Annotated in this window: 53 protein-coding genes, 3 rRNA genes and 1 other RNA gene; 6 read left to right on the top strand and 51 right to left on the bottom strand. The window is 28.6% G+C overall.

Going from position 1 to position 57,601, the window contains the following annotated elements:
• Positions 1-307: IS30 family transposase (locus tag T314_RS0102210; RefSeq protein WP_029511986.1), on the top strand; the 307-nt coding region annotated here is incomplete at its 5' end.
• A 64-nt stretch (positions 308-371) separates the two neighbouring features.
• On the opposite strand, the gene T314_RS0102205 is transcribed toward T314_RS0102210, so the two are convergent.
• From T314_RS0102205 to T314_RS0102160, 11 genes are all read right to left on the bottom strand, one after another.
• Complete coding sequence (locus tag T314_RS0102205) at positions 372-2,414, bottom strand: PTS transporter subunit EIIC (RefSeq protein WP_425255873.1); 2,043 nt, start codon at positions 2,412-2,414, stop codon at positions 372-374.
• Positions 2,415-2,507: 93 nt separating this feature from the next.
• Complete coding sequence (locus T314_RS0102200; RefSeq protein WP_023025545.1) at positions 2,508-2,741, bottom strand: hypothetical protein; 234 nt, start codon at positions 2,739-2,741, stop codon at positions 2,508-2,510.
• A gap of 78 nt (positions 2,742-2,819) precedes the next feature.
• Positions 2,820-3,308: a hypothetical protein gene (locus T314_RS0102195; protein ID WP_029511984.1), complete on the bottom strand. Its 489-nt coding sequence runs from the start codon at positions 3,306-3,308 to the stop codon at positions 2,820-2,822.
• 15 nt (positions 3,309-3,323) lie between these two features.
• Complete coding sequence (smpB, locus tag T314_RS0102190; RefSeq protein WP_029511983.1) at positions 3,324-3,773, bottom strand: SsrA-binding protein SmpB; 450 nt, start codon at positions 3,771-3,773, stop codon at positions 3,324-3,326.
• A gap of 19 nt (positions 3,774-3,792) precedes the next feature.
• Positions 3,793-5,907 carry a ribonuclease R gene (rnr, locus tag T314_RS0102185; RefSeq protein ID WP_029511982.1) on the bottom strand — a complete coding sequence of 705 codons (2,115 nt, stop codon included), beginning with the start codon at positions 5,905-5,907 and terminating at the stop codon, positions 3,793-3,795.
• A 52-nt stretch (positions 5,908-5,959) separates the two neighbouring features.
• Positions 5,960-6,922, bottom strand: a complete 963-nt coding sequence (locus T314_RS0102180) for a Gfo/Idh/MocA family protein (protein WP_029511981.1) — start codon at positions 6,920-6,922, stop codon at positions 5,960-5,962.
• A 72-nt stretch (positions 6,923-6,994) separates the two neighbouring features.
• Entirely contained in the window at positions 6,995-8,506 is a 1,512-nt protein-coding gene (gene rny / locus T314_RS0102175; RefSeq protein ID WP_029511980.1) for a ribonuclease Y, read from the bottom strand.
• Positions 8,507-8,595: 89 nt separating this feature from the next.
• Complete coding sequence (recA, locus tag T314_RS0102170) at positions 8,596-9,636, bottom strand: recombinase RecA (RefSeq protein ID WP_084322458.1); 1,041 nt, start codon at positions 9,634-9,636, stop codon at positions 8,596-8,598.
• Positions 9,637-9,678: 42 nt separating this feature from the next.
• Complete coding sequence (locus tag T314_RS0102165) at positions 9,679-10,146, bottom strand: CinA family protein (protein ID WP_029511978.1); 468 nt, start codon at positions 10,144-10,146, stop codon at positions 9,679-9,681.
• Between the two features lie 34 nt (positions 10,147-10,180).
• Positions 10,181-10,516, bottom strand: an RNA gene (rnpB, locus tag T314_RS03940) — RNase P RNA component class B.
• Between the two features lie 44 nt (positions 10,517-10,560).
• Positions 10,561-10,917: a hypothetical protein gene (locus T314_RS0102160; RefSeq protein ID WP_029511977.1), complete on the bottom strand. Its 357-nt coding sequence runs from the start codon at positions 10,915-10,917 to the stop codon at positions 10,561-10,563.
• An 82-nt stretch (positions 10,918-10,999) separates the two neighbouring features.
• Here T314_RS0102160 and T314_RS0102155 point away from each other — a divergent pair, with 82 nt between their 5' ends.
• Complete coding sequence (locus T314_RS0102155; protein ID WP_029511976.1) at positions 11,000-11,500, top strand: Holliday junction resolvase RecU; 501 nt, start codon at positions 11,000-11,002, stop codon at positions 11,498-11,500.
• Here T314_RS0102155 and T314_RS0102150 read toward each other — a convergent pair.
• From T314_RS0102150 to T314_RS0102105, 10 genes are all read right to left on the bottom strand, one after another.
• Positions 11,481-12,020 carry a DnaD family protein gene (locus T314_RS0102150; protein WP_011183099.1) on the bottom strand — a complete coding sequence of 180 codons (540 nt, stop codon included), beginning with the start codon at positions 12,018-12,020 and terminating at the stop codon, positions 11,481-11,483. The two genes, T314_RS0102155 and T314_RS0102150, sit on opposite strands and share 20 nt — an antisense overlap.
• A gap of 74 nt (positions 12,021-12,094) precedes the next feature.
• Complete coding sequence (locus T314_RS0102145) at positions 12,095-12,367, bottom strand: HU family DNA-binding protein (RefSeq protein ID WP_011183098.1); 273 nt, start codon at positions 12,365-12,367, stop codon at positions 12,095-12,097.
• A 20-nt stretch (positions 12,368-12,387) separates the two neighbouring features.
• A complete protein-coding gene (locus T314_RS0102140) occupies positions 12,388-13,392 on the bottom strand; it encodes an NAD(P)H-dependent glycerol-3-phosphate dehydrogenase (protein ID WP_029511975.1) in 1,005 nt (334 codons plus the stop codon).
• A 5-nt stretch (positions 13,393-13,397) separates the two neighbouring features.
• A complete protein-coding gene (gene der / locus T314_RS0102135) occupies positions 13,398-14,705 on the bottom strand; it encodes a ribosome biogenesis GTPase Der (protein WP_023025531.1) in 1,308 nt (435 codons plus the stop codon).
• Positions 14,706-14,707: 2 nt separating this feature from the next.
• Positions 14,708-15,367: a (d)CMP kinase gene (cmk, locus tag T314_RS0102130; RefSeq protein WP_029511974.1), complete on the bottom strand. Its 660-nt coding sequence runs from the start codon at positions 15,365-15,367 to the stop codon at positions 14,708-14,710.
• Positions 15,368-15,379: 12 nt separating this feature from the next.
• A complete protein-coding gene (locus T314_RS0102125) occupies positions 15,380-16,081 on the bottom strand; it encodes a hypothetical protein (protein WP_029511973.1) in 702 nt (233 codons plus the stop codon).
• Positions 16,082-16,161: 80 nt separating this feature from the next.
• A complete protein-coding gene (gene rsmB / locus T314_RS0102120) occupies positions 16,162-17,439 on the bottom strand; it encodes a 16S rRNA (cytosine(967)-C(5))-methyltransferase RsmB (RefSeq protein ID WP_029511972.1) in 1,278 nt (425 codons plus the stop codon).
• On the bottom strand, positions 17,420-18,313 hold the full coding sequence (gene gmk, locus T314_RS0102115; protein ID WP_029511971.1) for a guanylate kinase: 894 nt from the start codon (positions 18,311-18,313) through the stop codon (positions 17,420-17,422). Before gmk ends, rsmB begins: the two co-directional genes overlap by 20 nt.
• Positions 18,303-18,872 carry a 16S rRNA (guanine(966)-N(2))-methyltransferase RsmD gene (gene rsmD / locus T314_RS0102110; RefSeq protein WP_029511970.1) on the bottom strand — a complete coding sequence of 190 codons (570 nt, stop codon included), beginning with the start codon at positions 18,870-18,872 and terminating at the stop codon, positions 18,303-18,305. The genes gmk and rsmD overlap by 11 nt, the downstream gene beginning before the upstream one ends.
• 57 nt (positions 18,873-18,929) lie before the next feature.
• Positions 18,930-19,709, bottom strand: a complete 780-nt coding sequence (locus tag T314_RS0102105) for an NAD(+)/NADH kinase (RefSeq protein WP_029511969.1) — start codon at positions 19,707-19,709, stop codon at positions 18,930-18,932.
• Positions 19,710-19,801: 92 nt separating this feature from the next.
• Here T314_RS0102105 and trpS point away from each other — a divergent pair, with 92 nt between their 5' ends.
• Positions 19,802-20,812 (top strand): tryptophan--tRNA ligase, encoded by a 1,011-nt coding sequence (gene trpS / locus T314_RS0102100; protein ID WP_029511968.1) that lies wholly within the window; start codon positions 19,802-19,804, stop codon positions 20,810-20,812.
• Positions 20,813-20,869: 57 nt separating this feature from the next.
• Here trpS and T314_RS0102095 read toward each other — a convergent pair whose 3' ends face one another.
• The 5 genes from T314_RS0102095 to T314_RS0102075 form a co-directional block, all read right to left on the bottom strand.
• Positions 20,870-21,202, bottom strand: a complete 333-nt coding sequence (locus T314_RS0102095; RefSeq protein ID WP_011183088.1) for a hypothetical protein — start codon at positions 21,200-21,202, stop codon at positions 20,870-20,872.
• Between the two features lie 7 nt (positions 21,203-21,209).
• Positions 21,210-21,572, bottom strand: coding sequence for a 50S ribosomal protein L20 (rplT, locus tag T314_RS0102090; RefSeq protein WP_023025522.1), 363 nt, complete (start codon positions 21,570-21,572; stop codon positions 21,210-21,212).
• A gap of 23 nt (positions 21,573-21,595) precedes the next feature.
• The gene (gene rpmI / locus T314_RS0102085; RefSeq protein WP_011183086.1) at positions 21,596-21,790 is read right to left on the bottom strand and encodes a 50S ribosomal protein L35; all 195 of its coding nucleotides are present in this window, start codon (positions 21,788-21,790) and stop codon (positions 21,596-21,598) included.
• A gap of 31 nt (positions 21,791-21,821) precedes the next feature.
• Positions 21,822-22,364 carry a translation initiation factor IF-3 gene (gene infC / locus T314_RS0102080; RefSeq protein ID WP_023025521.1) on the bottom strand — a complete coding sequence of 181 codons (543 nt, stop codon included), beginning with the start codon at positions 22,362-22,364 and terminating at the stop codon, positions 21,822-21,824.
• A gap of 172 nt (positions 22,365-22,536) precedes the next feature.
• Complete coding sequence (locus T314_RS0102075; protein WP_011183084.1) at positions 22,537-23,010, bottom strand: PTS sugar transporter subunit IIA; 474 nt, start codon at positions 23,008-23,010, stop codon at positions 22,537-22,539.
• A gap of 176 nt (positions 23,011-23,186) precedes the next feature.
• Here T314_RS0102075 and T314_RS0102070 point away from each other — a divergent pair, with 176 nt between their 5' ends.
• Positions 23,187-24,260, top strand: coding sequence for a formate/nitrite transporter family protein (locus tag T314_RS0102070; RefSeq protein WP_029511967.1), 1,074 nt, complete (start codon positions 23,187-23,189; stop codon positions 24,258-24,260).
• A 10-nt stretch (positions 24,261-24,270) separates the two neighbouring features.
• On the opposite strand, the gene T314_RS0102065 is transcribed toward T314_RS0102070, so the two are convergent.
• The 9 genes from T314_RS0102065 to thrS all read right to left on the bottom strand — a co-directional run bounded on the left by T314_RS0102065 (position 24,271) and on the right by thrS (position 33,943).
• Entirely contained in the window at positions 24,271-24,456 is a 186-nt protein-coding gene (locus T314_RS0102065) for a hypothetical protein (RefSeq protein WP_011183082.1), read from the bottom strand.
• A gap of 3 nt (positions 24,457-24,459) precedes the next feature.
• On the bottom strand, positions 24,460-25,401 hold the full coding sequence (locus T314_RS0102060; protein WP_029511966.1) for an ABC transporter permease: 942 nt from the start codon (positions 25,399-25,401) through the stop codon (positions 24,460-24,462).
• Positions 25,401-26,417, bottom strand: a complete 1,017-nt coding sequence (locus T314_RS0102055; RefSeq protein ID WP_029511965.1) for an ABC transporter permease — start codon at positions 26,415-26,417, stop codon at positions 25,401-25,403. The genes T314_RS0102060 and T314_RS0102055 overlap by 1 nt, the downstream gene beginning before the upstream one ends.
• Positions 26,404-27,699 carry an ATP-binding cassette domain-containing protein gene (locus T314_RS0102050; protein WP_029511964.1) on the bottom strand — a complete coding sequence of 432 codons (1,296 nt, stop codon included), beginning with the start codon at positions 27,697-27,699 and terminating at the stop codon, positions 26,404-26,406. The genes T314_RS0102055 and T314_RS0102050 overlap by 14 nt, the downstream gene beginning before the upstream one ends.
• Positions 27,700-27,827: 128 nt before the next feature.
• Positions 27,828-29,870, bottom strand: coding sequence for a PTS fructose transporter subunit IIABC (locus T314_RS0102045; protein ID WP_029511963.1), 2,043 nt, complete (start codon positions 29,868-29,870; stop codon positions 27,828-27,830).
• Between the two features lie 9 nt (positions 29,871-29,879).
• The gene (gene pfkB, locus T314_RS0102040) at positions 29,880-30,815 is read right to left on the bottom strand and encodes a 1-phosphofructokinase (RefSeq protein WP_029511962.1); all 936 of its coding nucleotides are present in this window, start codon (positions 30,813-30,815) and stop codon (positions 29,880-29,882) included.
• A gap of 15 nt (positions 30,816-30,830) precedes the next feature.
• On the bottom strand, positions 30,831-31,523 hold the full coding sequence (locus T314_RS0102035; protein ID WP_029511961.1) for a DeoR/GlpR family DNA-binding transcription regulator: 693 nt from the start codon (positions 31,521-31,523) through the stop codon (positions 30,831-30,833).
• 139 nt (positions 31,524-31,662) lie between these two features.
• Positions 31,663-31,971 carry a thioredoxin gene (gene trxA, locus T314_RS0102030; RefSeq protein ID WP_011183075.1) on the bottom strand — a complete coding sequence of 103 codons (309 nt, stop codon included), beginning with the start codon at positions 31,969-31,971 and terminating at the stop codon, positions 31,663-31,665.
• 37 nt (positions 31,972-32,008) lie between these two features.
• On the bottom strand, positions 32,009-33,943 hold the full coding sequence (gene thrS, locus T314_RS0102025) for a threonine--tRNA ligase (RefSeq protein ID WP_029511960.1): 1,935 nt from the start codon (positions 33,941-33,943) through the stop codon (positions 32,009-32,011).
• A 318-nt stretch (positions 33,944-34,261) separates the two neighbouring features.
• On the opposite strand from thrS, the gene T314_RS0102020 reads away from it, so the two are divergent.
• On the top strand, positions 34,262-34,714 hold the full coding sequence (locus T314_RS0102020; RefSeq protein ID WP_029511959.1) for a nuclear transport factor 2 family protein: 453 nt from the start codon (positions 34,262-34,264) through the stop codon (positions 34,712-34,714).
• Positions 34,715-34,740: 26 nt separating this feature from the next.
• On the opposite strand, the gene oppF is transcribed toward T314_RS0102020, so the two are convergent.
• On the bottom strand, positions 34,741-36,696 hold the full coding sequence (gene oppF, locus T314_RS0102015; RefSeq protein WP_029511958.1) for an oligopeptide ABC transporter ATP-binding protein OppF: 1,956 nt from the start codon (positions 36,694-36,696) through the stop codon (positions 34,741-34,743).
• Complete coding sequence (gene oppD, locus T314_RS04150) at positions 36,696-38,405, bottom strand: oligopeptide ABC transporter ATP-binding protein OppD (RefSeq protein WP_029511957.1); 1,710 nt, start codon at positions 38,403-38,405, stop codon at positions 36,696-36,698. Before oppD ends, oppF begins: the two co-directional genes overlap by 1 nt.
• 77 nt (positions 38,406-38,482) lie before the next feature.
• Here oppD and T314_RS0102005 point away from each other — a divergent pair, with 77 nt between their 5' ends.
• A complete protein-coding gene (locus T314_RS0102005) occupies positions 38,483-38,896 on the top strand; it encodes a hypothetical protein (RefSeq protein WP_029511956.1) in 414 nt (137 codons plus the stop codon).
• Between the two features lie 142 nt (positions 38,897-39,038).
• On the opposite strand, the gene T314_RS0102000 is transcribed toward T314_RS0102005, so the two are convergent.
• The 14 genes from T314_RS0102000 to T314_RS0101930 all read right to left on the bottom strand — a co-directional run bounded on the left by T314_RS0102000 (position 39,039) and on the right by T314_RS0101930 (position 57,488).
• On the bottom strand, positions 39,039-41,381 hold the full coding sequence (locus T314_RS0102000; RefSeq protein WP_029511955.1) for an ABC transporter substrate-binding protein: 2,343 nt from the start codon (positions 41,379-41,381) through the stop codon (positions 39,039-39,041).
• Positions 41,382-41,401: 20 nt separating this feature from the next.
• Positions 41,402-42,358: an oligopeptide ABC transporter permease OppC gene (oppC, locus tag T314_RS0101995; RefSeq protein WP_029511954.1), complete on the bottom strand. Its 957-nt coding sequence runs from the start codon at positions 42,356-42,358 to the stop codon at positions 41,402-41,404.
• Between the two features lie 14 nt (positions 42,359-42,372).
• Entirely contained in the window at positions 42,373-43,578 is a 1,206-nt protein-coding gene (gene oppB / locus T314_RS0101990) for an oligopeptide ABC transporter permease OppB (RefSeq protein WP_051612884.1), read from the bottom strand.
• A gap of 492 nt (positions 43,579-44,070) precedes the next feature.
• Positions 44,071-45,507, bottom strand: a complete 1,437-nt coding sequence (gene pyk / locus T314_RS0101980) for a pyruvate kinase (RefSeq protein WP_029511952.1) — start codon at positions 45,505-45,507, stop codon at positions 44,071-44,073.
• Between the two features lie 50 nt (positions 45,508-45,557).
• Positions 45,558-46,529 (bottom strand): 6-phosphofructokinase, encoded by a 972-nt coding sequence (gene pfkA, locus T314_RS0101975; RefSeq protein WP_011183071.1) that lies wholly within the window; start codon positions 46,527-46,529, stop codon positions 45,558-45,560.
• Positions 46,530-46,653: 124 nt separating this feature from the next.
• Positions 46,654-47,490, bottom strand: coding sequence for an SDR family oxidoreductase (locus T314_RS0101970; protein WP_029511951.1), 837 nt, complete (start codon positions 47,488-47,490; stop codon positions 46,654-46,656).
• A gap of 16 nt (positions 47,491-47,506) precedes the next feature.
• The gene (locus T314_RS0101965) at positions 47,507-48,346 is read right to left on the bottom strand and encodes an SDR family oxidoreductase (RefSeq protein WP_036237513.1); all 840 of its coding nucleotides are present in this window, start codon (positions 48,344-48,346) and stop codon (positions 47,507-47,509) included.
• Positions 48,347-48,418: 72 nt separating this feature from the next.
• Entirely contained in the window at positions 48,419-48,898 is a 480-nt protein-coding gene (locus tag T314_RS03890; protein ID WP_084322462.1) for a MerR family transcriptional regulator, read from the bottom strand.
• An 8-nt stretch (positions 48,899-48,906) separates the two neighbouring features.
• Entirely contained in the window at positions 48,907-49,869 is a 963-nt protein-coding gene (locus tag T314_RS0101955) for a GMP reductase (RefSeq protein ID WP_029511948.1), read from the bottom strand.
• Between the two features lie 199 nt (positions 49,870-50,068).
• Positions 50,069-50,908, bottom strand: a complete 840-nt coding sequence (locus T314_RS0101950) for an HAD family hydrolase (RefSeq protein WP_029511947.1) — start codon at positions 50,906-50,908, stop codon at positions 50,069-50,071.
• 72 nt (positions 50,909-50,980) lie between these two features.
• Entirely contained in the window at positions 50,981-52,573 is a 1,593-nt protein-coding gene (locus tag T314_RS0101945) for an ATP-binding cassette domain-containing protein (RefSeq protein ID WP_029511946.1), read from the bottom strand.
• Between the two features lie 96 nt (positions 52,574-52,669).
• Positions 52,670-52,777, bottom strand: a 5S ribosomal RNA gene (rrf, locus tag T314_RS0101940).
• A 64-nt stretch (positions 52,778-52,841) separates the two neighbouring features.
• Positions 52,842-55,756: ribosomal RNA gene (locus T314_RS0101935) — 23S ribosomal RNA — on the bottom strand.
• Positions 55,757-55,963: 207 nt separating this feature from the next.
• Positions 55,964-57,488, bottom strand: a 16S ribosomal RNA gene (locus T314_RS0101930).
• The 16S, 23S and 5S rRNA genes sit together here, the layout of an rRNA operon.
• Positions 57,489-57,601: the final 113 nt, after the last annotated feature.

Below are 57,601 nucleotides of genomic sequence, written 5' to 3'. Positions count from 1 at the left end.
ATTAATTAATAAAGAAAACTTAAATATCAAATCAATTACAAAAGACAACGGAATGGAATTCAATCTTATACATGAAGTTACACAGGAACTAAATATACCACTTTATACATGTAATACCTACGCTTCTTGTGAAAAAGGTACTAATGAAAATTTTAATGGATTAATCAGAAGATATTTACCTAAGAAAACAAATTTTACAAATTTGAAGGATGATAATATAATAGAAATATTAAATGAAATAAATAAAATGCCTCGTAAAATTCTGAACTACAAATCAGCTCAGGAATTTTATGAGACATTCGGTTAGAAGTGTTGCACTTCCAATTTTAATTTATACTTATCTTACGATAAGCATTTATTTTTAAATAATACTATTTTTTAGATTTTCTTTGTTCATCTAAGATTTTAATCATACGAGGTTTAATAGCTTCTTGTTCTCCACCATAAACAACTTGTACATTTGTTCCTCTAATTAGAGCTCCAGTAGCTCCACCTAAAGAAATAATTCCATCTTTATCAACTAAAGATCCATCTTTAACAGTTAAACGTAAACGGCTAGCACATGCATCAACGTCAACGATATTAGCTTCTCCACCCAAGAATTCGATGATTTTTGTAGCTTTTTGAATTCTTCCTTCTTCAACATCATCTTTAGCAGATGCTTTTGTAGATTTTCCGTTTTCAATTTTGCTTCCATCAACATTTAATCCTTTTGATGCTTTATATTCAGCTTTTGTTGCTAATTGCACGTTTGAACTTCCATCACGACCTGGTACCATAACATTTCCGTATTTTACTGCAAAGTAGAATCCGAAGAAGTAAGCTGGTGCCATTGCGACTGAAACTCCCAAAATTGCAAATGCTGATTTAGCTGACATTGCTTTTGATCCAAAGTAAGGAATAACTCCAAATACGATGTAATCAATAAATCCTCCAGAAACAGTCATTGATACGTGAGTTTTGAATAATCCAGCAAATAAGAATGAAATAGCTGCTAAAGGCATATGTACACCATAGAATAATCATGGTGCTAAGAATAAGAATGTATATTCGATTGGTTCTGTAATACCTGTTAAGAAACAAGTAAAGGCTGCTGAGAAGTAAATTCCCATAACTTCTTTTCTGTTTTCTTTAGGTACGTTTAATCACATAGCTAATCCAGCCATTGGTAATCCTAATAACATAAATCCGAATTTACCTGATTGGAATCTACCGATGTTTAATCCTAAAGCTTCTAAGTCTGTGAAGTTTAATACTTTTGTATTAGCAATAACTTTGTAAGCCATAGTTTGGTCACCCATTGATTGTCATAGATCAGTGTAATCACGTGATATTAATGTTCTAATAGATTCAAATGTAACGTTTGTTAAACCTAATGCTGCTGCATCATGATTTTTAATTCAAATTTCTACAAATGCATCTTGTTGAGCTTTAGTTGCTGAATTAAATGCTTCAGCAATTGAACCACCGGCATTTGTTCATCATAATGGAGCATAGAAAACGTGGTGTAGACCAAATGGTACTAATGAACGTTCTGCAACTTCATAAATAAATGAGTCCAATCCACCAGGCAATTTACCGGATGCTTGTCCAAATGCGGCTAATCCCATACCAATGTATGGTCAAATAAACATAAATATAAATGATAAAGGTATAACAGCAACAAATGTTACAATTGGAACTAATTTTGTTCCACTAAAGAAACTAATTGCTGATGGTAATTGAGTTTGGTGATATTTATTGTAACATTTAGCTGCAATAGCACCAACGAAAATTCCAGCAAATACACCTGTATTTAATGAGTTAATTCCAATATTTGATGTAATTAATCCATTAGGAATTTTGTTAATTCAAAGTAATGAATAATAAACTGATCCTGCTCCATCAATTAACTCAAAATTTGAGTTAACCATTGTTAGATTAGAAGCATCAGTTCCAATACCTCATCCTGCAATTGATTCTAGATGTATAGCAGCATTTGCTCAATCTATTTTTCCGTCCACAACTCATGTGAATTGTTTTCAGCTGTCTTGTCCTGATTCTGTTAATACGTTAACTCATAAATTACTTTCGTTAATTGATAAAGTTTGTGTATGTAATAAAGCTGCTTGCATACCATTCATAACTAAAAAACCTACAACAGCTGTAATAGCTGCAATTCCTGAGTCTTTAGTATATGCAAGGGCAACTGAGATACAGAATAACACTGGTAAGTTTCCAAAACATACATCACCCATTTTATTTAGTAATGTACCAAAGAAATAACCAAAACTATCTGCACTTGAATTTGAAGCAATAGCTGACCCTACACCTAAGAATACTCCCGCGATTGGAAGTAAAGCAATAGGTAAAAGGAAAGCTTTACTTAATTTTGAAAGTGTAGGCATAATGTTTCCACAACCCTTTTTGAACATTTCTCAAGAGTTTTTAGCACTACTTTTTCATTCAATAGAAGAAAAACTTTTCATCTTTTATCCCTTTCATAATTTGTTTTTAAAGGGTACAAATTAGACTAACATCATTAGTCCTGAAAACGCCATAACAAATCCAAATAAAGACAGAAAAATAGGGAAATTCTTTTTAGTGAATTCTCAAATAGTTTGACTCTCTTTATTTCTTCTATAAAATTCATCATGAATCTTTGATCTGTTCTTAACCCAAAAAGCTAACACACCAAAAATCACCATTATTAATAGACCGATAATCATTATAATTAATCCTAATAATTTGTTTGTTTCCATTTTGTACCTCATTATATATTTTCACACAAAAAAAAAAAAAAAGGTTTTATTTGGGAAAATATTCCAAATAAAACCATGTTAGGTGTTAAAACCTCTATTTTTGCTTCCTGTTTTTTTAATTCATTCTTCTTTTTTTAAATCAGAAGTTTTTTCTTCTAATTGTACGAAAAATAAATCCTTTAAATTTTTTTTATTTTCTTTCATATAATTGTTAACTATTTCAAATTCACCTTCAATTATCTGAGAAATAATCTCTTTTGAATCTTTTATAAAATCAGCACTGCTGAATATGTAAATAGGTAAAAAGAAATCACTTTTTTCTACTTTAGCAAAAGTCAATGCAAAAATACCTTCATTAATTTCAAAGCTTTCATTAAATTTAACAGCTTTCTTATTAACAAACAATTCGTTTCAAACAATTGCTGATGAAGTTGTAGATTCTTTTCTTTTTAAATTAAAACCTGAAATAAAACCTCAACATGCAACAATTAAAGCTAATATAAATACAATTACTAAAATAGCTATTCCTCAAGAAGGAAAAGATTGTATATTTGTGTTATTCTCCATTTTAAACCTCACTAATTAGTATTTATACTTACGCATTTCTTTTCGCTCTGTATCTCTTTTTTTAATTGTTTCTCTTTTGTCATGATTTTTTTTACCACGTCCTAAACCAATTTCTAATTTAGCATAATTACCTTTTAAATAAAGTCTTAAAGGTACAATAGTAAGTTTTTCTAGCATTACTCTTTTTAAAATTTTATTAATTTCTTTTTTATGTAGTAACAATTTTCTTGTTCTTAAAGGATCTATACCTTTTACAAAATTTGCATAATCATATTTTTTAATATTTGCATTTATTAAAAATGCTTCTTTTTTTCTTATTAATATAAATGCTTCAGCAATATTTGCTTCGTGATTTCTAATAGATTTAATTTCAGGTCCGTAAAGTTCAATTCCTGCTTCTCAAGTTTCAAGTATTTCATAATTAAATTTTGCTTTTTTGTTTAATGCAATAACATGTTCACCCATAACAAGAACCTCCTTACTTTTATTTAACTAAAATAAAGTCAATTTTTCTTTTTCTAATATCAGCGCTTATAACTTTAATTTTAACTTTTTGTCCCATTCTATAAAATGTATTATCATGTTTAATTAGTATTTTATTAGTTTCATCATAAACTATGTTAGGTTCAAGATTTGAAATATGAACCAAACCTTCTACCATATTTTCAAGTTGAACAAAAATACCAAATTTTAATGCTACAGAGATTGTTCCTTCATAGATGTTTCCTATTTTATCACTCATATATTCAACTGTACAAGCTTTAACTACTTCTCGTTCACAATCTACGCTAGTTGTTTCTGTTTCATTAATTATTACTGATGCTTTTTTGATAAATGCTTCATTTATTTCTAATGCTTTTTGATCATAATCTTTATTAATAATGTATTGTTTTAAATATCTATGAACAATTAAATCACTGTATCTTCTAATTGGTGAAGTGAAGTGAGTATAACATTTACTTGATAAACCAAAATGCCCAATATTTTCTAATTCATATTTAGCTTTTGCCATATATCTTAAAAGAGATAAGTTTAATAATTCTTCTTCAATAGGATCTTTGGTTTGTTCACTAATTCTTTTTAACGTTTTATTAATGTTTATAGGATCTAGCATTTCTAATGGTGTTAATTTAGGATCAATCCCAAATGATTTCAATGATTGATATCATGTAATTAAATCTTCTTCATCAGGTTTATCATGATTTCTATAAATAAATGGTAATTCCATTTCATAAACTATTTCAGCAACAGCTTCATTTGCACTAACCATAAATTGTTCAATTAATTTTTCTGATTCACCAGTTTGTCTTGCTTTAATTTCAATAACATTACTGTTTTCATCCATTATTACTTTTGGTTCCCTAACATCAAAAGTAATTGTTCCACGTTTAATTTTAACTTGTTCAATTAATTTAAATAGTTCAATTGCTTGATCAATCATTGTTCTTGATTCTTCACAATGATTTCATGTTTTATTTGCAATATATTCATTAACTTCATTATAGTTTAATCTTACTTTTGAAATCATAATTGTTTCATAAACTTCTTTACTAATCATAATTCCATTTTTATCAAACTTCATTTCACATGCTAATGCAAATTTTTTTGTATTTGGATTTAATGAACATAAATCATCACTTAAAATTTTTGGAAGCATAGGTAAAACTCTATTAGCTAAGTAAGTTGAATTACCTCTTATTAATGCTTCTTTATCTAATGGTGTTTTCGGTTCAACATAATGACTAACATCAGCAATAGCAACATATAATTTAAATTCGCCATTTTCTAATTTTTCAACACATATTGCATCATCTAAATCTTTTGAGTCAATTCCATCAATTGTAACAACCATTTTATCTAATAATGAATTTTTCATTCTTCTGTTTATTTCATCAACTTCACGCTCAACAGGGACATTTACTCTTTCGGCCTCTTTTAAAGTTGCCTTTTCAAACTCTGTTCTAATTTCGAATTCTTCAGCAATGGATAAAATTCTATCACTAGCTTTTCTAGCATCACCTATGACTTTTTTGAGTCTTACAAATAATAATCTTTCTTTAACTGAGATTATTTTAGCTTTGACAATTTGATATTCTTGAATAGGAAATTCTTTTTTATTTAATATTCTAACTCTAAATCCTGTAAATGCTTGATCACTAGGTATAAAATCTAAAAATTTACCATCAAAACTTCTTACTATTTCTCCTATTAAAAATTCTTTAACCCTTAAACATAATTCAATAATTTCAGCCCTTGTTTTTTCTTGGTCTTTAACAACTTTAAAAATTACTTCATCACTATCAAAACAACCATTCAAACTAACAGGGGGAACAAAATAAGCTTCTTCTTCAGGTTGCAATACGTCGTTTACGAATCCAAAACCTTTTGGATTCATTCTCAAGTTTCCTTTTTTAAAAGAACCACCCAATAAATAAACATTTTTTTCAGTAGTGAAAGCAAGAATGTTTTCTTCATTCAATTCTTTTAAGTAATCTTCTAATTTTGGTAAATCAAAATAGTTTAGCTTCGCTGCTAAACTATTAATTGATATCATTTCATTATTTTCTTTAACTATTTGTAATATTATTTCTTTATTCATATTAATAATTATAAAGTATTAAATGCTTTTTACTCATTTCTTTTATAATAACCTAGTTATTATTTTCAATAATTTCAAGTACTCTTATGGTTTCTATTGTTATATCAAGTCAATAATTCATTTTTTCAAAATCTTTATTTAATATCAGATTAATAAAATCTTTTACTTCATATCACATTGCATTTGATTTAGAAGTTTTAATATTAAGTGGAGCAACTCTTAAAATAAAATTGTTTATTGTAAACTCATCTATTGATGTGATGTTTTTAATTTCTACATTTTTATCTTCTGCAAAAATTTGTGAGTTTATTGATTGAAAATTATTCTTTGAACATGTGATAGAAGTTATTATTCCATTTTCATGCGATAAAATTGAATGATTCATAATTCCAACATTGTTTTTTAATCTAACATTTTTTGCAACAACATCTGAAACTTTTCCAAACAATTTAATTGCAAGTTCTACAGGGTAAACATTTAAATCAAAAGATGATCCTTTACCAAGTTCAAAATCAAAAACAGAATTAAACTTTTCTTGTTTTACATCAAGCATTCTACTTGAATATTGATTTAAATTAAATATAGCTGAATTAACATTATTAGATTCTATAAAACTTTCTAAAATTTTAAGTTCATCAACGTGAACAGATTTTATTGCTTCCATTAAAATTACTTTATTCTTATTAGCAATTTCTTTTAATTCAATTATTTGTTGTGTTTTAAAAGTTGCTGGTTTTTCTAATATGACATTTTTATGATTATCCAATAAAAGTTTAGTTTGTTCATAATGTAATCCATTTGGAGATGCTATGTAAACAAAATCACAATCAGATTTTGCCAGCTCGTTTAAATCTGTAACTATTCTAGTATTTGTATTGTTTGTTTCATTTAAAAAACTTAAAGCTGTTTCTTCTTTTCTGCTATAACAAATAGAGTATTCAAGCTCAGCAAATTCCTTTGCAGCATCTAAAAATTCTTTTACTATTCATCCAGTTCCAATTGTTGCAAATTTCATATTAAGACCCTCTATTCCTATTTACATTAATTTTAAATCTTTTAGGCAAACAAAAAAAGGTTTATTAACCTTTTAATTAAATACTAAGATTTCTCTTTTTTCTCTTATTGCTGTTATTGTTATTTCACCTGGGATAATAACACTATTTTTTAAGTCATTTTTTAGAGTTTCTAATATACCAGCAAGGTCTTTGTCATCAGTAGTTACTGGATCAACAATAACTCTGATTTGTCTTCCTGCTTGAAATGCATAAGTTTTTGAAATTCCAGGGATACTATTCCCAATTTTTTCAATTTCTTTCATTCTTACAATAAAATCTTCTATTGAATTATTTCTAGCACCTGGTTTTGAAGCGCTAATAGCATCCGCTATTGCAACTATGACAGCTATTTCGCTCTCTTTAGCAACATCCTCATGGTGAGCTTCAATTGAATTAATAACAACTTCATCTTCGCCATATTTTCTAGCTACTTCAACGCCTAAGAATACGTGGCTACCTGTTTTTTCAAAATCAATTGCTTTACCAATATCATGTAGTAATCCTGCTCTAAGCGCTTGCTTGGCATTTAAACCTAATTCAGAAGCAATACTTGAAGCTATTTTAGCTACTTCGACTGAGTGAAGTAAAACATTTTGACCATAACTTGTTCTATATTTCAATTTCCCAACTAATTTGACAAGTTCTTTGTCCATATCATGAATACCAAGCTCATCCATTACTTGATACCCTATTTCTAAAATAGTTTCATCAATTAATTTTTCTTGTACTTTTAATTCCTTTTCAATTTTAATTGGTTGAATTCTTTTATCTATTAATAATTTTTCTAAAGTTTTTGTTGCTATTTCTCTCCTAATCGGATTAAAAGAAGAAATAGTTACAACTTCAGGTGTATCATCAACAATTATTTCAACACCAGCTAATTGTTCAAAAGTTTTAAGATTTCTACCATCTTTTCCAATGATTCAACCTTTTATATCATCATTTGGCAATTTAACTAAATTTGTTGTTTTTTCATTAACAATATCTGTTTTAAATCTTTCCATTGCAGATAATATAATATTATTTGATAATTCTTTAGCTCTTGCGTGAGCTAAGTTTTCAGCTTGTTTAATCTGACTTACGATTTCATATTGAATTTTTGATTCAACATTTTTCATTAACTCTGCTTTTGCTTCAAAACTTGTCATGTTACTAATAATTTCTAATCTTTTTATAAGCTCTTCTCTTTTATCAGAATAATTTTTTATTCTTTTATCCAAGTCAATATTTTTAACTTCAATTGATTCTTGTTGTTTAATAATGATAGCTCTTTCTTTGATTAATAAATTACTTTCATTTTCAATGTTTTGTTTAGCGATCTCTAATTTATTCTTTTCAAATTGAAGATTTTCTTCAAATGACTTTTTTTGTTCATTAATTTCTCTATATGTATCTGAGAGAATTTTTTTTCTTTCATTTTTTGCTTCTTTTATCTTTTTTTCATTTAAGACTTTTTGAGACTTAGAAGTCAATATATAAAGTAATGAGCATAGTGATATTATCAAGGCTACTGATACAATTATCATACCTATAATAATTCCCATTTTTACTCCTTATATAAGTGTGTTTATTAGACACATATATATTATACTTCAAAATGAAGATTAAAAAAATAGATTAAAACAATAGACTTCTATGATCTTTCGATAAATTCTTTTAATTCAAATTCTATTTTTGATAGTTTATCAGGGTTTTTATTTAACCATTCTTTTACTGCGTTTTTACCTTGTCCAATTTTATCTTTTTCATATGAGTATCAAACACCAGATTTATCTAAAATATTATAAAGAGTTGCTAATTCTATTATTTCGTTGATTCTTTCAATACCTTTGTCATAACCAATTGTTATTAGTGTTTGTTTAAAAGGAGCTGCAACTTTATTTTTGACAACTTTTACTTTTACTTTGTTAGCAACAACAATTCCATTTTCAATTAAAGATTCACCTTTTCTTACTTCAATTCTTAAAGTAGAGAAAAATTTTAAAGCTCTACCACCAGTTGTTGTTTCTGGATTCCCAAACATTATTCCAATTTTTTCTCTTAATTGATTAATAAAAATTACAGTTGTTTTAGACTTTGAAATTACTCCATTTAATTTTCTAAGAGCTTTTGACATCATTCTTGCTTGAAGCCCTATAGATTGGTCAGACATTTCACCTTCTAATTCTGTTTTAGGAACTAAAGCAGCTACTGAATCAACAACTATCAAACTTATAGAATTAGATTTAACTAGAGTTTCTAAAATATCTAAAGCCTCTTCTCCATAAGATGGTTGACTAACTAACAAACTATTTATATCAACACCTATTTTTTTAGCATAATTTAAGTCAAGAGAATGTTCTGCATCAATGAAAGCGGCAATTTCACCTTGTTTTTGTGCTTCAGCAATTGCATGTAATGCAAGTGTAGTTTTTCCTGAAGATTCCGGACCAAATATTTCAACAACTCTTCCCTTTGGATAACCACCTATACCAATTGCTTGATCAATTAAAAAAGAACCCGATGAAATAACATCATGGTCAATATCATCGCCTTCATTATAAACAACTAAAGCTTCTTTACCATAGTTTTTTTCTATTGTTTTTAAAGCCAATATAAGGGCTTCATTTTTTCAAATTTCATTTTTATTACTCATTGTTTTTGAAACCCCCTCTACTATTTTACTATTAGTCATAATTAACTTACCTCCAATAAATTATTAAGGTAAATAATTATTTTATTTAGCGAAATCTAAAAAAAGATTTAATGCTACAGTTAAACCATTTTCTTTAAATTCTATTCTATTCATATTTTTTTCATTAATTTCTACAACTTTATATTTTGATTTTGAGCAAACACAAATATATGCTAAACCTACTTCTTTGTTTTCCATAGCCATTGGTCCTGCATTCCCTGTAAAGCTAATTGAAAAATCAGATTTAGTTAACTTCAATGTATTTTGTGCCATTTCAATTGCACATTTCTCTGATACGACACCATATTTTTTAATAGTTCGTTCGCTTACGCCTACTATTGATTGTTTAAATGAATTTTGATAACTAACAAAAGATCCTAAATAAACATTACTTGCTCCTGAAATATTTGTTATTTCATTTGCAAACATTCCACCAGTAAAAGATTCACAAGTAGAAATTGTTTGATTTGTTTTGTTTAAATAATTTACAAGTTTTATCATTGCTTCCATAATTCACCACAAACTATTAAAAAATATGAGATTTTACTATAACCCACGTTTTGTACCTTTCGGTGTCAATCATCTATCTAGGATATAATCCTCCTGGTTTACATTCATTTCTGTTCGCCAAGTTCCTTTACCAAAATTTAAGTTTCTTACTTATGGGGTTTACCGCGTTCCATTTCAAGGTTTCCCTATACTCGTCTCTGTGGCACTTCATAACATCTCCATAGCAAAAGCCTTAGGTTAGTTATGCCGTCAATACTTGCGTACTGCCTAGACTTATTTTTTCGTCTAGCATAATCACTACAACCATCTCAGATTGTGCAAGCGTGGAGTTTCCTCTACATTAATAAAAATGCAGCGATTGACCATAAAATCTCATATATTATTTTATCTTATATTTATTAACTTACAAAATTTTTATTTATTTTCCAATTTTTCTAAAATTAACTTCATTGTTTTTTCTAATGTATCAATTTGTTTTGCTTGTTTTACAAAATCAGAATTTGACAAATGAACTTTTGTTAGTTTATCAAGCTCAGCACTTTTTGAAATAGCCATTCCTTGATAAGTAGATGCTTTTTGTTCTAGATCAGTTATTGTTTTATTTTTTTCTTCTAAAACTTTATTTAATTGTTCCAGCTCTTCTTCATAGTATTTCATCTGAACGATTATTTTATCTAGCAAACTATCTACACTTTCAATTTTATATCCTGGAAACTCTTTGGGAATTTTTTCATACAAAATTTCTTCAGCTAATATATTAGGTTTTTTCATAAAATACCTCCGTTCAATATTATTTATTTTATCATGTAATTAAAAATAAAAAAATCCCTTAATACTAATATGAGGTGAATGTATGAATCCTATTAAAAATCAAGGAATGTTTCTTGAGACTTTGCTTAATATAACGCATCAAAAATATATTGATAACAATGATTGTGTTGTATCAAAGATACCAACTAATATAATTCCCATTACTACAAAAAATAATCAAATTACAAGTGCTAAATTTAAAGATAGTTTAAATTGTGATTACATTGGAGCATATAAAGGAACTTACTTTGAGTTTGAAGCAAAAGAAACTTATAAAGATTATTTTGATTTTCATTTAATCAGAAAAAATCAAAATGAAAAGCTAAAATTAGTTTTAAATAATAAAGGAATAGCTTTTATTATAGTCTACTTTGGAAGTTATGAAGAATTTTTTCTAGTTAACTATTTAACTTTAATTAATTGAGTTAATAAAAATAAAAAAACCATTCCTTACGAATGATTTTTAGATAATGCTTATCAAATTTATTTAGACAATGAATTTAAATTAAATTATCTGCCTAAACTTAATTTTCTAATCAGTTAAACTTTAATGATTTTTCTATTTTATTTGAATATTTACCAATTAATTTAAGGAATGTATCATAATCACTTATTTGATGTTTATATAGTATGTCTAATACTTGTTGTCTTGATATAGAATTTTGTAAAAGATCTTTTATTTCTTCAATTTGAGGTATAGTAAATTTTCAGCCAATTTCTTTTTCAATTGTTTGAATGAAATATGTTTCCCCTTTTTTCAAAGATTCATTTTCTATTAGTAAAACTATTTTTAAAAATAATTGACTGAAATCTATTTCTTTTGGTTTAATTTTAACCAGTCTTTTGTCAACTAAATCTTGTAACTCAACTTCAATTGTATCAATTGATATGTTCATAAATTTAGATAATTTTAAAGGTGTAATCATTTTCTTATTTTCATCACTAAATTGCATTGTTAGTAAAACTATCATAACTTGATTTTCATTCATTGAAATTTTCTTATAGTTTTCTAATAATAATTTGTGTTTTGAAATTAATCCTTTTGCTAATAATTCAATAAGCATGGCTACGCTCCTTTTTTTGTCATATGTTATTAATTTTAATTTAAAAATAAAAAAAAGTAAGCATATGCTTACTTTTAGTTTAATTTTTCTTTTAATTGTTTAGCTGCTTTGAATTTAGCTGATTTAGAAGCTGCGATTGAAATTTTATCACCTGTTGATGGGTTGATTCCTTCTCTTGCTGCTCTTTCACTAATTGCAAATTTACCAAAACCTGCGATTGAAACTTCGTTTCCTGATGATAATTCTTCAATAATTAAATCGAATAATGAATTAACTACTGCTTCACATTCAACTTTTGAGATGTTTTCATTAGCAATAATTTCGTTAATTAAGTCTTTTTTTGTCATATAATTTCTCCTTTAATTTTTTAAACTAATTTCACGTCTCTAAAGACATTATTTAAAAGTGAAATAGGCTTAACATTATTATATAAAATATTATATATTATTTCAAAAAAATTCATGCTAATTTGGTATTTAACCCCTATTTCATGGGCTATTCTAGCTGTTTCCACACCTTCAACAGTTAAATTGAATGATTCTAAAGCTTTTTTAGCATCATTTAGCTCTACAATTCTTTCACCTAATCTGAAATTTCTTGATTTTTTACTTGATGCTGTAAGTATTAAATCACCTAAACCAGCAAAGTTTAAGAAGGTTTCAAGTTTAGCACCAAAGTGTTTTCCAAATTCATACATTTCATTTAAACCTAATGTTAATAATGTTGCATGAGCGTTATCTCCAGCATTGTATGCCTTAAGAATTCCACCACCAATAGCAATTGCATTTTTTAATGCAGCTGAGACCTCGCATCCTGCGATGTCTGTTGTTGGATACATGTAGAAATATTCATTAGAAAATACATTACATAATTCTTTAGCCTTTTCGATTGTTTCTGAAGCTATCATAATTGCTGTAGGTTGACGATCAACTACTTCAATAGCAATTGAAGGACCATATAAAGCTGAATAAGTTGATAATACATTTGAACCTTCAAAATATTTTTTTATTTTATCAGAAAGTAATCCTAGATTTTCTTCATCTAAACCTTTTGCAGTATTGATTATATCCATTGGTTTTTTAGCATATTTAATAATGTCATTAACCACATGCTTAATAGCTGCTGTAGGAACTCCTAAAATTAATATATCTGTATTTTCTAAAGCTGCTGCCATAGAATTAGTTGCTCTAATTGTTTTGTTTATTTTTTTATTGTCAAAGAAAACTGAGTTTTGGTGATAAATATTAATATCATCAACTTGTTGTTCAACAATTCCATACATAATAACATTGTTATCATTATCTGCTAATACATTCGCTAACGCTGTTCCGTAAGCTCCTGTTCCAATAATTGTTATATTTTTTTTACTCATAGTGCTTATTTCCTTTCCCTGAAAATAATTGACATTGGTACACCTTCAAAACCAAATTGAAGTCTTATTTGATTCTCTAAAAACCTTTTATATGAAAAGTGAACATAATCTGGATTGTTCACAAAAAGAACAAATGTTGGAAGATAAGCTTCAACCTGTGCTCCGTAATAAATTTTAAGTCTTCCACCATTGAAATTTGGAGCTGGATTTATTAATTGCGCTTTATTTAAAACTTCATTGAAAACAGAAGTTTTAATTTTTTTATCAAGTGCAGTTCTAATATCTTCAACTGCTGTAAATATTTTAGTAATCCTTGTTTTATCATGTGCAGAAACAAACAGAATTTTAGCATAAGCTAAATATTTAAAGTAAGCTCTTATTTCATCTTCTTTTTTTAATATTTCTTTTTCTTTGTTTTCTACTAAATCTCATTTATTAGCAATTATTATGATTGGTTTTCTTTCTTCAAAAGCTAAACCACCAATATTTGTATCTAAATCACTTATTGGCACTGATGCGTCTAACATAAGTAAAACTACATCACTACCATTAATTGTTGTTAAAGATCTTAAATAACTATATTTTTCAACATTTTGAAAAATCTTTGATTTCTTCCGTATTCCTGCTGTATCTATTAATGTATATTCAATGTTGTTAACTTTAACAACTGAATCTACAGCATCAAGTGTTGTCCCAGGGATATCACTTACAATCATTCTTTCCTCACCAATTAGTGAATTAACAAGAGACGATTTACCAACATTAGGCCTACCAATAATTGATACTCTAGTTCTATTGTCTTTATTGATTTCTTCATGAGAAGGCATTTGATGAATTATGTCATCTAATAAATCCCCAGTTCCAATACCATGAGTTGCACTAATTAAAATAGGTTCTCCAAATCCTAAGCTCATATATTCATATTGATCAAAGTCAGAAGTTTTTTTATCATATTTATTTACTGCTAATACAATTGGTTTTTTTGTCTTATAAAGAATTTTAGCTATCATTTTGTCTTCATCAGATAAGCCTTCTTGGTGATTTAATAAAAATACAATAACATCAGCTTCTTCCATTGCTATTTCTGCCTGCACTTTAATTTCTTTTGCAAACGGTTGATCTTCAAGAGTTATACCACCAGTATCAATGACTATGAATTCTCTTGTTAATCATTCTGCTGTTCCATAAATTCTATCTCTTGTTACACCAGGTGTATCTTCAACAATAGATTTTTTTTCTCTAATTATTCTATTAAATAAAGATGATTTACCAACATTAGGCCTACCTACTATAGCGACTATACCTTTTTTCATAATTAATTACCTTCCAATTCTTTTATTTTATCAATAACCATATTAACAACATCTTGGATTGGAATATTTGAATTATCAATTAATCAAGCATCATCTGCTTTTCTTAATCCATTTTTAAAGTCCTGTTCATCTCTGTTAATTATAGAATTTTTTATTTCATCAAGATTATTATTTTTAATTCCTAATCTTTCATTTTGCTTAAATCTTCTTTCAGCTCTTGCTTCTACACTTGAATCTAAAAATATTTTTAAGTCAGCATTAGGTAAAACAACAGTTGTTATATCTCTTCCAATTTCAATATAACCTCCACCTTTTACCATTGCTCTTTGAGCCTCTACCATGAATTTTCTAACTTCAGGGATTGGAGTTACATAGTTAATAAACTTAACAATGTCATTTTCTTGAATTCTTTTTTCAACTTCTTTTCCATTTAAATGGGGTTTGTTATTTTTAACTGAAAAATCAAATTTTTTTAATGACTTAATAATCTCTTCTTTATTATTAAAATCAATTTTTGATTCTATGCATAATAAAGTAAACGCTCTATACATTAAGCCTGTATCTATAAATTCATAACCTATTTTTTTAGCAACTGTATTAAATGTAGCTGTTTTTCCACTACCAGCTGTTCCATCAACGGCTATAACAATTTTTCTTTTCATATTAACCCCCTTCTAAATTATAAAAATAATAACTATTCCAATTAATCCAATCACTACAAAACTAGCAAAGAAAATTGTAAATATTTTTGTATTAATTTTAAATCTTTTTTTACTTTGACTTAAGTTATGCATTTTTTCTCTTTGTTTTGCTTTTATTTCAAGTGTTAACTGATCAAATGGTAATCTCTTAATTTCTTTATTAATTGCAATTTTTTCATTGTAACTTAAAAAACTTTTTGCTAGTGTTTCATTTTTTTCACCAGCGTAATTTGTTTTGTAAGCTTCACTATTATTCATTCTATCTAAATATTTTCTATTCTTTTCATTTAAAGAATGTAATAAATCTTCTAATTCCTTTTTATAGAATTCTTTTTCCTCAAATAATATTTCACTTTTTTCATTGCTATTACTACTTGATTCATAATTTTGAATTTTTTTCAATTCTTCAAGAGTATCATTTAGTTGACTAATTATTTCATAATTAAAGTGCTTAATTTCTGGATCGTGTTCCAAGTGAAATTTGACATTATCATTTTCTTGATTCAAAACTTTTTCAACTCTTGTAAAAAATTCTGGATCCATTTTTTTTAAAGTTTCTAATGAAGAAGTAACAAAAGAATTTATTGTTAGAAAATCCCTATTTTCAGCAAACTTATTATTTATTTCTTTGACTTGATCTTTATGAAGTTCGCTTCTTGATAATTGTTTGTCCATGTTACTTCCTCCTTTTATATATATTTTATAACAAATACTTATTTTAATCTTAAACAACAAAAAATAAAAGGCTAAACCTTCTATTCTTTAATCATTTTACAGATGTAAAAACCATCAGTATTCATTTCATAACCAAACAATTGGTTTTCGCTGATAATTTTTATATCTTTATATTTTTCAATAAACTTTTTAATTTGATTTTGATTTTCAGCAGGATTTATAGTACAAGTAGAATAAACCATAACACCTTGTTGTTTTAAATTATAATAGGCTGTATCTAATAACTTTTCTTGAATATTTACAATGTTATTTATACTTTTTATTTCAATATTATTAATTTTAATTTCAGGTTTTCTTTTTAACACACCAAAGCCTGAACAAGGTGCATCTAATAAAATGAAATCAAAATTTTCTTTTTCGTTAATTAAAGTTGCATCTCCACACTTTAATGAAATATTTTTACAATCTAATCTTTTAACATTTTCTTCAATTAATTTTATCTTGTTTTCACTTATTTCAAATCCTGTTACTTGTCCGGTGTTTTCCATTATCATACTTAAATGAGTAAGTTTACCACCCGGTGCGCTACACATGTCTAAAACTTTTGAACCTTTAGCTGGATTTAAAACATTTGCTACTAAAATTGATGCTGGGTCTTGAATAGTTATTTGACCACTTGTATAAACATCACTTTTTACAATTGCTTTTTTTGAAATCAAGCAATTTTTTATTTCTGTTTTTTCTAATTTATATTCATCTTTATATTTTTCAAAAAAATCATTTTCTGAAATTTTTAAAGTGTTTACTCTAAAACTTATAACAGGTTTTTGATTTGAATCAATAGCTACTTTTTCAGCAATATCTTTTCCATATCCATTTTCTATTAAATTAAATAAATTTTTTGGAAAAGAATTTTCAATACATATTTTTTGATTTTCACTTTTAAAAGAAAAATCAAAAAGTTCTTCTTCATTTTTAATAACTTTTTTCAAACAAGCATTCAATAAACCAGAAAATTTATGATTAACAGATTTTGCAATCACAACTGATTCATTAACAACTGCGTATTGAGGGATAGTTTTTAAAAAACGTAATTGATAAATACTCATTCATAAAAGTATTTGAATATCAATATTAGTTTTTTTAACATCAATCAATTTTCTTGAAACATGATCAAGTAAAATTTGATTTGTTATAGTTCCATGAACTATGGCAAAAATTAAGTTCTTAAACTTGTCAGAAATTGGCATTTTTGAAACATCATTCAAAAGAATGTTTGAAAAAGATTTATTTTTGAATACCTTTTTCAAAATTTCAAATGCAATTTTTCTTGAATTATTAGTCTCCACTAAAATCACTTCTTTGTTTTATACTGAAAAAGTTAATTTTGAACATTAATTTTTGAATTTTAAAATCTACATACTCTATATCATTAATTTTTGAAAAATCTCCATGTGCTAGAGTTTTTCTATAAACTTCAGAAGATAAAATTTTAATCAATTCTCCTCTAGCATCAAAATCGTTTGCTTCTTTTTTAGCTTCTTTGTTATGTGCTAACAATTTAACATTTGCTTCTCAATTATTTATAAAATAAGTATATTTTTGATCAACAATGTTTTCAACAATTTTAACTAGTTCTTTAAATTTAGATTCATCATTAGATGCAGTACATTTTTCTCTAATTAAAATATCAGTAATTTTAGAAACTGCATTTTCAACAGAATCATTTTCAACAACATAATCATAATTATGTTTTAAAGGTATTTCTAATAAAGCTTTATCTAAACGAGCTTTAATTTTGTCATCAGACTCTGTTGCTCTTCCTTTAATTCTTGACTCTAATTCATTTAATGTTGGTGGCATTAAAAATATAGATAAAACATTTTCTTCATTTCTTAAAACTTGAGTAGCACCATCCACTTCAATTTCTAAAATAACGTTTTTACCTTGGTTAAGCTTTTCTTCTACATATTTTCTAGGTGTTCCATATGAGTTACCTACAAAATTTGCATATTCAATTAATTCATTGTTTACTATTGCATTAGCAAATTCTTCTTTTGAAACAAAAAAGTAATTAACACCATTAACTTCACCTTCACGAGGTGCTCTTGTTGTCATAGAAACTGAATATTCTAATTTTAAGTCTTTGTTAGTAAGTAGTTCACCATTAACGCTCCCTTTTCCTACACCACTTGGTCCTGATATAATAATTACTTTTCCTTTATTCTTCATCTTTGTTCTCCAATCTTATAATGTATAGATGTTTTTTATTGTAATCTTTGTATTTTAATAATTTAAATTGTGAAATAACTTCTTCATTTAAAGGCATTTCTGACTCTATCATAATAACTGCTCAGTTATTCAATAAATTTAATTCAAGTAATTTTGTAAACACTTGTTCATATGATTCAATTTTGGCAAATGGAGGATCCATATATACCAAGTCAAATTTTTCGTGTTTAAAAGATAAAAAATCAAGAAGTTCTAAATAATCTTTATTATGTATTTCTCAGTTAGTTGATTTAGTTTTATCTAAATTAGATTTAATAACTTTTATTGCATCTCTTGAATAATCATTAACAATTCCAAAAGGTATGCCTCTACTCAAACCCTCTATAGTTAAAGCACCACTTCCACCAAAAATATCTAAACTTTTTTTACCTTCAAAGATAAAATAGTTATCAATAATGTTGAATGCATCTTCTTTAATTCTAGTTAGAGTAGGTCTTGTATTCATACCTTCTAATGTATTTAATTTTAACCCTTTATACTTGCCTGATATTACGTTCATTTAACTCCTTGTTAATTTAATATTATATAGTAATAACATTGTAAAAACATTAAAGAGCTAGTTATAAGACTTGTTTGTAGTAAAAATAGAATTCAATATTTTAGTCTTAGTTAATTTTTCACTATTTTTTGAGATTAATTTGATATTTTTTTCACCCATTTGAATTTTGATTAAATTGTTTTCTGGTAGATTACATTTCTTACTATCTACAATTATTTCAACATCGTTTGGCTTTTTAATAATTACTTCTACTTTATGTTTTCTTGAAAATATAACTGGTGCGTTTAATGATCTAAAGTTATTGTTTGATACTGGTGCAATTTCTAACATTTGAAATATATTATTTTCATCAAATATTACAGCTCCATTATGAGATTTTGCAAAACCTGTGCTCCCTCCTGAAGTAGAAAATACTAATCCTGTTCCTTTAAATGTTTCTAATAATTCTCCATCAATCATTACGTCAGCTTCTAATGGTCTAAGATTATTTATTATTTTAATTTCATTTATAACTTTATAGTCATTTGCTTCTAAAACTGAAATTTCAATTGGTTTTTGTTTTTCAATATTATTTAATATTTCTTGAATGTCAGAAATTCTATTGTGATTTGTATAAAAACCAATTCCACCAGATTTAATTGGAACGAAAATAACATCATCCAAAATATTGTTGAATATTTCTGCTGCTTTTAAAAACGTTCCATCGCCACCGATAACAAAAATGCAGTTAGGATTTTTGTTATCTTCAATTCATTTTTTACTTACTAATAAATCAGAAAGCTCATCAGACATTTTTTTTGATTCATTATAATCATTTTTTACAATACTATATTTCATTTTGCACCTCAAGTTAATGTAAAATAATTATATCAATTATTAGGTTATATATGTTTGATATAATATTATATGTAAAAGCGAGGAAAATAAGAATGCAAAAAGAAAGAATGATTACTGGAATAACACCAAGTGATTCAATGAGTTTAGGAAACTATTTAGGTGTTGTTAAAAATTTAATTGAGTATCAAAATGAATATGATTTATTTGTTTTTGTTGCAAATTTACATGCAATAACAATACCAAAAGATCCAACTCAGTTGAAAATTAAAACAAAGGAAATGACAGCATTGTACATTGCTTGTGGATTAGATCCTGAAAAGATGACTCTTTTCTTACAATCTGATGTTGTTGAACATTCCCAATTAGGTTGAATTCTTACAACTCAATCAACAATGGGTGAATTATCAAGAATGACACAATTCAAAGATAAATCAGCTAAAGAAAGTAATGGTGATAATGTTTCTATTCCAGCAGGTTTATTTACTTATCCTTGTTTAATGGCTGCTGATATATTACTTTATGATCCAAAATTTGTTCCTGTTGGTGTTGACCAAAAACAACACTTAGAGTTAGCTAGAGATATAGCAACAAGAATGAACAATAAATACGGTGAAATGCACGTTGTACCAGAACCTATTTTAACAAAAGGCAATATTAAAATTATGGACTTACAAGATCCAACCAAAAAAATGAGTAAGTCTAGTGAAAACCCTAAAGCTGTTATTAAAATGCTTGATTCACCAGCTGAAATTGCTAATAAAATTAAATCAGCAGTTACTGATAGTGAAAACTTAATCAAATATGACCCAATTAATAAACCAGGTGTTTCAAATTTAATGAATATTTATTCAATAATTAAAAACGTTTCAATAGAAGAATGCCAAAAAAAATGAGATGGTAAAAATTATAAAGACTTAAAAGACGATGTTACAGAAGCATTGTTAGAAGTAATAACTCCAATTCATGAAAAATACAATGAAATAATAAAAGGTGATTATATAAAAGAAGTGCTTGAACTAGGTTCATTAAAAGCTAAAAAAGTTGCTATTAAAAAAGTAAATAAAGTACAAAATAAATTAGGTGTTAACTGATATAGAAAATAAACTTTACTCACGGTTTATTTTTTTATATAAAAAAAGATGCCTAAGCATCTCATTATATTATTCAGGTGCCATTCAACCAACCATTTTAATTCTTTTGATTAGTTTAGTTGCATTCTTTTTAGTTCTATTTTGAACACAATTAGCATGAACGCCAATATAGTTGTCAATTTCAAGAACTGGTTTTTTAATATTTATTAAATCAATTACTCAAGCAGTTTCATCATTACTCATATTTTCATTTATTTTAAATTCCATTGGATATTTACAAATATAGCAAAGTCTAAAGTCTTTTCTATCCCTATTTTGTATAATTGGGCAGTTTTCTCAAGCTTTAGTATACTCAGCATTAGTAAAGATTACTTTATTTGATTTTTGATCTATTTTAGCCATAAATTTATTATTTTGAAGCTAATGCTTTATTTGATGCATCAACTAATAATTTAAATTGTTCTGGGTTTGAAATTGCTAATTCTGATAACATTTTACGGTTAACATCAATGTTAGCTAATTTTAATCCGTTCATAAATTTTGAGTATGATAAACCATATGGTCTAACTGCTGCATTAATACGAACAATTCATAATTTTCTAAAATCACGTTTCTTTTGTTTACGCCCGATAAAAGCATAAGCCATTGAACGAACTACTTGTTCGTGTGCTTTTTTATATGAAGAATGTTTAGTTCCATAGTAACCTTTTGCACGTTTAATTCAACGTTTTCTTCTTGCTCTAGTTACTTTTCCAAATTTAACTCTTGCCATAACTTATTTTCCTTTTACCTTTCTTATTTTTGTAATAAACCTTTAATACGTTTCATGTCTGTTACATGAACGATTGTAGCTTTTTCTAAGTGACGTTTTTGTTTTGTAGTTTTACCTGTAGCACGGTGAGATCTGTAAGCTTTACCTCTTTTTAAAGTACCGTTTTTCTTAGCAATAACTCTTTTTGCTAATGATTTTTTTGATTTCATTTTTGGCATAATACTTAATTTCCTTTCAATACTTTTCTAATTATTTCTTTGGCACAACGTACATATCTAAGAATCTTGAAGTTAATTTAGCTTCTTTTTCAATTTTAGCTATATCTTCAATTTCCTTGTAGAATCTGTCCAGTGTTTCTTTTCCTAAATCCATGTATGCGATTTCTCTACCTTTAAATTTTAAAGAAATTTTAACTCTATCTCCAGCTTCTAAAAACTCTCTAGCTTTTTTAGCTTTTGTAACTAAGTCATGTTGACCTATATTAACAGTTAATCTAATTTCTTTATTTTCAACCTTAACTTGATTTTTCTTAGCTTCTTTGTTTTTCTTTTGTTGTTGGTATCTAAATTTACCATAATCTAAAATTTTACAAATTGCTAAACCATCAGGTTGTTGACCTACTTGCATTAAATCTAAACCTTTTTCTTCAGCTAATTGAATAGCGTCATTTCTTTTTAAAGGTCCAAGTTTTTCTCCATTGTCTCCAATGATTAAAACTTCTCTAGCTCTAATAAAAGCGTTAATAGGGTCTTGGTTTTTAATAGGTTTTGAATTGTTTCTTCTTTGATCCATCTAATACTCCTTTGGATAAATAAAATGTGTGCCGTCAAAAAATTAGATAGCACACATTATAATATTTTTATATTATTTCATTCTACCACTTCACTTTAGTTGGTGGTGAGCTTGTGCTTCTTTTTCTTTAACATTTAAATTATAACAAATAAATTAATGATTTGTAAATATATTAACCAACAGTTGCGATTAATTCACCTTTTTTAACTTTTCCCATTTTAACAATAGTAATTTCTTTACCATTTGGGTTAGTTACGATAATAGGTGTTGTAATTGAAGGAACTTTTGGTTTAACAAATTTTAAGTCAACTTTAACCATTGGGTCACCTTGGCTTACTTTGTCTCCTTGTTTAACAAATGATTCGAATCCTTCACCATCAAGGTTAACAGTGTCTAATCCGATATGAACTAAAACTTCAACTCCTGATTTTTCTCTAAATCCGTATGCATGTTTTGTTGGGAAAACACTTGCTAGTTCACCAGCCATTGGTGAAACAAAATCACCATTTGCTGGAACGATAGCTAAACCATCACCCATCATTTTTCCACTAAATACTTCATCTTCAACTTTATCTAATCCTACAACTTCACCATCTACTGGTGCATAGATTTCAACAAGTTTATTTTTTTTACTAAATAATCCCATGATTTTTCTCCTCTTTTTAAGCTTAATTATGCAATAAAATTATATCATTTAAATTTTTACATAATAATAGTTATCTAAACAAAAAATATAAAAAATAAAATAATTTCAAAAAATATAATTCCATTAATGTATTATTAAAATAGAAAATAATTTTTAGAGAAGGAAAAATAAAACAAATGATGAAGTGGAAAAAAAGAGTCCATTTAACCGATAAGCAAAAAATCAGTGCTTATAAAGAAGAAATCATTACTTTAGAACAAGTTGATTATTCTCCTCTTTATAGTCAAGATGTAGCTTATCATAACTATGGATATATTCATACTTTTAGAGTTATATCTGATGGTTTAAGATTGGCAAATATGAAACAATTTATGGCAGGTGTGCTTGCTGGTATTTGAATTGGTTTAGTTTATGTAGCTGTTGCCTATGCAACATTTTCAATAACTAATGCATCTATTTCAAAAATATTAACAGGTGCAATTTTTGGTAGTGTTATTTTACTAATTTCATTTTTAGGTGGGGGTTTCGTTACTGCTCACATGTGATATAACAGAACAATGTTTAAAAAAGTTGAAAGATGATCAATTTTTTTAAAGGCTTGTGGTTTAGTTTATGCCGGTAATATAATTGGTATTATGATTTTTACAATTATTTTTCAATTATCTGGCGCATTAGATCATACTTCTATGATTAAACTAGTTGATGGTGTTGAAGTAAAATGAACACTTGGTAACCACATTTATGAATCTTTTGGAGCTGCAAAACTTTATGAAGTTGGCTCAGCTATTAAAAATGGTGAGGCATTGACAGCTTCAGAAGTTTTTAAAACAATAGGTTATGTATTTGCAAGTGCTGTATTATGTAACTTCTTGATTTGTTTAGCAACTCAAGGTTCTAAATCAGCAAAAGGTAATACTGTTGCAGCAATGATTATGTATTTCTTAGTTCTATTCTACTTTGCAATTGGGGGATACCAACACTGTGTAGCCAATTGATTTGGTGCTTGAATGTTAATATTGAGAGCTATCTCTGATCCAACAACTCAACATGCAAATATGGCTTGAGCATTTGTTGCTTTTAATATCATACCTGCTATATTAGGAAACTTCGTTGGTGCCTTAATTATTGGTACATTTATGGGTTTATTTAATAAAGAGTTTGATACGCTTTTAGTTAAAGAAGCTAGAATGAAATTCTTAGCAGAAGAAATTGAAAGAATTGAAAATAAAAAAATGAAAGTAAAAAAATAATCGGTAACGATTATTTTTTTTGTCCTCTTAAATTTCCTAATACTGTTTGCATACAATCATGACAGTAGTATAAAGTTATTCTTTTATAAACTGGTTCTGTAGTTAATCATTTATTTTGTGTTGAATTAACGTCCAAAACTTTTTCTGAGAATGATGCACTTGCATCATTTTTACAATTTGTGCTATAACATTTCATTATCTAATCCCTTTGTCTTCTATCTTCTCTTAATCTTTTCAAAAATTCTATATCGTTTAATTCATTAATTTGTTTAATATAGAGTTTTGATTCAGCTTTTAATCTTTTTACTTTATTTCTGGATCTAAATTTATAATTTGAATCAATTAATCTTTTTGATACTAAACAAATTATATACCCACCAATTGTTAATAGTGCTAAAAAGTAAGCTAATCATGCATTTTCGCCATATCCAAAATCAACATCAATATTAATATCGGGATTGATATAGTGAAAATTAGGTGCGTTAACAAATCCAGCTTGTACTATGTTAATTGAATATCTCATTGGGTGTAAATACAATAGATAATTTAATCAATCTTGTTGAATAATTGTTTGGAATGGAAAACCTAAACCTAAAAAATACATAGTTGAAAAATAAATTAATAAACCAATCATTGTTGTTCATTTTGTATTGCTAATAAATGTGTATAAAAATAAAGCAATTACATAACAAGTTACTCAACATATTAATAACCCAAACATCATTATTAAAGGATTTAATTTTTCAATATAACTTAATTGTGATGGAAATAATATTATAGATATTAAAAATATTATTAAGCATATTACAAATGTTGAAATAAAATTAAAGACCAGTAATGACAGGTGTTTTGTTTTATTACTAATATTGCTAATACTCATTTTATCAACAAAATTTTTACCTCTTCAATCATTGATAGTTCTAAGGTAAATATACATTGAATTCCTTACCATAGCTACACAAATACCAGAAACTAATAAAAATGGATCATTGTGCTTAAATGCAAGTCAACATAATATAGTATATAAAGAAATAAATACTCCTAAAAATATATTAAGTGGGTTTTTAAATCAGTGCTTAGTTTGTATGATAAATAACATACTGAAAACTTTATATTCTTTTTTCAATTTTTCTAAATTCATTATTTATCACCTCGCTTCTTGCTTGGCTTTTTCTTTTTAACTTTTTTCGTTATATAATTTAAGCCAGCTATTTCTACAAGTGTTTTTAATTCTTCTATTGAATTTGCTCTTTTAATTAATTCAATGTTATTTGCGTGTTTTTTAACACCTTTAAATTTAGAATATTTTCTTGTCCCAAATTGATAATTGCTTTTTAATCTGTAGTAAAAAGCAAAAGCAAATATAAAAATAAAAATACAAGCTATTAATGCTGGTAACCATCAACCGTTTCCACCATATCCAAAACCATGAACTCCTAATCAAGAACTTGATTCAACTCCAGGGAATGACATATTTGACGCATTCCCTACTCACGCAGCCTGCATTAGATGCAATGTATATCTATGAGGTGCTATGTAAGTTAAAATATTAATTGCTGGTATTTGACCAACAACATTTCAAGGTATACCTAAACCCAACAAGTACATAGGTCCAAAATATGATAATAAAGAAATTATAAAAACATATTCTTTATTTTTAAAGGTTGTCGATAAAAACAAGGCAATGACATTTGAAAGAAAAATATTTAGAATAAAACCAATTAAAAATGGTATTCATTGAACATTTGAAATCACTTTTCTTTGTGAACTAAAAAGCATAGCCAAAGAAATCAAAATAATAGTTACTAATATATTTACTATTCAGTTAAAACATAATATTGAAGCATATAAAACTTTTTTTGAAACAGGTGTTGTTAAAAGATTTCTTATAAACCTAGTTTCACGTCAATCAGCTAATGTTAAGTTTAAATTATATTGAGAATTTCTAATTGCTGAAATACCAATTGCTGAAGCTAAAACGAAACTATCTGCTAATAATCCAGATTCCGCATCATGTGGTTTAAAAGCCAATCAACATAACATTGTAACTGTTGTTAAAACAAAACCTAAAATTATATTAATTGGATCAGTTATATAATTAAAAGTTTGTGCTTTCATTAATCTTAAAAAGATTCTGAAATTTCTATTTGTTTTCATCAGTTGTAACCTCTTTTAAAGATTCTTGAACCGCATTATTTTTTGATTTCATATCTTTTTGTTTTTTAAATTGTTGCTTAAGAATTTTTCTTCTTATAATTTTTTGTTCTTCTTTAATGTATTTTTCTTTAAGTTTTTCTAATTGTTTTTTTTCTGATTGAGACATAGTTATACTTAAAACATCACCATTTACAATAACCTTGTCATTTGCAAAAGTTCTTTTCAATTCTTTACTTAAAAACTTTTCAATACCACTTAATGTTTTATGATATTTTTTATATCTGTAATTTATAGTCAATTTATTAATCAACTTCATTGTTGATTTTATCTTTTTAGATATTATTTTAATTGAATCAGCATTTATGTAAGAAACTGATAAATTATCTATGCTTGTGTTTAAATCTAAAATACTAAAATAAACTTCTTTTAATCTACTTAAAACCTTTTCATTGTAGTTTTCTTGAGTTTCTAATTGCTCAATGATTGTTTGTAATACATTTGAGTAACTTTCAGTTTTAGAAATCATTGTTGAAAAAAACTTACTTTTATTTTTAATTTTTTTCTCAACTACTAATTCTTCTTTAAAAATTGATTTAGTATACTCCATTACAGATTTATATTCTTTTTTAACTTCTTTAATAGACAGGTCTTCAAAGATTTCACCATCATTTAAATAAACAACTCTATCAGTTAAGTTTTCTAAAAAATAATAACTTGGACTATTTAAAATTAGGGTATTTCCCTCTTCTAAATATTCTTTAAAGAAATTAGTTATTTTTTCTTCATATTTAAAATCAATATCAGATGATAATTCATCAATTAAAACTAATTCAGGTTTTGAAATAAAAGATAAAAATATCGCATAAATTTTTAATTTAACTATTGAAAGTTTATTTAAATATTTTTCTTCAACTTCATTCACACCAAAAACATCTTTTAATTTATTAATTCATTCTAGATCATTAACATCATATATTCTTATTCATAAGTCGTTTATATCTTTAACCTTAAAACCATTTGGTCAAGCTTGTTCTCTTTTTTGTAATCCAATTCCTTTTAAAATGTTTTCTTCTTCTAAATTATAATTAATAGTTCCCGTTGTATTTTTTAAGTTATTTCCTATAATTCTTAATAATGTTGTTTTACCACTACCATTTGAGCCTAAAAGTGAAACACACTCACCACGATATATTTTTAAATCAATTTTTTTTAATGCTCAAATTTGTTTATTATAAATTTTTGAAACATTAGTTAACTCAACTATAGGTGTTTTTAAATCCATAAATATAACCTTTTTTCTTTCTATTTATTTGTTTTTCTCTCATTTATTAATTATTGTACTCCTTGAAAAAAAATTTATATATTTTTGGAAACAAAAAAACCTTAAATAAATAAGGTTTTTATTTAATATTAATTGGCAATAACTAGTTTACCTTTTTTAATATCATAAGTTTTTCAGAATCCTAAGATTGTTGCCATAACTAAAGTACCAACAACGATTGCTAAGATGTATAATCCAACACCTAAACCAATTCCTAATCCTGAATTCATATTTGAAACTAATCCTGATTTTAAAAGAGGGAAAACTGCAATTCCACCATGAGGTGCACCTAAAGTTATTTTACATCCTCCAACAATTAATCCAGTGATTGTTCCACCAGCCATTGCTGAAATTGAAATTCTTTTTGGATCTGTAACCATGAATGGTATAGCTCCTTCTGAAATAAAGAACGCACCCATTAATCAGTTAGCTTTTGCTGAATCTTTTTCTTTTTGAGATCAAGCATTTCTGAATAACATTGTACATAATGCTATTCCTAATGGTGGAATCATTCCACCAGCCATTGCGGCTGCCATTGTAACTGTTATAAGTTTATTATCACCTAATCCACCTGATACAGACAATGTTCCTGTTACATAAGCAATTTTATTAATAGGACCACCCATGTCAACACACATCATAAATCCTAATATTGCACCAAGTAAAATAAGTAGATTATGTTCTGCTAATAATTTTAAGAATTGTTGTAATCCATACATTGTATATCCTAAAGGTATGTTTAAAGCAAACATAACTAGAGCAATACCTAAAAGTGATAAAACAGGTATTAAAACAATATCTCTAATTCCATGGAATGATTTTCTAAATCTTCTGAATCATAATGTTAATCCAAATACTATTAGTGCAGCAGCATAAGCCCCTACCATACCACCAATAAATCCAGATTGCATAGGAATATCACCTGGTATTAATCTTGATCATAATCCTGATCAACCAGTTTTATCTCCAGAATATGCAAATCCACCAGTTCCATCTGCTAGAAGTCCTGCTACAAAACCTGGCATAAGTCCTTGAGGACCAACAATTGTATATGCAATATATGCAGCTAAAATAGGTACCATCATCATCATTGCTGTTTTACCTATAGCTGAAAATCATCCAGCAACTTCATTAACTGTACCAAAGTTTCCTCCAGCGTCACCGTTTCCTGCTGCAAAATCAATCAAGAATCCAATTCCTAATATAATTCCTCCTGCAACAACAAATGGTAACATTCTTGAAACACCAGCAAGTAAGTTCCCTTTAACTTGAGCAAATTTTTTCAATGAAAAATCATCACTTACTTCATCATCTTTTGAAGATACAGCTTTTGCAGTAGTAGTTTTTTCTGTTTTACCAAATTCTTCAATTAATTGTTTTCCGTTAAAAATTGCATCTTTAGTAGTTGTATCAATTACTTGTTTACCACCAAATCTACCCATTCCTTGTAAGTTTTTGTCATGTGCTAAAATAATTACTTTAGCATTCTCAACATCTTCTTGAGTTAATTTGTTTTCAGTTCCTCTACGTCCTTGAGTTTCAATTTTTACACTTAACCCTAATTCTGTAGCATATTCAATTAATTTTTCTTCTGCTAAGTATGTGTGAGCAATACCAGTTGGACATGCTGTAATACCAATTACATCATATTTACCATTTTTTGCTTCCACTTTTTTTGTTTCAACTTTATTATCAAAAGCTTTTGAAAGATCTTTAAAAGCTTTTGCTTTTCTTAATGCTTCTTGAAATTCAGGTTTCATTAAGAATTTTGATAAATCGGCTAAAGCACCTAAGTGAGCTTCTCCTTTTTCATCATTTGTAGCAATCATAAAGATTAAATCTACTGGTTTGTTATCTAAACTTTGTCAGTCTATTGGTGATTTTAAACTTACAAAAGCAATACAAGGTTCTTTAACTGTGTTGTTAATTGCATGAGGAATACCAATTCCATCACCCATACCTGTTGATGCTTCGCTTTCTCTTTTTAAAATCGCATCTTTAAAAGTTTTTTTATTAGCTATCATTTTTTCTGATGATAATTTATCAACTAAAAAATTAATAACTTCTTCTTTTGTTTTTAAATCTGCTTTGAAGACTGAAACTTTAGATTTAAATAAATCTTTTAATTCCATATTTATCTCCTATTTTATTTTGTTAACTTTAATTTCTTGTTTCAATTTTAAAATGTCTTCTTTTAATCCTAATCATTCAGTAAAGGCAGTTGCCCCACCTGCTGCAGCACCAAATTGAAGGCATTCTTCTATTGATAAATTTTTATATAATCCATATGTGAATCCAGCAATCATACTATCTCCAGATCCAACTGAATTAACTAATTTACCTTTTGCTATTCCTGTTTCAAAAATTTCTCCTTTTTCTGAAAAGAAATAACTACCTTTGCTTCCTCTGCTTAATAAAACATTTCTAGCTCCTAATGATTTTAATTTTTCTACCATTTCACATGTTTCTTCAAAAGTATACTCTTTGAATGGCAGATTTAAAATTTCACATATTTCTTCTATATTTGGTTTTATTAAGTAAGGTTTTGTTTTTAAACCATTTAACATGTTTACCTTTGATGTATCTAAAATAAATAAAGCATTCTTTTTGTTTGCAATATTTCCTATTTCTTCATAAATATTATTTTTAACACCAGCTGGTATACTTCCAGCAGCAACTAAAATATCACCGCTTTTTAAGTTATCGTTTAAAAAGTTTTTTAATTCATTTATTATCTCTAAACTTACTGTTGAACCTAAACCATTTAATTCAGTTTCTTCAAACTTAGATAAGTTTTTTATTTTCAAATTTGTTCTTGTTACACCTTTATTTATAAAAAATTTGTTTTTTAAATTGTTTTCATCAAATTTTTCTAAAAACGAACTTTTATTATTTGATCCCAAGATACCAGTAGATAAAACTTCTGCTTCTAAATTATTCAAAATAATAGAAACATTAATACCTTTTCCGCCAATTACAACATACTCATTTTTGTAATAATTAGTTTCACCAATATTAAATCCATCAGTTTCAATAATATGATCTAGAGCAGGATTTAGTGTTACCGTATATATCATTTTATTTCCTCTTTTTTATATTAATTTAATTGATTCTTTGTCAGCGAACTTATAGAAGGATTTTCTATCTAATTTGCTTGAGTCAGCTAAACCATAGCTTTCTCTTGAATTTTTAATAACTTGGATTTTAACTTGTGCATGTTCTGGGCTTGTTGTATATATGTTTCCATTTTCATCAACAGCGTTAACACCCAAAAATGCAATATCAAAATTATAATTTTTTAATGCTTCTAAAGCTTCAAATCCTAAAATAGCTCCTGTTACATTAGTAAACTTACCACCAAGTAAGTAAACATTGTCGTGACCATTTTTTACAAGTTCCAAAATATTGTAAATTGAATTTGTTACTATTTGTAAATTAAGGTCAGCTTTTAAATTTTTAGCAACAAAATAACCATTTGAACCTGAGTCAATAAAAATTGAATCATTCTTTTTGATTTTTTTTATCGCTTCCTTGGCAATTGTTTCTTTTTCCTTAACATTATCTTTAATTTTCTTTTCAAAAAAGTCTTCATAGATGAATGCGGGTTCCTTGTACTCAACTCCACCATGTAACTTTACTATCTTTTTTAGTTCTTCAAGTTCTGCTAAGTCTCTTCTTAACGTTGTAAGTGGAATCTTCAATTCATTCGAAAGGGTTTCAATAGCAACAATTTTTTTACCCTTTAAAAAATTTAAAATTATTGATTGTCTTTGTTTTTTAATCATAGATTTCCCTTTCTAATTTCATATTACCAAAAAAAACCAAAAAAAACCAAAAGTTTTGATTTTATTTTTTAATTTTTATTAATTATATCTAAAATAATGGATAATTTTCCAAATAAAAAAAGACTTACGTCTTTTTGAATTATTTTACAAAGTTATCTAATTTTGTTGGATCCATAAATCCTACATTTTTTTTAGATTCTTTTCCGTTTTCAAACAACATTAAAGTTGGAATTGACATAACTTGGTATTCTTTAGCTACTTCAGGAACTAAATCTACATCTAAGTCGATAAATTTAACACCTTCAGTTTTTTGTGCAAGCATATGTACTAAAGGCATTTGCATTTTACAAGGTCCACATCATGTAGCGTTAAAATCAACAAATGTTTTACCTTCGCTAATAATTTTGTCAAATTCTTCTTTTGTTGAAACTTTAATCATTTCTGCCATAATCTTTTTCTCCTTTGTATTTATAGTTTATATCAAACTACTTCTTATTACAAATTAAATCTGCAATCATATTTTTAAATTCATTTAACTCAATAGTTGTTTGTTGCTCACTACCATACTGACGGTAAGTAACAGAATTATCTTTTCTTTCTTGATCACCAAGAACTAATTGATAAGGTATTTTACTTGTTTGAGCATCACGTATTTTGTAACTTAATCTTTCATCTCTTAAATCTACATGAGTTCTAATAAAATCTTTTTTTAACTGTTTTTTTACTTCAGTTGCATACTCAATATTTTCTTCACTTCCAACAGGGATAATCTCAACTTGATTAGGAGCTAATCATAATGGTAATACACCTTTAGTTTGTTCTAACAATGTAGCAATAAATCTTTCATAAGTTCCAATTAAACCTCTATGAATCATGATTGGAGCTTTAAATTCTTGATTTTGGTCAATATATGTTACATCAAATTTCTTTGGTAGTAAGAAGTCTAATTGAATTGTAGAAACTGTTATTTCGTGATTTTGAGCTGTTTTAATTTGAATATCTAATTTAGGACCGTAAAATGCTGCTTCACCAATACATTTCTTATATTCAATATTTAGGTCTTGTAAAACTTTTTCTAAAGCTGCCTCAGCTTCGTCTCACATTTTATCATCTTGATAGTATTTAACTTTATCTTCTGGATCTCTTAAACTTAAACTTAAGTAATCAATTTGAATATTAAATGTTTCTAATACTTCAGTAACCAATTTATAAATTGATTTAAATTCTGTTTCAACTTGGTCAGGTCTAACAAAAATATGGCTATCAGTTAATTCCATCGCTCTAACACGTTCTAATCCTGTTAAACTACCACTTGACTCATATCTATGTTGTAAAGCGTGTTCAGCAATTCTTAAAGGTAAATCTCTATAACTTCTTTGTTCTTGTTTATAAACAGCAACGTGGTGTGGACAGTTCATTGGTCTTAAAATGAATTGTTCATCACTACCACTTCCACCATTAAATGGTTGGAACATATCTTCTCCATAGTGGTCTCAGTGTCCTGATTTTTTATACAATTCAACAGTCCCTATAACTGGAGTAGTTACATTAATGTAGTCATATTCTCATTCTTTTTCTTTAAGATACTTTTTAATTTCTTCTTTAACGATTGTTCCATTTGGCATTCATAAAGGCAGCCCAGGGCCTACTAAATGATCAAAACCAAATATTTTTAAAGTTTTGTTTATAATTCTGTGGTCTCTACTTCTTCTATCTTCTAAAATTTCTTTTTTAGAATATAAAGTTTCATTGCTTTCTGCGGCCATACCATGAACTTTTTGTAACATGATATTTTTAGAATCATTTAATCAATATTCACCAGTTAATTGTTGAACCTCAACAACTTTTATATTTTTTAAGCTTAAAGCTATTGGGTGTTTAGAAACTATTGAAACACCATTTAATGTATAAACAGTTATTTCACCATAGGTTTCAAACATTTCCTTTGCTAAATGTAATTGATACTGATTTCCTTTAAAAATTTCTTCAGCTTCTTTTAAATCCATTTCCTTAGATAAAATTGATTCATTTTTAATTATTTGATTAACTTTATTTTGAATGTTTTGTAATTCTTCTAAACCAATTCTTGGTTCAACTTCAAAAGTAATTCCATATTCAAGTTCATCTTCTTTATATAAAACTTTTGCAAGCTTAACATCTTTATATAATTCTGAAATAGCAACACCTGTAACAAAAGCTGCAGTATAATTCAATGTTTTGTAAAAGTCTTCATGTCTATTTGTTATCAATTCTAAATTTGAATCTTTTTCAATAACATAATCTACTGACACGTATCTTCCGTTTACTTTTGCTGCTACAGTAGCTTTTTTTAAACTTATAGCTATTGTTTCAGCTATTGTTCTAACGTTTGCTGCTTGATCAAATTCTTTTATTGATCCATCTAATAATTTAATTTTCATAATTTCCTCCTTAAAAAAACAAAAAAGCCCCTAATATTTAGGAGCGTTTATAACGCGGTACCATCCTAATTCGTATTAAAAAACTTAATACCTTAATTTAAGGATTTATCGCACCCAACGTAACATTATTTTATTTGGTAGTAATAACATATCTAGCTTTATTGTTTTGCAGCACCAACAACTCTCTTTAAAAGCATCAATAGTATCGTGTCCAAAATGTTAATTAATATTCACTTTTCAAAAATAATTATACAATATTTTTATTTATATTATAAAAGTTATATACTTTATTTATGCAAAAATAATAAAGGAGATATTATGATGGAAAAAGAAATAATCTTAAAAGATTTCTATGATGCATTTACTAAAGGTGATTTTAAGAAAATGAATAGTTTGTATGATGAGTCAATTGTATTTAATGATCCAATATTTAAGGACTTAAATAATAAACAAGTAACCACTATGTGAAAGTCATTATTATCAAATAAAAAAGAATCAAAATTTGAAGTTTCATATGAACTTTTAAATGAAAATGACTATTTATTTGTTACATGAACTGCTACATATTTATTTGGACCAAAAAGAAGAAAAGTTACTAATATTGTAGATTCAAGAATGGAAGTTAAAGACGGTAAAATAATTAAACATACTGATTCTTTCAACTTTAAAAAATGAGCAAAACAATCAATAGGTGGTCCTGCATTTATTTTTGGTAATCAAAAATGATTTAAAAATAAAGTATCTAAAGCCGCTATTGAGAAAATATCATAAATAATAATTTAAATTCAAAAATATTTTTATTTTTTCAAAGTTTTTTTAATATTTTTAAATTCACGGTTATTAGCCAACACAAAATGGTCTTTAGATATTTCAACAAAATCAGGTGTATCAAAAATGTAATCATAATGTTCTTCTTCAGGTTTATATTCAATTAAGTTTTGACCAAAATTATATTTTGGATCTGGCACAGGAATTGCTGATAATAAACTTTTTGTATATGCGTGAAGTGGATTTTTAAATAATTCTTCTGCTTCAGCCATTTCAACTATTTTTCCATGATAAATAACAGCTATTCGATCTGCAATAAATTTAACAACTGATAAATCGTGAGTAACAAATAAGTATGTTAAATTATATTCTTCTTTAAATTGTTGGAATAAATTTAATACTTGAGCTCTAATTGAAACATCAAGTGCTGAAATTGGTTCATCAGCAATAATGATTTTTGGTTTAATTGCTAAACTTCTAGCAATTCCAATACGTTGTTTTTGTCCACCTGAAAATTCATGAGGATAACGAGATAAATGTTCAGGAAGTAATCCAACAGATCTAATTAATTTTAAAATAATGTGTTTTTTAACATCACTAATATTTTCAATTTGGTCAATAGTAATTTGATTATCTGGATGTTGCTCATTATGTTCTTTAACATATAACATTTTGGCTTCTTCTGATTTATATAATTGAGGGAAATTATCAATTCCTTCTGAAATAACTTCTTCAACAGACATTCTTTCATTTAATGATGATCCAGGATCTTGAAAAATCATTTGAACATTTTTTCTGTTTTCTCATTTTTGTGCTTTAGTTGGTGTACCAAATAAATATGAATTATTAACAAGTTCATCAATTGATGGTAATTTTAAGAATTCAATCAATTCTTTAATAGTTTCAATTTCTCTATCAGTTAGCGGGTATTCCTTATTTTGTCATTTATAGTATTCTAAAACTAAATCATGTTTTATTATATATTTATCAATAAGTTCTTTAGATTCTTTATCATTTAAAAGTTCTTTTACCTGCTTATTAGCTTCTTTTGAAGGCTGAATATTATTCTTTTTAGTGGTCTCATAAGCTTTTAGAAAAGTTGATTTTGATACATATAATAAATCATGATATTTTTTAAGTATTCTATCTTTGTGCTTACTTGGAGCAGATAAATCAAAATTTTGTTTTGCTAATTTATGTGCAATTTTAATTCTTCTAATAATTCTGTCTTCATTAGTTTTAATTAAATCCAATTTTTTAAAGCTCATTTCAATTACTTTTAAAAAGCTAGTTGTATCTTTTGATTTAATTAAGCTTCTAACTGCTTTTTTAATTTCATCAATATCAAAAAAGTCTAAACTTATTTTGTCTTTTAATTTTTCTACAATATTTTTTGTATCATCACTTTTAAGAATAATTGCTTCTTCAAGCTTTTCAGAAATTTCTGGAACAAATTCATGTATACCATATGTAAATTGATTAATTCGATTGAATCCTTTAATAATGTCATTAATAAATTTAAGATTTTCTCTAGTTAATTGGTGTGCTAACGAAATTGAAGAATATCCAAATTCTTTAGCTAAATTTGCTTCTTTTAATCCCTCAGGATTATCTTTAAATTTTTCATAAACTGTTTTTAAATTTAAAATAGTTTTATTCACATAGTTAGATGAAATTGAATATTTTGAATCTAATAATTGAATTTTCTTATTAATATCTTTATTTATTGTATAAATTGAAGTTGGCTTACCTGCAATAATTTGATCATCCAAATAAATTGATCCATCTTTTAGTGGTTGTACACCAGCAATAGCTCTACCAATTGTTGTTTTTCCTGATCCTGATTCACCAACAAGTCCAAAAATTTCTTTTCTATAAATATCAAAAGAAACACTTTTAACAGCTTCAAATTTTCTACCTTTATTTCTAAATTCGATAACTAAGTCACGAATATTAATTAGTACATTTTTATTGTCCTTTAACATTAGTTATCCCCCTTTTTTGGTTTAATATTTTTATCTGCATATTCATGTAATAATCATGTTTTTGCATAATGTGTGTCGCTAACTTTGAACATTGGTGGTTCATACATATAATCTATTTTTAAAGCATATTTATTTCTTGGTGCAAATGCATCTCCTTTAATTTCATTAAATAAGTTTGGTGGAGTTCCAGGAATAGAATATAATTTTTCTCCTTTAACACCAAGCTGTGGAAGTGATAGTAATAATGCTCATGTATATGGGTGTTTGGCATCTTCAAAAATTTCTTCTGTTGTTCCAATTTCAATAATTTGACCAGCATACATAACTGCAACTCTATCAGCAATATTTGCAACAACTCCTAAGTCATGAGTAATGAAAATTACTGAGAAGTTGTATTCTTTTTGTAAGCTTTTAATTAGTTTTAAGATTTGAGCTTGAATAGTAACATCAAGTGCTGTTGTAGGTTCATCACAAATTAAAATTTTAGGTCTACAAGCTAATGCAATTGCGATAACAACTCTTTGTCTCATTCCTCCTGAGTATTTACCAGGAATATCTTTATATCTTTGTTCTGGATTTGGAATTCCAACTTGATCTAATAATTTAATTGCTTCTTTTTTAGTTTCTTCTTTACTTAATTTTAATTGTCTTCTAAGTATTTCAGATAATTGAAATCCAACAGTCAATAATGGGTTTAAAGAAGTCATTGGGTCTTGGAAAATTGTAGCAATAGTTTTTCCTCTAACTTCACGTAATGCTTTATTACCAACATTTTTTCTTTTAAAAATTGGAGCAGAAACTATTCTTCAGTCTTCCATTAAATTTGAAAAGTGTTCTTCGTTTTCACCATTAATTTTTTTATCCTTAGCAATTTGATCAAAAATGGCTTTTAATTCTTTTTCAAATTTTAAAGTATAAATTTTTTGAGCAAAGTTAGTATTAATTTCTTCTATAAACTCAGGGGTAAAAGCATTTTGATTCTGGATATTGCTCTCAATAGCAGGAATTATTTTTTTTATTACAGCCAATTCTGTCATAGATAAAGCTTTAACTTTTTTAGTTTCGATATTAATTTCTAATATTTCTTTTTCTAATTTCTTTATTTCATCATTTCTTAAATCATCTTCAAGAATTATTCGTTTTTTAAATTTTAAATCTTTTAATTCTTTTTCTAATTGTGATAATTTTTGCGCATCTTTTCTTTTTGTAAATTCAATTGATTTTGATTTTGCAATTTCATTTTTTTCTACTACATTACTAATTTTTAATTCAATTTTGTCTAAATTTTGATTAATAACATCATTAGATTTTTCTAAAGGATTTAATTTTAAAATTTCTTTTATTTCTTTATTAAGTTTTTTAATTTTATTTAAATTAGTTTTTGTAATAAATTTAATAACACTTTTTTCAACAATTGAATTTTCAATTTCAACAATATTAACTGATTTTTTAAAGAAAGTTAGATCATCATCTTTTGATTTTTGATTTGGTTTATAAATAATTGAACCATCACTAATTCAACCATTACTTTCAATCATTCCTGTAAAAGTCTTAGTAATTACTGATTTCCCTGATCCAGATTCACCTACTAAAGCTAAAATCTCACCATCATATAAATCAAAAGAAACATTTCTAATTGCTGTTAAAACACGACTTCTAACTCTAAATTTAACTTCTAAATTTCTTACCGATAAAATTTTGTTTTTCATATTTTCTCCTTTTTTTATTTATAGATTTGATAAAATGATTAAATATATTTAGTATGAAACTAACATTGAGGTAGAACATGGATAAAAATAAATTTAATTCGTCTGATATAAATGATAAAGAAATAATAAAACAAGCTAAGTACAAAAGCTCTAAAAAACTAATGTGATATGATTATTTAATTGTTCTTTTTATTCCTTTGGTTTATGTATTAATAACATATTTTATAGCTAAATTTGCAATGAGTAATGATAAGAACTATTGAGAATATTTCATTACTCTTGGTTTTGCAATAAGTCTAATTGTTTCAATTGCTACAGGTTGATTAAGAAACAAACAAACAGCTAGTTATTATAATAATAAGACTAAACGATATGATTCTACTTTTTCTGAAGATGAAGGTATTCGTAGAAGAATTAACAAAATTCTTTGATTAATAACTCTAGTTCTTTTAATTTGTAGTATTATCTTTTGAATAATCAGTTTAGTTTAAAAATATTTAATAGAAGCACGTAAGTGCTTTTGTTTTTCATTAAAGTCATTATTAACTTAAATGGCTCTAATGAAAAACAAAACAAGTTTTATAACTTAATTTGTTTTTCAACTTGTTCAATTAAATAATAGTTAAACTAATATTATTTTTTGAATAAGATATTTCCTTGTTTTTTATCTTTTGTGTTTGCTGTTAATACATCTTCTTTAAATTGTGTTGCTATTTGATCATTTTCTGATTTTGTTAGCAATTCATTATTTTTTTTCAATAAGAATGTTCTTTGATTTGAGTTACCATAGTTTGCACGACCAATTGTATAGTTTCTTGTGTATGAAACAGTGAATTTTCTATATTGATCTCTAATGAAGAACGGCATTGATAAGAAATCTTTATACAGTAAGTTGTATTCTTGTTCAGCAAATGCTTTATATCTTTTTGTTGTATCTAAAATTGTTGAATCAATGTTATCAACAGCAGTTGAATAATTATCAAATGCCTTAACTGTTTCATCATACCCACTTGCTTTTAGTTCATCATTTGCTTTTGCTAATCTATTTGATCCTGTGTATCCACTCATATCACCAGCAGTTTTCATTGTTGATAAGTATGTATTTGGATCTGCATAATCAGGTCCTCATCCAGAATATGCTAAGTCATATCGATAATTATTATTTAATGCTACATATTCTGCATGTGTTGTTGTTGTTTTTTGATCAATAGCAATTGGATTATTAGCAATATTATTAAAATTTTGTAACATTGCACTCATAAATGGAGTTGTTGTTGTTGCTCCAGTTGGTGAAAGTATAAATGTTAAATGAACTTTATTATCTGCTCCTTTTACTATTTTATTTTCGTTAATATAGTTATTTATAGAAGTAATTAATTCTTCTCTTGTTTTACCAGTATAATCTTCAGAGCGATTTAATAATGCATCTTCTCCTTGCACATAACTTTTTGATGTAATTGTAGTTTCTGGATTTACTTCTTTTGCTTTACCTGCAGCTACTTCTGCGAATGTTTCAACATAATCCTTACCATTATCAACAGCAGTATTAGCAGAAGTATAAACGTTTGTAATGTTTTTTGAAGTAGCAAAATCTTGACCCGCAGTTTTTGAATCAAATTTACTACTAAAATAGCTGGCAAAGTAAGATCTATTTAATCCAGTTGCTAAAAGTGCTCTAGCGTCTTTACTTTGTAATAATTTGCTTGAACTAATAGCAGCTTGTTTTTCTGATGCTGTTCCCATAGTATAATTATTATTTACGTAGTTAAAGTTTAATGTTCATGAACTTGAAGGTGTTGTTTCTGCAACATATGTTCTATCAAATCTTGGTGTTTCTCATTCAGAACCAATGTATGTTTGTCATCCTTTATCATCATTTGGACTTACAACAAATCCATCAATTTCTCCTGCTTCAAACATATCTCTTGCTACACTTGAAGAAGTTGAGTTAACAACGTTTATTCAGTTAATTGTTTCAATTGATGTTCTGTCAGCAAAATGATAATTTTCATTTTTTGTAAAAATAATTTTGCTATCCAAATTTACTGTTTTAGCAACATACGCACCACTATAAATATCAACGGGTGCTGAGTTTTGACCAGCTGTTTCCGCAACTTCTTGTGCTATTGGTGAAAATGCTCCATATGTTAAAACTGTTTCAAAGTAAGGTGCTGCTTTTTTTAGTTTAAATTCTACAGCACGAGTTTTATCATCTGTAATTAAACCAAATCCACCTTTTGCAACTTCAACTGTTTTTTCAACAGTTTTTCCATCTTTATCTTTTATCTTATAAGTAATAGATCCAGATGCATCTTTAAAACTATTAATTTCTTTCTTAATTTCTAAGTAAATATCATAAGCTTTTGCATCTTGAGGAATATGGTTGATTTCACGATTTTCAGCACTAACTTTTGCAGTTAACACTTCTTCCAATACATCAGCATTTAAAATAAATGTTTCTCATAATCCTGCAACCTGAGATTGGTTATTTCCATTTAATACATAAGCAGCAGTTCTATCAAAATCAGTTGCCGCAAGTTTTCTTACAACTGTGCCATCAGCTTTTGATCAAGTTGCATTTTCTCTAACTTTATATTTTCAATCAGCATAATCAATTTTAGCAGCGCTTTCTTCAGTTGAATTATCATTTCCTACATAAGTGCTTCCTTCAACAGCATATCCTGATTCTAAAGCATCACCATATGTTCTACCATATTCATCTACTGCTAATGCTCCTGCATATAAATCAGATATAAATATACTATCAGCTTCCATTTGGGTATAAGCTGAGTTTCAACTTGTTGGTAATGTTGTAAAAAGTTGATCTAACCTAGTTGTATCTCTTTTTCTTTTTGCAATTTTATCCAAATTTCCAGTTCCAGCACATGAAACTGTTGCAATCGATGCACTTGAAACTATTAAACTTATTGCTAACAATCCTGCTAAACCTTTTTTTGATTTAAATTTCTTTTTCATATTGTTTTCTCCTTTTTCCATTATCTATGTGTTTTTGGGTCTAATGAGTCAGCTAAAACTTTTCCCATTAAATAAAATAATAATGATACTCCACCAACAAATACTAGTGGCACTATTAATAAATGTGGATTAATTTGTCATGATGAATCTGATAAAACTTCATTTAAAATTGATCCTAATGATGCTTTTGTTCTATCATCTGGTGAGATAAATCCAAATCCTAAATATGCTAATGATGAATCAATAGCAATTGCTTCTGGAATTGCAAAAGCACATGTTTGAATAATTATTGGTAAAATTTTTGGCATAATGTTTTTTCTAATAATTTTTGGTCCTTTTGAACCTAAAATTTGAGATGCAACGTTATATTCTGTATTTTTAGTTAAAACAATTTGTGTTCTAACTAAACTAGCTAAACCAATTCAACTAGTTATAGATATTGCAAACATAACTACACCAATTGTCTTATTTCCAGCTATAAATATTATTACAAGTCATAAAATAAGTGCGGGAATTAAAGAAATAAATCTAGTTAATTCAATAAAAAATAAATCATATTTTGAGTAGTATCCTCAGATTGCACCAATTATAATTCCAATTGTAACTTGAATAACAAATATCGCTGCTGCAAATAAAATTGTTGTTCTTGAACCTATTCATACTTTATTTCACATGTCTTCACCAGTCTTACCAGTACCAAATCAATGTTCTAAAGAAGGTGCTTCTGGTGTTTTTGGTGGTGATCCAGGAATAACGGCAGGTTCACCTACTGCGATTGTGAATGACATAATAAGAAAGGCTACAATTAATATAAAACTAATTAAAAATGTTGGATTTGTAAATGCTTTTTTAAATACTGTATTTCAATATTTATAAGGTTTTGAATAAATATGTTCAGCTTCCTCATTGTTTGCGCCAACAACTTCAAATAGTGATTTATCTATTTCATATTTTTCTAAAATACTTAAATTTTCCATTTTAACTTTCCTTTCTATGACAACTTAACCCTTGGGTCTAATATTGCTAATAATAAATCTCCTGCTAAGATACTTACGATGCTAGCAAATGCAGATAATACAACAACACCCATGATTAAGAAAATATCTGATGCACTGATGGCATTTATAACAACATTACTCATTCCTTGAATATTTCATGTTCTTTCAATTAAAAGACTTGATCCGAAGACTGATGCAATAAATACAGCAGGTATACTTCTTACCATTCTAATAAATGCATTTCTAAATACATGTACAAAGAATATGTATTTTTCATCCAATCCTTTTGATAAGGCAAATTTTCTATAATCAGCTGTCATTTCATCAACAACAAATCTTCTTGTTGTAATAGTGATACCTGGAGTTATGAATAATAATAATCCAATTACAGGGAACATTTTTGTACCAATTCCACCAAGTTGTCATTGAGTACTTCCACCCATTTTTAATGAGATTTCATATAATATTTTTATTAAAACTAAGCTTGGTAATGCAATAATAACTAAGCTTATACCGTTAATTAAACTATCTTGTGGTTTGTCTTTTTTGATAGCAGCATATATTCCTAATGGTATTCCTATCAAGTAGGCAAGTATCGTTGCAACTGTTCCTAGAATAAAGGAAACTCCCATTGTTGAAGAGAAAACTTCAGTTACCGGTGTTCTTACCGGTTTGATATTTCCGCTAAGTATTAAACCTAAATAAAACATTTTTGTAACAGGTGTTGAAATAATTTCCCCTGTTTCAGTTAAAGTTGGGTTTGTTTGAATGGTTTTAGGAATAAATGGAGTAATGTTTCTTAAGTAAATTAATATTTGATGTAATAATGTTCCATCAACTCCAAGCATTTTCTTTCTTGTGCCTAATATTGTATTATATTTGTCATCTCCAATTTGAATACCAAGTTTAGCAAACATTCCACTAATGTCCATCAAGTATGTTTCATCTTTTACAATAAAACTGATCATACAATAAATTACTATTACTGCTGCATACATTGTTATTAAAGCAAAGAAGATTCTTTTAATAGAATAAAATAGCAATGGATATCTTTTCTTAAATTCATAAAATATTTCAAGCAAATTGTTCATATAGAATTTTGATTTAACAAAAATATTTTTTTCTCTTTTTGATGAAGTAACCGTTTCACTAACGCTCTCTATTAGTTCTTCAATACCTAATTTCTCTTTCTTTTCCACAATTCACAACACCCCCTTTTTTGATAAAATACAAATTTAAATATAAAAAAAATAGTTTATATCTAAACATATTTTTAAAATTTGTATTAAATTGTGAATATTTTGTACTTTAAAAATATTCTAATTTAATATCCTGCAGCTTTTTTAATGCGCATTTTATTAAAATTAAAATTATTAAAAAAAGTATTTTTTTGAGACACAAGAGCGTCCCAAAAAAATACTTGAATATTGAACAAATGACTAAATGAACTTAAGTATCTCATAGGCTACTCCTTATCTTAAAGATAGATAGTACACAAAAAAATGTTAAAAAAACACAAAAAATTATTTTTAATAAAAAATTTATATTTTTTTATTCTTTTAACAGTTTTTGAAAACAATTTGAAGTTTTTTTAATTTTTAAAAGAAATTAAATTATATAATTAGTTTAAAGTGCTCTCATAAAATTAATTAAAAAAAATCTACCTTGCGGTAGTTTTTTTATTATTTTAATTAAGCTACTGTAATTTCACGAATATCTTTGTTTCTTACAACTAAGATTTTTGATCCTGATTTTGCACCTCATAATTTTGCAATTTCTGAGATTTGAGCAACATTTTCTTCTAATTCTAATAAGTTAGCAGTTTTGTTCATGAAGATTGAGTGTCATACACCAAATGCAGTTCATAATCTTTCTGATTCACTTACACCTAAAATTGTTACATTTGGTCTAAATTTAGAAATAGTTTTTAATAAAGCTCCAGTTCTTGATAAAACAACAGCAAATTCATATTGTCCATCACGAGTTCTTTCAGCTAAATCCATTGCAATATCTGCACGTGGTCCACTAGTTGAGTTTTTAGCGTTTTCTAATTGAGTTTGGTAATATGCTTTTTTGTAGAATTCTATTTCAGCACGTTTGTTGATTGTTGCCATTGTGTTAACAGTAATAAATGGGTAATCACCAGCTGCTGATTCTCCAGATAACATTGTTGCATCTGCTCCTAATTCAGTAGCAAAGTAAACGTCAGTTACTTCAGCTCTTGTAGGTGCTGGGTTTTCTGTCATTGTTTCTAACATTTGAGTAGCAACAATAACAACTTTACCTGCTTCACGACATTTTCTGATCATTATTTTTTCTCAGTATGGTACGTCGTAGTAAGGAATTTCTAATCCTAAGTCACCACGAGCAATCATAATTCCATCTGATGCTTCAATAATTGCATCAATGTTGTCAATTCCAACTTGTGATTCAATTTTTGAAATAATTTGAATATCTGATCCATTAGCTTCTGCTAAAATATCACGAATTTCTTTTACATTTTCAGCTGAGTTAACAAATGATGCAGCGATGTAGTCAACACCTTGTTCAACTCCATATTTAATATCATTGATATCTTTTTGAGCTAAGAATGGCATTGAGAAATCAACACCTGGTAAGTTAACACGCTTGTTAGTTTTTACTAAGTGGTTATTGAAAGCAATAGCTTTAACAACACCTGGTTTAACTTCTTCAACAGTCATTTCTAATTTACCATCATCGATTAAAATTGTATCACCAATTTTTAAATCAACTGACATGTCATAAGCAACAGTCATTTCTCCTGATAAACATTCTTTGTTTTTGAATGATTCAGCATCTGTGTAAATTGTAATCGGTTGATTTGCAGTAACTTCTTGTTTTCCATCTACAAATTTACCAACACGAATTTCAGGTCCTTTTGTATCTAATAAAATAGAAACAGGTTTTCCTAATTCTTCTCTAACTTTTTTAGCTCCAGCAATTCTGTAACCTTGTTCTTCATAATCACCGTGTGAAAAGTTTAAACGTATTGTTGTCATTCCATTTTCAAATAATTCTCTTATTTGTTCTGGTTCATTTGTTGATGGACCAGTTGTAGTAATAATTTTAGTACGTTTTACACGTGCTTGTAATTCTTTCTTGTTCATTTTATTTTCTCCTATGTACTTTTTCAATATATATTTTAAATTATTTTTTCCTATTTTGATATCTTTGCGTTCAATAATCTTATTTTTTCGATAAATTCTGTCTTATCTGGCTTTGGCATATTCAATGTTGACTCGATATCTCTTGCAACAAGTTTGTTTTCACTTAGACCAATGTAAAGTCCACCTTTACCTTCAATTAATTTTTCAACTGCATAAATTGCTGCTGTAAAAGCTAAATAGCGATCCATACCTGATGGGCGTCCACCTCTTTGAACATGTCCTAAAATTGTTGCTCTAGTTACATAACCACTTGCTTCTTCAACTTTTTTTGCCAATTCATTAGCATCAAGTTGTTTTTCACTAATTAATATTATTAAACTTCTGTGGTTTGCTTCTGCAAATTTTTTAGCTTGTTCACATATTTGTTCAACAGTTAGTTTACTTTCACTTGGTGAAAATATTTCTGCTTGAGTTGCAATAGCTGCATAAGTAACTAAATCTCCACAACCATTTCCCATAACTTCAATTACGGCAGCACGATTGTGTGATTGCATAGTATCACGCACTTTTTCAACTGATTCAATAACTGTATTTAATGCTGTATCAAATCCAATTGTGTAATCGCTTGAAACAATATCATTATCGATTGTTCCTGGTAAACCAATACAGTTTATTCCCATTTCAGTTAATCTTTGAGCTCCCATGTAGCTTCCATCTCCACCAATAACAACTAATGCTTCAATGTCATGTGCTTTTAATTGATCAACTGCTTTTTGTCTTACACTTTCTTCTTTGAATTCTGGTAATCTAGCTGAACCTAAAACAGTCCCACCTTTTGAAATAATTTCTAAAGCAAATTTAGAATCTAATTTTTCAAATCAACCATTAATTAAACCTTTATATCCATCTCTTACACCATAAACTTCAATACCTTGTGCTTCAGCTGCTTTAACAACTCCAGCAATGGCATTATTCATTCCAGGTGCATCTCCTCCTGAAGTTAAAACTCCAATTCTTTTCATATTACCCCTTCTTTCATAAAATAAGAATACCTACTAATTATACTAAACATCCTTTTTTATTGCTTTATCTTTTTGCAATAAATGTGGAAATAAATAATAAAAAAACCAACATAGTTGGTTAGTTTTATCTTACATGTAAATCAGTTGCTTCAGTTTTAAGAATTTCCATATCTTCTTTGATTTGTTTTATTTTATTTTCAGCATATTCATAAGAATCTCTTCCTGTGAAAATGTGAACTGGAGGTACTTTATCACCTTTAGTAATGTCGATTATAAAATCACAATATCTTTCAGGATCTCCATCTTGTTGCTTATCAAAAGAAGCTAAGTTAGTAAATCATTCATCTCTTCCTGATTTATAGTCTGAAATTGTTTCTTCACCAGTAATTAAAGAACCTGAACTTAAGAAGTTTGTTCTAAATCCTCCTGGTTTGATGCATGAAACTGTTATACCTAATGGTTTTAATTCATGACTGATTGATTCAGTTCAACCATCAGTAGCAAACTTAACAGCTGCATAAGTACTATTATAAGGAACACCTACATATCCTCATATTGATGAAGTTGTAAATATATGTCCATATTTTTGTTTACGCATTACTGGTAAAACTGAACGAGTTACATTAATTGTTCCAAAGAAATTTACTTCGAAACATTCTCTTATTTGTTTATCTGTTGATTCTTCAAAAGTTCATAATTGACCATAACCGGCATTATTTAATAAAATGTCAATTGACCCGAATGCTGATACAGTTTTTGCTACTGCATCATCTATTTCTTTTTGATTTGAAAGATCTACTTTTAAAGCAAGTAAATTTTTATTTGCGCCTAATTCATCAACTAGTTTTTGGGGATTTCTAGTTGTAGCTGCAACTTGATGTCCTTGCTCTAAAAGTTTTTTTGTTATTCCTAAACCAAACCCTTGGCTTGCTCCAGTAATAAATCATACTTTGTTTTTCATTTTTATATTTCCTTAATTAATTTTCAAAATGTAAGTTTGTTGCTTGTGCTTCTAAAGTATCCATATCTTTTTGAACTGCTGCAATTTTGTTTTTAGCAATTTCATATGAATCTCTACCTGCAAATATGTGCATTGGTGGAACAGAATCTTTTTCTGTTAAACCGATAATAAATTCTGCATATTTTTGAGGGTTTCCATCTTGGTAACCATTTCATGATTTAACTGTGTTAACTCATTCGTCTCTACCTGCTGCATATTCTTCAATTGTAGATTTTCCTGTTTGTAAAGAATCTGAAGTTAAGAAGTTTGACCTTACTCCACCAGGTTTAATACTTGAAATACTAATTCCTACAGTTTTTAATTCATGGCTCATTGATTCTGCGAATCCATCCAATCCAAATTTAACTACAGCATAAACACTGTTGTAAGGAACAGTACCATATCCTCAAGCTGATGATGTAATGTAAATATGTCCATGTTTTTGTTTACGCATTACTGGTATAACTGCATGTGTCACATTTAAAGTACCAATTAAATTAGTTTCAATGTTACCTTTTACATCTTCCATATCAGTTTCTTCAAAAGTTCACATTTGTGAATAACCTGCATTGTTTAACAATACATCAATTCCTCCAAATTTTTCAACTCCTGATTCAACTGCTTTTTCAACAGCTTTTAGATCTTTAATATCTACTGATAATGCTAATAAATTTTCATTAATTCCAATTGCTTCTTCGATTTTATCTTTATTACGGCTTGTCGCAATAACTTTATGTCCTTTTTTTAATAATTCTTTTGTAACTACTAATCCAATCCCTTGTCCAGCTCCTGTTACGAATCATACTTTATTTTTCATTTTAAAATCTCCTTTATATGATTATAAATTGATTGTAAAACATTATAGTAACTATAAGGCAAGCAAAAAATGTTATTTTAATTTTTTTTGTATAATTTCTTCAAAATTAACTGGATTTCATTCATCCAATATATTTTCTTCAAGTATTTTTTTGTAGTGTTTTTCTTTACTTGTTAGCAATTCAAGTTCAGATTGTAAGCCTTTAATTTTTGAAACTAATTCTTTCTTTTGATCTTGGATTATCTTTAGTCTTTGAGGAACGGTTGAATCACCTTCCATACATAAATTTATATATTCTTTTATATTCTTGATTTCCATTCCAGCTGATCTTAGCAAGAAAACCATTTTAAATCATTGCAAATTTTCAACTGTTGTATATCTGTAATTATTATTTTCTCTTTCAAAAAATGGCAATAAACCTTTTGAATCATAAAATCTAATTGTTTGTTCAGAAACATCAAATATAGTTGCTATTTCTTTAATACTTAATTTTTGTTTTGTAATTACTTTTATATTTTCATTTAATCTTTCACTATTTGTTAAATTATTCATTTTCAAAATTAAAAGTTACTTGTTTTTAAAATTACGTAGTCTACTTTTTTAATAGCTTTTAATGTTTTACCACCTGCATATGAAATAGATGATTGTAAATCTTCTTCCATTTCTTTGTAAGTGTCCATTAATTTTCCACGTACTTTAATAAGTTCTTTTTTCCCTTCTACGTATCTTTTTTCACCTTTGTTATATTCACTTGCACTTCCATAATACTCTTTAAATAAAACATTATCAACTGTCACATTTTTTCCTGGTGATTCTTCATGAGCCGCAAATAAACTTCCTATCATGCACATTGTTGCTCCAAATCTAATTGATTTAGCAATATCACCATTAACTCTTAAACCACCATCTGCAATGATTGGCTTTGTTGCAGCTTTACTACATCATTTAATTGCTCCAAGTTGTCATCCACCTGTTCCAAAACCTGTTTTTAATTTAGTGATGCAAACTTTACCTGGACCTACACCAACTTTTGTTGCATCTGCTCCTCAGTTTTCTAAATCTCTTACTGCTTGTGGAGTTGCAACATTACCAGCAATAATAAAAGTTTGATCTCCCATTTTATTTCTAATGTGTTCGATCATTTCTTTTACACTATTTGCATGTCCATGAGCAATATCAATAGTTATATAATCTGGTATTAAGTTTAATTCAGTTAATTCATTAATCAATTTAAAATCTTGTTCTTTAACACCAACACTAATTGATGATACTAATTTCTTTTCTTTCATTTTTTTTATAAATGAAACAGCATCAAAATCAAATCTATGCATTACATAAAAATAATTTTTTTCTGCTAACATAACAGACAATTCTTCATTTATAACTGTTGCCATATTTGCGGGAACAACAGGCATTTTAAAAGTATGTTTCCCTAGTGTTACAGAAGTGTTACATTCACTCCTTGAATTTACAACACACATGTTTGGTATAAGTTGAATATCTTCATAATCAAAAGCGTACATATTTTTTCCTCTTAAATTCTCTATAGTTCTATTATAAATAAAAATACCTATTTTTTACAAAATAAGTATTTCTAAGATATATGATTCATCCGCTATTTAAAAAACAGGATAAAAATAAGGAGCTAAGTATTATAATTTTAGTCATTAAAATTTACTATTCTTTTTTCTTATTTATTACAATTAAAATGTTTTTAAATTTTTATTTTTTAAAAATTTTGTCATTAATGTATCTTGCTACACCGTCTTGATAATTTGGGTATTCAGTAATATCATAGGCTGTTTCTTTTAATTCATCTAATGCATTTTCCATAGCTATTCCATAATCAACTGCTGCTATTAAAGGAAAATCATTGTAACTATCTCCAAAACCATAAGTTTCATATTGACCTGTATTGTCTAAATATTTATTAATTATTTCAACAGCATATCCTTTATCAATATCTTTTGGGGCAATGCTTATTACTCTGTTATGATAATTATCAATTCTGTAGTCATTTCCATATTTTGATTTTATTTTATTAAAATGATGTAAATAAGTATCTAAATCTGTTCCTTTTTTAGTTATTATAGAAATACTTACGATATCTTCTACAATTTCATTTGATTTTGAAATAACTTTAAATTGTTGCTCCATAATTTCTGCTCATTTTTTAGTGTTTTCTGATTCACCAAATGAATATACAATTTCTTCAGAAGCAAAATTAACTTTGCATTCTTTTTCTTCATCAGCTTCTGTGTAATATAAATCAAATACTTCATTAATAATGTTTTTGTCTACTGTTTTATTTAGTATATATTTTCCAGTTTTAAAATCAAAAATTTGAGCTCCATTATTACCAGCAATAATACCTCCAAGCTCATCAATTTTTAATTGTTTTGCTATGTTTTTTAAGTTTTTTAAAGTTCTGGCTGTAACTGGAATTAAGTAACTTCCATTTTCATAAATATTTTTAACTGTGTTAATTGTGTAATCAGAAAACTTGTAATCATCAAATAATAAAGTTCCATCACAATCACTAAATGCTATAATTTTTTTCATATTAACTCCTTATGTATTTAAGATATTTTATCAAATAATTTAAATAAGAATGATAAATAAAATTTAAATTGATTATTTTATATGAATTGTCCCATTAAATAATTTATTTTTTATATTTGATGTATGTGAAATAAATAAAACTGTTAAATCAGGATTTTTCAAAATAAGTTCTTCAATTAATTCTGCATTTTGTTTATCTAAGCTTGCTGTTGGTTCATCTAAAAAAATAATTTTTTTATTTGATAATAAAGCTCTAGCAACCGAAATTCTTTGTATTTCACCTTTTGACAGTTCTTTACAACTAAACGTTAAAGAATTATTATTTTTTAAAACTAGTTCATTTAGATTTACAAGGCTTATAACTTTTTGGATTTGACTATCAGATATTTTATCATCAAACAATGTAATATTTTCTTTAAAAGATGCATCAAAGATAGTTGTATCTTGTTGTACATAATAAATCTTATCTCAAAGTGCATTACTTTCTATTGTGTTAAAATTAATTTTATTATTTCAAAGTATTTCACCGCTATAACCATTAAAAGTTCCGAAAAGAATTTTTATAAGCGTACTTTTACCAACTCCACTTCTACCATGAATTAAATATTTATCACCTTTATTGATTTCTATATTCAATCCTTTATATAAAGTCACATCATTTATTTTTAGTTCTAAATCTTTAACTATTAATGATTTGAAGTTTTCTAATTTTAAATCATTAAAATCTTTATGATCATAATCAAACTTTGAAAATAATTCTCTGCTTCCTAAAGTACCAAATAATGAACCTAATGCTGTTCTTGCATTTACTAAAAAGTTACCTGCTAATTGAGGGACTGCAAAAACCATACCTATACTTCCTAATTTATAAGTTGCTAAAATAACAGTTAGTAACAACAATCCGATTTGACAAAAAATACTTATAAAATTTATTCCTGTCATTTGTAAATTTTCTAATGTTTTATTCTTTTGCTTATAATTTTCTAAATCCAAACTTTTTTCATTAATCATTTTTTTAAAAAGTTCAGTTTTATTGTTATAAAGAAGCTCTTTATATCCAGATATTGTATTTTCAACTTTAGCTGAGAATTCTTCTTGTTTTGTAGAAACTTTATTAATAGTTTTAACCATTGATTTTTGTAATAAACTAGGAATTATCATTAAAAGTAATAATGCAAATATTGTAGCTAAACCAACTATTCAATTTAAAATAAAAATTGCTATAATTGACAAAATTGCTGTTAAAAATGTATCAATAAAATCAAATGTGCTTTCAAAATTTTTAGCTTCTATTTGATTTATGTCATTTGTATATCAACTGATAAAATCTCCATTATTTTTATTATTTAAATCGTTTAAATCTAAATTAATTATTTTATTTGAAATTCTTTGTCTTAAAAGTAAATTAAAATCTTTAATTATTTTATTTTTCACTTGTTTTTGAAAATAACCAAAAAATATACATATTGAAAATGATATTGCACAAATTATAATTAAAATAAATAATCTGCTTGTTTTTTCAGTTTCTCCATTAATAACATCAACTGCAGTGTTTACAATAAAACTTATAACATAACCACTGAAAACTAAACCCAAAGCCGATATAAAAGATAATATTGTAAAAAATAAAATACCTATTTTGTTTGTTTTATAAACCTTCCCCATTTTTCCACCTTTTTCTATTTAGGAAAGATGTTACTCTTATAAAACAATAAAATCAATAATTAAATATAAAAAAGAACCTTTTCAGGTTCTTTCATAAACTGGCAGCGTTCTATTTTCTCACAATGCAATATCGTCGACGCTGTAGAGCTTAACTTCTGTGTTCGGTATGGGAACAGGTGTGACCTCTACGCTATGACCACCAGATCTTTTTTTAAATTGTTCTCTGAAAACTGGATATTAGATGATTACATACTCAATTGCTTCATTTTTCTAAAATTCTCTCGATCTATTAGTAATGGTTAGCTTAATGCCTCGCGACACTTACACATCCATCCTATCAACCTCATAGTCTATAAGGGATCTTACATTCTAAAGAAATGGGAAAATTCATCTTAAAGGAGGCTTCTCGCTTAGATGCCTTCAGCGATTATCCGTTCCACACATAGCTACCCTGCTGTGCCACTGGCGTGACAACAGGAGCACCAGAGGTGTGTCCATTCCGGTCCTCTCGTACTAGGAACAGCTCTCTTCAATTTTCCTACGCCCACAACAGATAGGGACCAAACTGTCTCACGACGTTCTGAACCCAGCTCGCGTACCGCTTTAATGGGCGAACAGCCCAACCCTTGGAACCGACTACAGCTCCAGGATGCGATGAGCCGACATCGAGGTGCCAAACCTCCCCGTCGATGTGAACTCTTGGGGGAGATCAGCCTGTTATCCCCGGGGTAACTTTTATCCGTTGAGCGACGGCCCTTCCACACGGGACCGCCGGATCACTAAATCCTACTTTCGTACCTGTTCGACTTGTAAGTCTCACAGTCAATCACACTTATACTTTTGCGCTCTATGCATGATTTCCAACCATGCTGAGTGTAACTTTGAGCGCCTCCGTTACATTTTAGGAGGCGACCGCCCCAGTCAAACTACCCACCAGACACTGTCCTTAACCCGGATAACGGGTCGAAGTTAGAAATCCAATATAACGAGGGTGGTATTCCAAGGTTGACTCCACTGGCCCTAGCGGTCCAGCTTCAAAGTCTCCCACCTATCCTCTACACGTTATACCAAATTTCAATATCAAGTTATAGTAAAGCTCCACGGGGTCTTTCCGTCTAGTTGCGGGTAACCGGCATCTTCACCGGTACTAAAATTTCACCGAGTCTGCAGCCGAGACAGCGAAGGGATCATTACGCCTTTCGTGCGGGTCAGAACTTACCTGACAAGGAATTTCGCTACCTTAGGACCGTTATAGTTACGGCCGCCGTTCACCGGGGCTTCAATTCGAAGCTTCGCTTGCGCTGACTTCTCCTCTTAACCTTCCGGCACTGGGCAGGCGTCACCCCCTATACTTCGTCTTGCGACTTAGCAGAGAGCTGTGTTTTTGCTAAACAGTTGCCCCTCCCTCTTCACTGCGGCTCAACTTGCGTTGAGCACTCCTTCTTCCGAAGTTACGGAGTTATTTTGCAGAGTTCCTTAGCTACAGTTATCTCGCTTACCTTAGGATTTTCTCCTTGACCACGTGTGTTCGTTATAGGTACAGGCTACTAGTTATTAAGTTAGAAGCTTTTCTTGGAAGCGTAGGGTCATGTACTTCGTTACTAGGCGAACCGTTCACTCCTCATAACACTTCAGCGTTTAATACAACACGGATTTGCCTATGTTGCCGCCTTTGTGCTTAACCCAGGACATCCATCACCTGGGATACACTACCTTTCTCCGTCACTCCATCACTAACTAGCAGGTACAGGAATATCAACCTGTTGTCCATCGACTACGCCTTTCGGCCTCGCCTTAGGTCCTGACTAACCCTGGGTGGACGAACCTTGCCCAGGAAACCTTGGTCAAACGGTATGAATGATTCTCACATTCAATCGTTACTCATGCCGGCATAATCACTTCTAATCGTTCCACCAGTCCTCACAGTCTGACTTCATCACAATTAGAACGCTCCCCTATCACTGTATTAAAAAATACAATCCGTAGCTTCGGTATTAGGTTTAGCCCCGGTACATTTTCGGCGCAGAATCACTCGACTAGTGAGCTGTTACGCACTCTTTAAATGGTGGCTGCTTCTAAGCCAACATCCTAGCTGTCTGTGCAATTCCACATCCTTACACACTTAACCTAAATTTAGGGACCTTAGCTGACGATCTGGGCTGTTTCCCTCTCGAGCATGGACCTTATCACCCATGTTCTGACTGCCGAGTATCCGACAATGGCATTCGGAGTTTAATTCTATTCAGTACCCCTAGGTGGGGCCATCATAGATTCAGTGCTCTACCTCCATTGTGGTAAACCTCGACGCTATACTTAAATATATTTCGGGGAGAACTAGCTATCTCCGGGTTCGATTGGAATTTCACCGCTAGCCACAAGTCATCCGCGGTCATTTCAACGAACGTCGGTTCGGTCCTCCATTTGGTTTTACCCAAACTTCAACCTGCTCATGGCTAGATCACCCGGTTTCGTGTCTAATGCAACGTACTAAACGCCCTATTAAGGCTCGCTTTCACTACGGCTCCGCATATTCTGCTTAACCTCGCACGATACATTAACTCGCCGGCTCTTTCTACAAAAAGCACGATATCACCCATTAACGGGCTCTATCTTCTTGTAAGCACATGGTTTCAGGAACTATTTCACTCCCCTCTCGGGGTACTTTTCACCTTTCCCTCACGGTACTGGTTCACTATCGGTAAAATGGGAGTATTTAGGCTTGCCGAGTGGTCTCGGCGGATTCCGACAAAATTTCACGTGTTTCGCCGTACTCAGGATCCATCTAAGAGATCAACACATTTCGTATACGGGGGTATCACCCTCTATGCCGTTACTTCCCAGTAACTTCTACTATATGTTGATTTTGTAACTCTAAAAAGATGTCCTACAACCCCAGCCCGTAGACTGGTTTGGCCTCTTCCGCGTTCGCTCGCCGCTACTAACAGAATCATTATTTATTTTCTTTTCCTCTTGGTACTAAGATGTTTCAGTTCCCAAGGTTCCCTTCTCATAAGCTATGTATTCACTTATGGATAATACGAGATTAATCGTATTGGGTTTCCCCATTCGGATATCACCGGATCAAAGCTCACTTCCAGCTCCCCGATGCTTTTCGCAGGTAATCACGTCCTTCTTCGGCTCCATTTTCCAAGGCATTCACCATGTGCCCTTACTATTTTTTAGAAAAAATCTTAAAGCAATTGATAATTGATTCAGTAAAATTTATTTTTATTTGTTAAAAATTGTTGATTTATTTTAATCTTTTACAATGCTTTTCATCTAATATTCAGTTTTCAAAGAACAATTCTCTTTCAGAGATTATATTTAAATAATCCCTGAAAACTAAATAGAACATATAATAGTCAATCTGTTTTGTTTTTATCTCCATAGAAAGGAGGTGATCCATCCGCACGTTCCCGTACGGATACCTTGTTACGACTTAACCCCAATCGCTAGTCCTACCTTGGGACGCGCCTTCCTTACGGTTAGGAAACGTACTTCTGGTATTACCAACTCTCGTGGTTTGACGGGCGGTGTGTACAAGACCCGAGAACGTATTCACCGCGACATAGCTGATTCGCGATTACTAGTGATTCCGGCTTCATGAAGTCGAGTTGCAGACTTCAATCCGAACTGAGACCGACTTTTTGAGATTAGCTCCCCCTCGCGAGATTGCGACTCTTTGTATCGGCCATTGTAGCACGTGTGTAGCCCAGGACATAAGGGGCATGATGATTTGACGTCATCCCCACCTTCCTCTAGCTTACACTAGCAGTCTCGTTAGAGTCCTCAACTTAATGTTAGTAACTAACGACAAGGGTTGCGTTCGTTGCGGGACTTAACCCAACACCTCACGGCACGAACTGACGACAACCATGCACCACCTGTATCAATGTTAACCTCCACTACATCTCTGTAGCTTTGCACTGTATGTCAAGCCCTGGTAAGGTTCTTCGTGTTGCTTCGAATTAAACCACATGCTCCACCACTTGTGCGGGTCCCCGTCAATTCCTTTGAGTTTCACTCTTGCGAGCATACTACTCAGGCGGAGTACTTAATGCGTTAGCTGCAGCACTGAGGTAATCCCCAATACTTAGTACTCAACGTTTACGGCGTGGACTACTAGGGTATCTAATCCTATTTGCTCCCCACGCTTTCGTGCCTCAGCGTCAATAATCAGCCAGTAAGCCGCTTTCGCCACTGGTGTTCTTCCATATATCTACGCATTTTACCGCTACACATGGAATTCCGCTTACCTCTCTGATATTCTAGTCCCGCAGTTTTCAAGGCGAACCGGAGTTGAGCTCCGGGCTTTAACCTCAAACTTGCGAAACCGCCTACGCACCCTATACGCCCAATAAATCCGGATAACGCTTGCCACCTATGTATTACCGCGGCTGCTGGCACATAGTTAGCCGTGGCTTTCTGGTAAGGTACCGTCAAGATAAGAGCATTTCCTCTCCTATGTTTTCTTCCCTTACAACAGAGCTTTACAACCCGAAGGCCGTCATCACTCACGCGGCATTGCTTCATCAGACTTTCGTCCATTGTGAAAAATTCCCTACTGCTGCCTCCCGTAGGAGTCTGGGCCGTATCTCAGTCCCAATGTGGCCGATCAACCTCTCAGTTCGGCTACGTATCATCGCCTAGGTGGGCCTTTACCCCGCCTACTAGCTAATACGCCGCATCCTCATCTTCTAGTGATCCAAACGGATCTTTGAATGTTTTCTCATGCGATAATAACATCCACATGCGGTATTACCTTTCGTTTCCAAAAGTTATCCCCCGCTAGAAGGTAGATTAGATACGTGTTACTCACCCGTTCGCCACTGAGGTGCAAGCACCTCCGTTCGACTTGCATGTATTAGGCATGCCGCCAGCGTTTATCCTGAGCCAGGATCAAACTCTCATTTTAAATTACTGTTTTGATTCTGACTATTATATTTTTTTGTATATTATTCTGTACTCAATTTGAAATTGTTACAGGATTGTACAATTGTTGTTCTATTTAGTTTTCAAAGATCATTT

The organism is Mesoplasma grammopterae ATCC 49580, assembly GCF_000701525.1.
Taxonomy (GTDB): Bacteria; Bacillota_I; Bacilli_A; order Mycoplasmatales; family Mycoplasmataceae; genus Mesoplasma; species Mesoplasma grammopterae.
Note: the sequence above shows the minus strand (reverse complement) of the source record. Positions and strands in the feature narration are given on the sequence as shown.